This window comes from Lipingzhangella rawalii (assembly GCF_031628175.1).
Classification (GTDB): Bacteria; Actinomycetota; Actinomycetes; order Streptosporangiales; family Streptosporangiaceae; genus Lipingzhangella_A; species Lipingzhangella_A rawalii.
Window position 1 is genome coordinate 268,081 of record NZ_JAVLVT010000005.1, and the last position, 57,671, is coordinate 325,751.

Sequence of the window (57,671 nt, forward strand, 5' to 3'; positions counted from 1 at the left end):
TGGACGGTCTCGTCGAGAACCTCGCCGAACTCCTCGTTCCCGGACTGGATACGGGCCTGGTCGAGGGACTCCTCCGGAGCGTATGGCCGTACCGAGGTCAGTAGGAAGTGGACGTCGTTCATCTCACCGACGGCGAACCGGGCCGTGAGCCGGACCTGACTCGCCATGCCCGTACCTTCGGTGGTCGTGCTGAAGGCACCGTCAACGCCCGGGGCGTCCGGGTGGAAGTAGTCGAGCGACATGTGGAACACGCTGTCGGTATCCGTGTCCTCAACCGTCATGTCGGAGCAGTGTGCGAGCAGCTCCTCGTCCACGCCCGCGAGTTCGTCCTCGACCTCCGACTCCGGCGGAACATCGGTGAACACCACGAAGGTGTAGATGGGGTTGAGGTCCTCGGGCTCCGCGAGCTGCGCGGCCATCTCCATCTCGTCGAGTACGGACAGATCCGGCTCGTGGTCCGTCAGGGGAGCGCATTCGGGGGGATCGACGTTGGTGAACTCCGCCGATTCGGGGTTCTGGACGTTCGGCAGGTCCTCGCGGGAGACGTCGTAGCCGTCGGGATACGCCGAATCCGGGGGGAGAAGATCGTCAGGGTCGACCGCGGGTGCTTCGTCGGGCGTCTCCGTATCATCGGACACGTCCGCGCCGTCTGCTTCTCCGGGGGGAGACCCCGACCCCGTCGTGTCACTCGCACACGCGGTGACGGCGGCCAGGGCCAGCACACCGGAAGCAATCATGACTGGGTAAGGGGTGCGATGAGGCATCCCCGTATGATTTCAAATCAGCACACATCGAGCTCATTCGGGTGTGTCCGGACCGGACCACCGGGCCAGTCCGGCTGTGGGCAACATGCGTCTCGGCCCGCGGCTATGCCCTAGGCATCGTCCAGCTCGTGTAGCTCGAAGTCGGTGAAGTACACGATGACGTCGTCGCCGCTGCCCGCGGTACGCCACACCGACAGTGCAGTTTCCCGGCCGTCCTCCGCATCCACCGGTAGCAGGGTGTCCTCGTCGTCCTGCCCCTCCAACACGAAGGTGTCGTTGACCCACAGCCGGAGGGTCATCGTGTCCCGTTCCGGATCAAGTTCACAGGACAGGGTCAGTGTGTTCACCACCTCGTCGTCGGTCCCGGCGGTGTCGGGGTCCGGGCTCTCGTAGCCGGACACACTGTCGGTGGAGGCCAGTTGTCCGCTGGACACCTGGACCCCCGACTCCAGGAACTCGTCCTCGCCGACGTGGCGACGTAGCTCCGCGCCGCCCCCGTCGATGTCGACCACGGCCTCGTAGTAGGTGTTGTCCACCACATCGTCCTGTCGGAAACAACGCACTCCATACTGGCCGTGCCCGGGGCCGCTGTGGACAACCGTGTCCACCGACACCAGCATCCGGTCCGGATGCGGGTCGTCGTAGGGCGCGTACTCCCCGGAGCTCTCCCGCTCCTCGTGGGCCCGCAGCACGAAGTGTCCATCGTCATAGCCACGGGTCTCGTCGAGTGTGAATGCCGAACCGCCGTCCCAGGCTCCGTCGGCGTCCGGGTTGCTGAAGTTCTCCGTGTACAGCAGACGCCCGTCCGGGGGGCCGGGTGGGCGGGTCACCACGACGATCGTCACGGCGAGGACCAGCAGAGCAAGGACGCCACCACCGGCGAGGAGGAGCGCACGCTGCGAGGAACGGGGCTGTCGCCCTCCGGTGGGGGCAGCCCCGGCCACAGCACCGGGTGGGGGGCCGCCCGGTGGGCCGTTCGGGGTGCCGGGGGAGGCGGGCGGGTACGGGCCCGCCGGGGGGACGTGTCCCGGATATCCGGCGTGGGGGCCTGCTGCGTGCGCCTGGGGCGGCATCGGGGGCTGGGGGCCGGAGGGGGCTCCGGGCGGTGGCCCCGCATGGGGATCCCCCGTCGGGGGAGAGGTGGGGAGCGCTCCGGGGGTGCCCGCCGCGTCGTACGGACGGGTTGCGGGGTGTGCCGCCTCGCCGTCCGGCTCCGGTGATTCCGATGGCGTCGCCACCTCGCCGGTGACTACCGCTGGTGGGGACCAGCTGGTGCTGACCGTGCGGTCGATCTCGGCGCTGCTCGGCTCCTCGTGCCCGACGAGCTGGTTGAGGATCTGCTGGGCTCCGGGACGTTGCTGCGGGTCCTTGGCCAGGGCCTGGGTGACCAGGCCGGCGAGGCGTGCGTCGAGCCCGTCGAGATCCGGATCCTGGGTCGTGATCTGGTGCAGCACCGCGGGGATCGACGGGGCCTCGAACGGAGCGCGTCCGGTTCCCGCGTAGGCGACCAGGCATCCCCAGGAGAAGATGTCCGAGGCCGGGGTCACGGGGTGTCCCTCGATCAGTTCCGGGGCGAGGTAGGCGGGGGTGCCCATCAGCTGGCTCGAGCGGGTGGCACCGCCACCATCGTCGAGGGCACGCGCGATTCCGAAGTCGATGACCTTCGGCCCCACCGTGGACAGCAACACGTTGGCGGGCTTGAGATCGCGGTGGACGACGCCGGCCCCGTGAATGGCGGCCAGGGCCGCGCCGACCCCCACAGCCAGGCTTTCCAGGGTGCCCCCGGCCATCGGCCCCTCGGCCTGGATCGCTTCGGCGAGGTTCGGCCCGGAAACGTACTCCGAGACGATATACAGCGGGTCCCCGTCGAGTTGGGCGTCGAGCACGGCCGCCGTGGAGAAACGGGCGACGCTGCGTGCCGCCGATACCTCGCGGGCGAACCGGCGTCGGAAGTCCGGGTCGTCACTGAGGTCTGGATGGATCAGTTTGATCGCGACACTGCGTCCCTGCGGGGACTCGGCGAGGTATACCGTCCCCATGCCGCCGCGGCCGAGCCGGCCGATGACGGTGTAGTGGCCGAGCTCCTGGGGGTCGCCGGCGCGAAGCGGTTTGGCGTGCTCGCTCCCGGTCACTGTGGTCGGTCCTTTACGCGGTCGCTGGATTGACTGCCGCCTAGCGTAGACCGCAACGGTCCCCGGTGCGGACCCGGGCTGGAAAGCCCACGGTACACAGTGGTTTCCCCATACCAGGATCTGGGCTATAGTTCGTACGCATGTTCGATCTTTCTTCCCCGGGGTCGGGCCGAGAAGCCATCCGTTCGTCGTGGGTGCTGGGGGAAGTATGGGAACGCTGTTCGCCGCTCGGGTCGAGGTCTGGACCTGCTCCGGGCGCCCGGTGCGGTTTCTGTGGCGCGGGCGGCTGTACGTGGTGCGGCGGATTGTGGAGCACTGGGTGACCCTCCCGGCCGTCTGGGACTCGACGGAGCCCGAGCAGCCCGCCGCCACCCAGAGTCCACACCGGGACACAGCTCTGCGTCGTCGTGAGTACTGGCGGGTGCATGCCGGAACGGGGCCTGCCCCTGGCGCCTACGAGCTGCGGTACGACTCGCATACTCAGGAGTGGCTGCTCACCCGGGTCTGGGACTGATCTTGGACGTCACGGAGCAGGGAGGCGGCAGAATTCCCGCGCGCTAGGGCACGGGATCCACGTCCGGAGGAAGCTCCCAGCCGGAGGCGTGCGGCCGCTACCCCACGACTGGACGGCGGGCCCCTGCCGCGGTGCCCCGCTCGAATGCCCGTCCCACCTCCAGTAGGCGGCGTTCCGCCAGATGCGGCCCCACGATCTGGAGTCCGACCGGCAGGCCTTCGGGTGTGAACCCCGCCGGCACCGAGAGGGCTGGGCATCCCGTGATCGAGATCAGGTAGCACGAACGCATCCAGTCCAGATAGGTCGCCTGGGCCACCCCGTCGATCTCCGTGGGGTACTCCTGCTCCACGGGGAACGGAACCACCTGACTCACCGGAAGCACCAGGACGTCGTAGGTCATGAAGAACTCCCGCATCCGGTGGTACAGCTCGGTGTGTCGGCGTTCCGCCGCCGCCACATCCGCCCCGTCCAGGGTGCGGCCCTGTCGGATGTTCCACGCCAGGCTCGGCTTGAGCTGATCTGGGGCCGCGTCCAACAGCGGCCCCAGATTGCTCGCCATAGTCCAGGCCCGCAGGGTGCGAAACGCCTCGTCGGCGCCGGAGAGGTCCGGCGTGGCCTCCACAACCGTGCAGCCCAGTTCGTCGAAGACGCCGAGCTGCTGACGTAGCACCGCCAGCACCGCCGGGTCCGTGGGGAACTCCCCACCCAGATCGGGGCTCCACGCCACCCGGAGCCCCGCCACATCCGCCTCCGGCGGAGCGGCGAACCGATCCGGGGACTCCGGGACCGCGATCGGACTTCGCGCGTCCGGGCCGGCGAGAACGGACAGCAGCAGGCCCACATCGTCCACACTCCGAGCCATCGGTCCCTGCACACTCAGAGTCGACCAGCCCAACGGCGCCGGCCAGGACGGGACCCGCCCGGGGCTCGGGCGCAGACCCACCACGTTCGTGAACGAGGCCGGATTCCGCAGCGAGCCCCCCATGTCCGAACCCTCGGCCAAAGGGTGCAAGCCAGCGGCCAGAGCCGCCGCCGCGCCCCCACTACTGCCCCCGGCCGAGCGGGAGACGTCGTAGGGGTTGCGGGTGGTCCCAAACACCGGGTTGAAGGTGTGCGAGCCCGCCGCGAATTCCGGAACGTTCGACTTGCCGACCGTGATCGCCCCCGCGGCGCGGATCCGTTCCACGACCAGCTCGTCCCGGTCCGGAACGTGGTCGGCAAATAGGGGAGAGCCCGAGGTGGTGCGCACTCCCGCGGTGGCATGCGTGTCCTTGTGGGCGATCGGTAGCCCGTGCAGCGGCCCTACGGCCGCACCGGCCGCCCACCGCTCGTCCGCAGCGTGGGCCTCCGTCAGGGCACGTTCCGCACACAGTGACACCACCGCATTGATCTTCGGGTTGACCCGCTCGATCCGGTCCAGGTGGGCCCGGACCACCTCCCGCGCCGACACCGCACCCGCGTGCAGCAACCCGGCCAACTCTCTGGCCGAGTGGAAGACCAGCCCCGTCGTCTCCTCGCCCGTGTCACTCATCCAGCCCCTCCACCACGACGCGTTGTTTCAGGTGCTGCGCATCCTAGAACGCACCTCCACCGGTCGCCCCCGGCAGGAATCGCCGGAAACCAGCGGCCCCAACTGGCGGCTCCACGCTGTGCGATGCCACACACCCGGCCCCTGTGCGGCCACGCCGAGTTGCATACCCCCGCCACAACCCCTAACGTTGAAAACGCATCGACGCGGGGTGGAGCAGTTCGGTAGCTCGTTGGGCTCATAACCCAAAGGTCGCAGGTTCAAATCCTGCCCCCGCTACGGATCAAGGGCTGGCGTGGACGGACGTTGAACGTCCCTTCACGCCAGCCCTTTGCGTGTGTGCGCAGGGCACCGCAGGCCGAACGTGTCCTGGGGCCATTCCGTGCGCAGCCTGTCCGCGCTGGCGCCGAGAACCAGGGTCCGGTGGGCCGGGTTCCGGGCTGCCCCCGTACAGCACCACACCACGTGCTCTGCATCGCCCCGAGCTCAGAGTTTCGCGTCGCCGGGCTCGGTAGGGGCCCGGCCCCCGCCGGATGGGGGCGCGGCGGGTGTGCGATCCTGGACGACGGTGTCAGCAGCAGGAACCCGGTGTGAGTCCGGGACGGTCCCGCCACTGTGACCAGGAAGCGGCCCCCATACAGCCACTGCCGCATCGCCGGTGGGAAGGCGGCGGGCAGCGAAGATCTGGAAGTCAGGAGACTGGGCGACACCCGAGAACCAAACCTGTGGGCGAGGATTCCCAAGGAAGGATGGAGCTGCGTGAGCGCCACCGCTCGCTACCCGTTCAGCGCGGTCGTCGGGATGGACGACCTCAAGCTGGCCCTGCTGATCAATGCCGTATCGCCCGGAGTGGGCGGCGTGCTCGTGCGTGGGGAGAAGGGCACCGCCAAGTCCACCATCGTGCGGGCACTTGCCGCACTGCTACCGGACCTGGATGTTGTGGCCGGATGCCGCTTCTCCTGCGATCCGCGTCAGCCCGATCCCGACTGTCCCGACGGGCCGCACACCGTCGACGCCGAAACAACACACAGCCGCCCGGCCCGCCTGGTCGAACTGCCGGTCGGGGCCAGCGAGGACCGGCTGGCCGGCTCCCTGGACATCGAGCGGGCCCTGACTTCCGGAGTCAAAGCTTTCGAACCCGGCCTGCTCGCCGAGGCCCACCGCGGCGCCCTGTACGTGGACGAGGTTAACCTCCTGCACGACCATCTGGTGGATCTGCTGCTGGACGCCGCCGCGATGGGAGTTTCCCACGTCGAACGGGAAGGAGTCTCGGTCTCCCACGCCGCACGGTTCCTGCTCGTTGGAACGATGAACCCGGAGGAGGGGGAACTACGGCCGCAGCTCCTCGACCGCTTCGGGCTCACTGTCGAGGCGACCGCAACCCGGGAGCCTGCCGAGCGGGCCGAGGTGGTGCGCCGTCGGCTGGCATTCGAGGAGAACCCGTCCGCCTTCGCCGCCCAGTACGCCGAGGCTGACGCCGAGCTCGCCACCAGTATCCGCGACGCCCAGCAGCGGCTGGGCCAGGTCCAGCTCACGGACACGGCCCTGGAACAGGTCACCGCGGTCTGCGCGGCCTTCGACGTGGACGGTCTCCGCGCCGACCTGGTCACCGCCCGCGCGGCCACCGCGCTCGCTGCCTGGCGGGCCCACCCCGAGGTCACCACCGACGACGTTCGGGACGCCGCACGTCTTGCTCTGCCACACCGGCGTCGTCGTGACCCGTTCGACGCCCCGGACCTGGACGAGGACCGGCTCCAGGAGGCCCTGGACCAGGCGGGTGATGCGGACCCAAAAGACACTGAGGGGGCACAGCCCCCGTCGCCGGGAGACACCTCGCAGCAGCAGCGGGATGCCGGGGAGACCGAGCAGCCTCCCGACTCCGGAACGGCTCAGAGCCCGGCGGATTCTGCGTCCGGCTCCGGAACCGGGGCAGAGGGGCAGGATGACGGCTCCCAGAAGCAGCCCCAGGGCGCTCGGGAACCCGAGGATCCGGAGGGAACCTATCGGCCCCCCGTCTTTCGGGTGGACGGAATGGGATCCGGTACGCCCGGTCGCCGATCCCGTGCGGAGACTCCACAGGGGCGCATCTCCGGATCCCGGGTCCCGCGTGGTCGTGTGACCTCACCGCACCTGACGGCCACCCTGCGGGCCGCCGCCCCCCACCAGCAGCAGCGGGGGCGTGTCGGTGGCGGGTTGGTGCTCCGCAGCAGCGACCTGCGTGAGGCGGTCCGGGAGGGACGGGAGGGCAACCTCGTTCTGTTCTGTGTGGACGCGAGTGGATCCATGGCCGCCCGCCGTCGGATGCGCGCCGTGAAGGGGGCGGTCCTGAGTCTCCTGATGGACGCCTACCAGCGCAGGGACAAGGTCGGCCTCGTCACGTTCCGCGGCGCGGGCGCTGAGCTCGCACTCCCCCCGACATCCTCGGTGGAGGCGGGGGCTCGGCGTCTGCGCGACCTCCGCACCGGGGGGCGTACCCCGCTGGGCGCGGGACTGCGTACCGCCGCGGAGACGGTACGCAACGAGCGGCTGCGTGATCCCCGACGTCGCCCCCTACTGATCCTGGTCACCGACGGCCGGTCCACCCATGGTGGTTTCGACGAGGCCCTGCGGATGTGTGGCTGGTTGCGCTCCGCGGACGTGGAGTCGGTGGTGGTGGACTGCGAGGCGGGGCCGGTACGCCTGGGAAACGCCGGCAGACTCGCGACCGCCCTCGCCGGGAACCGGACCGACCTCAACGACCTGGCCAGTAGTGAGCTGAGCGGAATCGTTCGCCAGTACACCCAGCCGAACCAGGCAGCCTGACCCCTGTCCACCGAAATGACGTCCCCTTGCTGAAGGAGCTGATCGAACGCCATGCCACAGGGCCAGCCCGACTACGTCCCCGACGACGGACTCACCACACGTCAGCGCCGGCACCGTCCGCTGGTCATGGTGCACACGGGCCCCGGGAAAGGGAAATCCACGGCGGCGTTCGGGCTCGCGACGCGAGCCTGGGCCCAGGGGTGGTCGATCGGCGTGTTCCAGTTCGTCAAGTCCGCGAAGTGGCGCATCGGGGAGGAACGTGCCCTGCGCACCCTCGCCGAATCGGGCGAGGGTGGCACTGTCAGCTGGAACAAGATGGGGGAGGGGTGGTCCTGGATCCGGCATCGACGCGCAACCGAGGACCATGCCGCCGACGCGGCCGAGGGCTGGGAACAGATCAAGCGGGACCTGGCCGCCGAAACCCATCGGCTCTATGTCCTGGACGAGTTCACCTATCCCATGAAATGGGGATGGGTGGATGTGGAGGATGTGGTTGCCACCCTTGCGCAGCGGCCCGGGACGCAACACGTCGTGATCACTGGCCGGGATGCCGACCCCAGACTGGTGGACGCCGCGGATCTGGTCACCGAGATGTCCAAGGTGAGGCATCCCATGGACGTGGGGCAGAAGGGGCAGCGGGGGATCGAGTGGTGAGTCCGTCCCGGCCCCGACGCCGGTCCCGTTGGGCTGCGCGAACGTAGACCCGACGAGCAGAGTCCGCGACGGCCTGCCGATTCGTCGACGCCCGCATCGGCTTTCCGGGCCCCATGGCCGGGCGGGCGGCCCCAGTTCCAGCCCCGGGGTGGCGTGCGGACAATGCACCCGGCGCTGCTATGCCGCCCGCCCCATGTAGTGCTGGGCTGTCGCGGCCAGGAACCGGCGGGCCAGTTCCGGGGCACCGGCCCAGTGCACATGCAGGTAGGAGGCGTGCAGGCGCGCGTTGGCGAAGCCTTCGGGGCCGTCGCTGTTCCACTGCCAGGCTGCCCCCAGCCGCCCATTGGCTCCCCGGTCCGGGCCGGAGGGCGGGGTGGTGGCCGTGCGGTGGAACTCGTGACCGTGTACGCGGGTGCCGGCTGGCCCCAGCACGGAGTCCCGCACGGCCACCGCGGACCGGTAGCCGAGGGTGAGGCGTGGGGTCATCTCTGCACGGGCCGGCAGCACTCCCGCCATGGGGAGACCATCCAGACTTCGGCACAGGTACAGCAGTCCGGCGCATTCGGCGACGACCGGTGCACCCCGTTCGGTGAGTTTGGCCACCGCCTCGCGCAGTGGCTGGTTCGCGGACAGGTCGCTGGCATGCTCCTCGGGGAACCCACCGCCGATGATCAGCGCGGCGGTCTCACCGGGGAGCCGCGGGGCCTGGAGTGGATCCACGGGGACCACCTCGGCGCCACCAGCCTCGAGCAGTTCCACCTGCTCGCGGTAGGAGAAAGTGAACGCCGCCCCGCCTGCCATGGCGATTCGAACCCGCGGGTGGGTCTGGGGCAACGCCAGCTCCGTTTCGGGGTTCCAGGGCTCGCAGGACAGTGGTTCCGCCGTGCGGGCGATGTCGTGGATCTGCGCCAGGTCGCAGGCTGCGTCGACGGTGGCACCCAGTGCGGCCACCGCGGCCCCGGCCTCGGTTCCGCGCTCCGTCGCCGGAATCAGGCCCAGGTGCCGGGAGGGTGTGCTCACCTCTGCGTTGCGGCGCAGGACACCCAGCACGGGAAGTCCGGTTTCCGCCACGGCGGCGCGGAGCAGCTCTTCGTGCCGCTGCGAACCGACCTGATTGAGGATGATTCCGGCAATACGAACCCTCGGGTCGAAACTGCGGAAGCCGTGGATGAGCGCGGCGATCGAGCGGCTGCTACGCGCCGCGTCCACGACGAGAATCACGGGCGCACCCACGAGTGTGGCCACATGCGCCGTAGAGGCGAAGTCACCGGGGCCGTCGAACGGGACATCGGGCTGGGCAGCCCCGTCGAACAATCCCATCACGCCCTCGATCACGGCGACGTCGGCGCCGTGCGCGCCGTGCCGGAACAGGGGAGCCACCCGTTCGGGACCGCACAACACCGGATCCAGGTTGCGGGGGTGGCGCCCGGTGGCCAAGGCGTGGTACCCGGGGTCGATGTAGTCGGGTCCAACCTTGTGCCCGGACACACGGTGTCCACGCGCAGCCAGGGCCGCCATCAGGCCGGTGGCGACCGTGGTCTTGCCGCTCCCAGAGTGGGGGGCGGCGATCACCACCCGAGGTACCTGCGTCATACGCCTTTCGCTCCGGCCGGTAGAAAACCAGGAGAATCCGGCCGTGCAGCTCGGATTCGGACACCAGGTTACGTCGCATCGGTCCATCCCGTGTAATGGAGGGATGAGCACTTCACCGGCCTGGCGCTGGCCGCTGGCCGTCGGCGTGGGGGCGCGTCGTGGCCAGGATTCCACGGTTGTGCCCCGAGCTGTCGATGCCGTGCTCCGGGCGGCTGGCATCGACCCTGCCCGCGTCCATGTGCTGGCGACCAGTGCGGCCAGAGCGTCGGATTCGGGGATGCGCACAGCCGCGGCAACGTGGCGCTGGCCACTGGTTTCCTACTCGGCAGAGCGTCTGTCCGGGGTCGCGGTGCCCTCGCCGAGTTCGACGGTGCATCGGGCGGTGGGAACCTCCAGTGTGGCCGAAGCCGCCGCGTTGCTGGCGGTGGCCGAGGTTGCGGAGCAGGCGGGCCGGGTGCGGGACAGGCCTGGTCTCATCGTGCCGAAGACGGTGCCCCGTCCGGCAGCGGATGGGGTCACCGTGGCTGTTGCCGGGATCGCCACGTATCCTGCGGGAGAACTATCGGGTGATGTATACGGACGTATGCCGGAAAGTGGGTGGTGATGGCCGAGGAGGCGACGGACTTCGGGTCGCACGCCACCAGCGGCCAGGATGTCGACCTGTGGCACCACGGGGATGCGGAGGTCGCTCCGGGGCTCGTGGACTTCGCGGTGAACGTGCGTGCGGGGGCGCCACCGCCCTGGCTTGCGGACCGCATCGCGGGAGCGCTCACTGACCTGGCCGCCTATCCCGACCCCCAGCCTGCGCGTGCTGCGGTGGCGTCTCGGCACGGCCGAGGGGAGGCGGAGGTCCTCCTGACCGCGGGCGCCGCGGAGGCCTTCACCCTGCTGGCTCGGGTCCTGCGCCCCCGCCGGGCCGTGGTCGTGCATCCCCAGTTCACCGAACCGGAGGCGGCACTGCGTGCCGCGGGGCACTCCGTGGAACGCGTGGTGCTGGCGCCGGATTTCCGTCTGGACCCGGGCGCGGTGCCCCAGGACGCGGATCTGGTCGTTGTTGGGAATCCCACCAATCCGACATCGGTCCTGCACCCCGCCACGGTCCTGACCGAGCTGGCCCGTCCCGGCCGCACCCTCGTCGTGGACGAAGCCTTTGCCGACTGTGTCGAGGGTGAGCCTGAGTCCCTGGCCGCGCGGTCGGATCTGGACGGGCTGGTGGTGGTCCGGAGCCTGACCAAGACCTGGGGACTAGCCGGTCTGCGGGTGGGGTACCTGCTCGCCGAGCCCGCCCTGGTGGCCCGACTGGCCCAGGCGCAGCCACCGTGGGCGGTGTCCACCCCTGCCCTGGCTGCGGCCGAAGAGTGTTCCGGGGAACACGCGCTTGCCGAGACCGCGGCTTGGGCCCGTGCCCTGGCCCGGGAACGGCGGCGCTTCGCCGCCGAGCTGGACACGATCGGGATGCGGGTAACTCCCGAGGCGGCCGGATCCTTCCTCCTGGTGCAGCTGCCTCCCGGTCCGGAACGTGGGCGGTGCCGGGAGACGGGAGCGAAGGTGCGTCAGGCCCTGCGCGAGCGCGGGATCGCGGTGCGTCGCTGCGATACCTTTCCCGGCCTCGGCGCGGACTGGTTCCGGATTGCGGTCCGGGATCGCGACACCAACGCCATGCTGACCCGGGCCCTCTCCGAGGTGCTCTGAGCGGGAATGGGATAATGGGTCGGTTTGGTGCCGAATGTGTGCCGGTGACGGCGCCTGGACGCCCCAGAGGCCGGGGCTCAGGCGGCCCGGAGCACGGAATCGAGGTTTGCGCACGCAGCGCACCGCCACACGGGGAGTAACGACTATGCCTGACAGCTCGCACGGCCAGACCCATCCCGGCGGGGACCCCCCGCCGGCCGAGCCGCAGGGCGGGGCCGGGCTCCTCGACGGGCTACCCGAACAGGGGCACGGCGCCGGGAGCAGTAGTTCCAGTGCGGAAGGGGAGGCGCCCGCAGCGGAACAGCCCCCGGGGGCGCCCGCCCCGTCCACGGCCACGCGCCCTCCCGCCAGCACCGCGCCGAGCGGCGAACACAACGTCATTCCCCTGCGTGGAGTCGACCCCCACCAGCAGGGCGGGCCGGACGCTGTCCCGTCCTCGGGTGGCACCCACGCCAGCCCCAGCCCCGGAGATGCAGCTAATACAGCTAATGCAGCTAATACAGCTCACACCGCCGGTTCCGCTGCTTCGACGCCGGAACCGGGGCACGCTGCCCCCGAATCCGCTGAGCCCGCGCCCCAGGCACCGTCCGCGTACCGAGGTGACTGGGTAGCGCCGCAGGGGTATCCGGCCGGTGGCCTGCTCCCGGAACCGGGGCCGATGCCAGCCGGAACGGCGTCGGTCTCCCCGGGCCGGATGCCTGACCCCGGGGCAGCCTCGGAGCAGGGGCAGCACGCCTACCCCGAGGAGGAGCGCCGTGCGGTCTACCGCGCCATCCGGGAACGGCGGGACGTGCGCAGCGGTTTCCGCCCCGATCCGATCCCGGATGAGGTTCTGACCAGGATTCTGGAGGCCGCGCACCGCGCCCCCTCGGTGGGCCTGTCCCAGCCCTGGGACTTCGTGCTGCTCCGGGACCGGGAACAGCGGGAACGGGTTCAGCACCTGGCACACCAACAGCGGGATGCCTTCGCCCGGGATCTGCCCGGGGCGCGGGCCCGAGCCTTTACCGGGCTCAAGGTTGAGGCCATTCTGGACACTCCGGTCAACATCGCGGTGACCGTGGACCCGACCCGGGGCGGGCGGCACACGCTCGGCCGGCACGCCCAGCCCCAGACCGCCGCCTACTCCGCGTCCCTGGCGGTGCAGAACCTGTGGCTGGCGGCCCGGGCCGAGGGTCTTGGCATAGGCTGGGTGAGCTTTTTCGCGGAGCGGGACCTCGCCCAGGCGCTCGAGTTGCCCGCACACCTGGAAGTTGTCGCCTACCTGTGTGTGGGATACGTGAACGAGTTTCCCCCCGAACCAGAGCTGGCGCTTGGTGGTTGGGCCCAGCGCCGGCCGCTGTCCTGGGCCGTGCACAGCGAGGAGTACGGGCAGCGTGGTCTGCCCGGCCAGCCGCCCACCAGCCTGCTGGACGAGACCGTGGCGGTGATCGGACCTGCGCGCCAGCCGGCTATGACCGAGGCGCGGGAGCGGCAGTCGCGGATGACGAAGCCACCCGGTGCCCTGGGCGTGCTGGAGGACGTGTCGGTGGAGCTGTCCGGGCTCGCCGGGGAGTGCCCACCGCCGGTTCCCGAGCCGGCGGCCGTCGCCGTCTTCGCGGGTGACCACGGGGTGCATGCCCAGGGGGTTACCCACTGGCCCCAGGAGGTCACCGCGCAGATGGTGCACAACTTCCTGGCCGAGGGCGCGGTGGTGAACTGCTTCGCCCGCCAGGCCGGCGCCGAGGTCACGGTGGTCGACGTGGGGGTCGCCGGGGATCTTCCGGCTGTTCCGGGGCTGCTGCCCCGCAAGGTGGCCCGCGGCACGGGAGACTTCACCACCGGGCCGGCCATGTCGGTTGACCAGGCGCGGCACGCGGTCGAGGCCGGTATCGAGGTTGCCCGAGACCTGGTGGCCGCAGGGAACCGCTGCTTGTTGACCGGGGATATGGGCATCGCGAACACCACGGCCTCCGCGGCTCTGATCGCGACGTTCACCGGCAGGGACGCCGCCGAGGTCACCGGCCGTGGGACCGGGGTCGACGATCCGACCCTGCAACGCAAGGTCGATGTGGTTCGCCAGGGACTGGAGGTCAACCAGCCCACGTCCCGGGAGCCGCTGCGGGCGGTGGCGGCCGTGGGCGGCCTCGAACACGCGGCCCTGGCCGGATTCATTCTCGGCGCGGCGGCCCAGCGGGTGCCGGTGATTCTGGACGGTGTGATTGCCGGAGCCGCCGCCCTGGTTGCCACCGCGATCGCCCCCGAGGCCCGCACGGCGTGTGTGGCCGGGCATCGGTCCAGCGAACCCGGACACGCGATCATCCTGGAACATCTCGAGTTGCGTCCCCTGGTCGACCTCGAGCTGCGGCTCGGGGAGGGGTCCGGTGCGCTACTGGCACTACCCCTGGTTCAGGGGGCGATCCGCGCGCTGCGGGATGTGGCGACCTTCGACGCGGCCGGAGTCACCGATAAGCGCGACACGCGATCGCCCGAGCGGTGACCGCCACCTGCCTGGATTACGGCAGGTCACACACGGGTTTCCGTCGATACGTACACATCGGTGGAAACCGGTCACAATCCAATCGAACTTACCCGGATGCCGCGCACCGATGTTCCGTGGCGCGGTATCTTGACAACGGCGATGGATCCCACCACCTGTTGAACACGTGGTATGTGTCCGGCAGGCTGGGACAGCATGGAAGGGTACCCTCGGTGACGTATCTGCTTGGGCTTCGCCTCGACGGGCGCGATGTGCTCGTCGTCGGCGGAGGGCGGGTCGCGGGGCGGCGTGTGCCTGCGCTGCTGCGCGCGGGCGCGCGCGTTACTGTGGTCAGTCCGCAGCTCACCCCGGCGTTGGAAGATCTCGCCGACGCGGGGCGAATCACCTGGCAGCGGGGCTACGCCCGGGCCGGCGACGTGGTTCTGGGCGGTCTGGCCCAGTTCTGGTTGGTGCATGCGGCCACGGACGATCCGGACGTGAACGCCGCCATCGCGGCCGAAGCCGAGGAGGCGCGCGTGTGGTGTGTGCGTGCCGACGATCGGCACGCGTCCAGCGCCTGGACCCCGGCAAGCGGGGAGGCCGGCGGGGCTATGGTCGGTGTATTGACCGACGGTGATCCGCGGCGCGCTGCCGGACTGCGCGACACCATTACCGACGCTCTGGCCGAGGGGAGTCTCGATGCCCGGCGGGGTCGGGAACGGCTGAGTGGGGTGGCTCTGGTCGGAGGTGGCCCCGGCGACCCCGGCCTGGTCACGGTGCGGGGGCGGCAGCTCCTCGCCCAGGCCGACGTGGTGGTCGCGGACCGGCTCGCGCCGACAGCGTTGCTGGACGAGCTCTCGACCGAGGTCGAGGTGGTGGATGCGGCCAAGGTCCCCTACGGGCGCGCCATGCCCCAGGAGGAGATCAACCGGATCCTGGTGGAACGGGCACAGGCCGGGAAGTTTGTGGTGCGCTTCAAGGGGGGTGACCCCTTCCTGTTCGGGCGGGGCGGCGAAGAGATGGCGGCCTGCGTCCGCGCGGGTGTTCCGGTCACCGTGGTGCCCGGTGTGACCAGCGCACTCGCTGCCCCCGCGGTCGCGGGGATTCCGGTGACCCAGCGGGGGATCACCCAGGACCTGCACGTGGTGTCCGGGCACGCGGCACCGGGAAGTTCCCGATCCACAGTGGACTGGGCGAGCCTGGCCGCCGGAACGGGTACGATCGTCGCGCTGATGGGTGTGGAACGCATCTCGGAGATCGCGGCGACGCTCCTGGCCAACGGTCGCTCCGCCGACACGCCGGTGGCGTTGATCCAGGAGGGAACCCTGCCCACCCAGTCGACCGTGGTGGCTACGCTCGGCACCGTCGATGCCGCCGCAGCCGAGGTGCGCCCGCCCGCGATCATCGTGATTGGACCGGTCGTGAACGTGCCCCTCGAGCTCGACCTGCTGCGGCAGTGGGTCCAGGACCACGAGGCCACCGGCGCGGAGCACCGGTCCGAGCACGGTGCGCAGAGTTCTGTGCGCCCGAGCCGCCTTGGTGGGCCCCGGGGTACGTGACCACAGAGGAGCGACAGAGAGGCGCGAGCATGTCCGGGGATGGAACGACGCTCGGTGACGCCGGCGGGCAGGCGAGCTCGCTGGAGCAAGCGCTTCTGGAACTGCGGTCGCAGGCCAAGAACCTGAGGCTGGCGGACGGGCTTCCCGGCGCGGAGCGAGGCGAGGTCGCCCGGCGCGACGTGCTCGACCAGTTGGACGACTTCGTGCTGCCCCGGGTGCGCCGCAACGACGTGCCGATGCTGATCGCCGTGGCCGGATCCACGGGTGCGGGCAAATCCACACTGGTGAACAGCCTGGTCGGGGAACAGGTGACCACGACCGGGGTGCGCCGGCCAACCACCAACAGTCCGGTTCTGGCGTGCAATCCCGCGGACACTGAGTGGTTCAGCGAGGCGTCCTTCCTGCCGACCCTGCCGCGGGTACGGCAACAGGGGCTGGCGATGCCCGGTAAGGACGGCATGCTGGTCCTGGCGGCCAGTGAGTGCATGCCGCCGGGCGTCGCCCTGTTGGACACCCCGGATGTGGACTCGGTGGTCTCCAGCCATCACGAGTTTGCCGCGAAGTTCCTCGACGCGGCCGACCTCTGGGTGTTCGTCACCACCAGTGCCCGCTACGCCGATGCTCGGGTGTGGGAGTTTCTCCAGGTCGCGCGGGATCGGGACACCTCCCTGGCGGTGGTGCTCTCCCGGACGCCACGGCGCGGTGAGGACCAGCTGGTGCGCCATTTCGACGCCATGCTCGCGGCCAACGGTCTGGATGGCGCCGCACGGTTCACGATCCCCGAGACGGACCAGGTCGCCGAGGGGAGGTTCACGGGGGGAACCGTGGACATGGTTCGTACGTTCCTGGCCGATGTCGCCGGGGAAATCGCCCTGCGTTCCACGGTAACCCGGCGCACCTTCGACGGCGTCCTGGAGAGCTTTCGCACCCGGGTTCCCGAACTCGCGCGCCAGGTGGAGACCCAACTGGAGGCGCGGGAGGCCCTGGCCGCGCCCCCGGAGCGGATCTATCCGGCGGTTCGTGCCCACCTGATGTCCCAGGCCCGGGACGGATCGCTGCTGCACGGCAACCTGCTGGCCCGATGGCGCGATCTCGCGGCCAGTGGGGAACTTACCCCCTCCCTGCGTCGACGCATGCGGCGCCGGGAACAGCCGGTCGATGACACCCGGGTTCGTGGAGTTGCAGAGGCCGTGGCCGACTCCCTCACGGCGCTGCTGGTGTCCGGGGCGGAGCGCGCCATGGACCAGGTGTTGGCCGAGTGGTCCAAGGTCGAGGGAGGGGCCGAGCTCGCCGCACAGCACGGTCTGACCGGAATCACCGAGGATTTTCCCGAACGTGCCCGTGCCAGCATCGCCGAATGGCAGCAGGGAATCGTGGACCTGGTCTCCGGGGACGGGGTGGCGAAGCGAACCGCGGCCCGGCTGGTGACCTACGACCGGGAGGCGTTCGCTCAGGTACTGACCGTTGGCCTGCTGGGCTTCGGGATTTCCGAGGCGTCGGGCAGCGTTGGCAGCATCGAGGGCGCGGCCGTACCGCGGCGACTGCTACGGTCGCTGTTCGGGGCCGAGTCTCTGCGCAGTATCGGCGACCGGGCTACGCGGGATCTGGAGGCGCGGATCGCCATGCTGTTGGACGCGGAGAAGCAGCGGTTCGTCGCCGCGTTGAGCGCGGCCAACCTCCCTGCGGAAACCGCGGCTGTTCACCTCTACCAGGCGATATACAACATCGAGATCGTGCGATGAACACTGACCGCAATGCTGCGCACACTCCGGGTGCGGGCGACGAATCCTCGTGGCAGGGCTCTGCGCCCGCGAGTCGTGATGTCGACGAGGCTGGCTGGGTGACCGCGCAGTCGTGGCCGGGCGACGCACAGGGGCGGGTGCAGGACCGGCTGGCTGTTGATGAGTCCGCAGAGACCGTCGGCGCGGGACACGGGGCCCGCCCGGGAGGTCAGGAGCAGCTCCAGGCCGCCCAGCCGGCCGACCAGACGGCAGCCCAGCTACCGCGCCGACGCCCGGGAGCGAATACCCAGCGTGTTCCGGACGAGCGACGATCCCGGCATCGGGCCGATCCGGCCGATCCGGAACAGCTCGCCGACTGGGTGGACAGCCTCGCCGCGACGGCAGCAGAGGACGATCCGAATCCCGCGCCGGCCGCCGGAGGTGCCGCTGTGGAGTCCGCGGGGTACGGCAGCGGCATCGCTTCCGAGGCGGGGTTCTCCTCCCCCCGGCCGCCGGAGCCGGAGCTGACCGAGGATGTGGCTGCGTCCGGGCTGTCCCGCCCGGATCTGATCAGGCGGCTGGACGCCCTCTCCACCCTGGTCGAGATCGGTGGGTCCACGCTTCCGGAATCGACGGTCACGTCGGCGCGTCGGCTCCTGGACCAGGCGGGCACGCGTCTGAGGCTGTCCGCGGACCACACCGTCGTCGCCCTGGCGGGGGGAACTGGAAGCGGCAAGTCCTCGCTCTTCAACGCGTTGTGTGGACTCGACTTCTCCGAGGTGGGCATTCTCCGCCCCACAACATCCTCCACCCACGCGTGCGTGTGGGGATCCGACGGCGCGGCCCCGGTGCTGGACTGGCTGGGTGTGTCCGAGCGCCTCCGCCATTCCCGGAGCAGCGAGCTGGACCGGATCGATGACGATCTGACCGGGCTGATCCTGCTGGATCTCCCCGACCACGATTCGGTGCAGTCGGCCCAGGTCGCCGAGGCTGAGCGCCTGTTGGGGGTGGTGGACCTGATGGTGTGGGTTCTGGACCCCCAGAAGTATGCGGACGCCGCGGTACACCACCGCCACCTGGCGCAGATGTCCGGACACGACTCCGTGATGGTTACGGTGCTCAATCAAGTGGACCGGCTCTCCCACCGGGAGATGGAGGAGTGCCTGCTGGACCTCCAGCGACTTCTGGAGACCGAGTCGGGGGCACAGCCGCGCATCGTGACGGTGTCGACCCTGACCGGGGCCGGGCTGCCACAATTGCGGGAGCTGCTGGTCGAGACGGTTCGGCAGCGCGATGCTTCGGTGCAGCGCCTCGGCGCCGATCTGGAACGACTCATCACCCAGTTCACCGCGCATGTTGGGCCGCAACTGCCCCGTGGGCATGACGGGGAACTCCTGGGGGTCCCCCCGGAGGTGCGGGAACGCCTCTTCAACGCCGCCCTCGACGCGAGTGGACTCACCGGGATCGCCGCAGCCACCGAGACGGCACACGAACGTACCGGAGGCACGTACGTGGCCTGGCCGTTGGCGGAGTGGGTGCGTCGGGCGCGGCGCGGGTCGAACCGCCATATCCGGCTGGACATGCTCGACAACGCAACCCGGGGACATGTCGACACGCAGATCGGAACACAGCGGGCGGTCCTGGACGCCGCCCTGGACGACACGGCACGGGAGTCCGCGACCGGGCTTCCCGATCCCTGGCCCTCCCGGGTACGGGCCGCGGCGCGCAGCAGCGCCACCGAACTTCCCGAGCTGCTCGACGGTGCGGTCCGGGTTCCGCAGGACCAGGTGCCGCGCTGGTGGCAGCTCGCCCAGTGGGCGCAGAACGCCGTGCTGGTGGTGGCCGGAGCCAGCCTGCTGTGGCTGGGTACGCTGCTTGGGCTTCGAATCGCCGGAGTGGACACCGGGGTGGCCGTGTTGGACGATCTGGGCTTCGGGATCCTGGCCGCGGTGCTGCTGACCGCCAGCCTGGCCGTGGGATGGTTGGCCGAGGTCGGCTGTCGCAATCTGGTTGATGTCGCGGCCACGCGGCTGCGGGACGATATTGAACGCCCGGGGCGCGAACGTATCGCCGCGATCGTGGCCGACCGGGTGCTCGCCCCGATCGAGCGGGAGCTGCACGAGTACGAACGGTTCCGTGCCGCACTCGCCGTCGCGAGCCCGGACCGGGCTCGGGAGGCCGCGCCGCCCCACTAGCGCGGGCGGCCCCGCCGTCCGGCCCCCTGTGGGTGCGTGTGGAGGGGACGTGTCCACAGGGCGCCAATGGACATTGTCGGTGGGGAGTCGGTGGTCGCACCGTGTCCCCATGGCTGAACAACCGCAGGTGCCCGCAAACGTCCCCCTTCCGTCCCTGACCCTCACTGGCCCGTCCGATCTCTTGGCGGCCGTCCCCTACCTGCTCGGATTCCATCCCCGGGACAGTCTCGTCCTGGTGGGTATCGCCCGCCAGGGCAGCCGACAGACCATCTGCTGTAGTGCGCGCTGTGATCTGCCCACGGTTGCGGCCGAGGCTCCGGCCACGGCCGCGATTGTGACCCAGCCGATCCACGCCGCCAACGCCGCGTTCGTTGTCCTGGTGGGGTACGGCCCAGCACACCGGGTCACCCCCTGTGTGGATGCGGTTCAGCAGGCGGTGGCCGCGCGAGGGGTGGAACTGAGGGAGGCCCTCCGGTTCACCGAGGGGCGCTACTGGTCCTACACCTGCACCGGAACGTGCTGCCCTGCCACCGGGATGCCCTTCGACCCGCAGAATTCCCTCATCCCCACCCAGATGGTCGCGGCCGGTTTCGTTGCCTACGCGGACCGGAGCCAGCTCGATTCCGTGCTGGATCCCGTGACCGGGCCGCGGCGCGCGGCGATGAGCGAGGCTACGCACCGGCTGGAGGGGGAGCCCCCCGAGGAGGAACACCTCCGGACGGCAGGCACCGAATCCGTGCGAGCCGCGGCTGCGGCTGCGGATCACGGTGCCCTTCCACAGGATCCGGCCGAGTTGGCGTGGTTGTGCCTGGCGGTGCGGGACACCCGGGTTCGGGACGAGGCCTGGCTGCGGATTCGCCCGGAGAACGCCGAGGCTCAGTTGCACCTGTGGCAGTGGATCCTCCGCAATGCGGAGCCGCGCTATCGCGTCGCGCCCGGCGCACTGGCCGCGTTCGCCGCCTGGCAGTCGGGCCGGGGTGCACTGGCCAATCTCGCCTTGGACCGGGTTCTGGGTGCAGATCCGAACTATCCCATGGCACTGCTGCTGCGGCGGGCCCTCCAGTGTGGGCTGCCGCCCCAGAGGTGGGCGACGGTCGTTCCCGAACAGTGCCCCGGCGGGACTCCGTTCGGTGCCGAGTGATCCGTTGGGCCACCACAGCGTTCTGGCGTTCCTCAGCTTGGCTGAGTTCAGTGCAATCGGTTCCGGCACAATGGCCGGGGCACCGGCGGTTGCGTCCTAGGCTGGGGGCATGCCGGAGTACATCTACACCATGCGGAACGTGCGCAAGGCGCACGGCGACAAGGTCATCTTGGACGACGTCTCGGGTTCGTTCCTGCCGGGCGCCAAGATCGGCGTCGTCGGTCCGAACGGAGCGGGTAAGTCTTCCCTGCTGAAACTGATGGCAGGGGTTGACCAGCCGTCCAACGGTGAGGCCCGGCTGATGCCTGGTTTCTCGGTGGGGCTTCTGGCTCAGGAGCCGCATCTGGACACCTCCAAAACGGTGCTGGAGAACGTTGAGGACGGTGTGGCCGAGACGAAGGCGATGGTCGCCCGGTTCAACGAGATTGCCGAGCAGATGGCCACGGACTACTCCGAGGAACTGCTCGAGGAGATGGGGCGGCTTCAGGAGCAGCTTGACCATCGGGGTGCCTGGGACCTGGACAGTCAGCTGGCCCAGGCCATGGACGCGCTGCGGTGCCCACCCGGTGACGCACTGGTATCCCAGCTCTCCGGTGGCGAGCGCCGGAGGGTGGCCCTGTGCCGGCTGTTGCTGGAGCGGCCCGACCTGCTGTTGCTGGACGAGCCCACCAACCATCTGGACGCGGAGAGCGTGCAGTGGCTGGAGCAGCACCTGGAGAAGTACCCCGGCACGATTATCGCGATCACCCACGATCGGTACTTCCTGGAGAACGTCGCGACCTGGATCCTCGAACTGGACCGCGGCAAGCTCTACCCCTACGAGGGCAACTACACCACCTACCTGGAGACGAAGTCCGCCCGGCTCAAGGTCGAGGGGCAGAAGGACGCCAAGCGGGAGCGCCGGCTCAACGAGGAACTGGAGTGGGTCCGCTCCAACCCCAAGGCCCGGCAGAGCAAGAGTAAGGCGCGGCTCCAGCGGTACGAGGAGATGGCCGCCGAGGCGGCCCAGAAGCGCAAGCTGGACTTCGAGGAGATCCAGATTCCGCCGGGGCCTCGGCTGGGCTCCAGCGTGGTGGAGGTGGAGAACCTCACCAAGGGATTCGACGACCGGCTGCTGATCGAGAACCTCAGTTTCTCGTTGCCACCGAACGGCATTGTGGGCGTCATTGGCCCCAACGGTGTCGGGAAGACCACCCTGTTCCGAATGATCATGGGGGAGGAGAAGCCGGATTCCGGTTCCATTTCCGTCGGCAACACGGTGCAGATTTCCTATGTGGACCAGTCCCGGGAACGAATCGCCGGCGACAAGAACGTGTGGGAGGCCATCAGCGACGGGGAGACGTTCATCCGGGTCGGCAACGTGGAGATCCCCAGTCGTGCCTACGTCGCCGCGTTCGGCTTCAAGGGTTCGGACCAACAGAAGCCCGCGGAGGTCCTCTCGGGCGGGGAACGTAACCGGGTGAACCTGGCTCTGACCCTCAAGCAGGGGGGAAACCTGCTGCTACTGGACGAGCCCACCAATGACCTGGATGTGGACACCCTCGCCTCCCTGGAGAACGCGCTGTTGGACTTCCCGGGATGTGCGGTGATCACCAGCCACGATCGGTGGTTCCTGGATCGGGTCGCCACCCATATCCTCGCCTGGGAGGGCGGCGCGAACTGGTTCTGGTTCGAGGGCAACTTCGAGTCCTACGAACGGAACAAGATCGAGCGCATGGGCCCGGAGGCCGCACGTCCCCATGCGGTCACCCACCGGAAGCTGACCCGGGACTGACCCGGCTTCGTTCCTTCGCATAGGGTGGCAGGCGACGATGAGCACCGCAGACGAGTCCAAGATGACCTTCTACGAGGCGGTGGGAGGCGAAGAGACCTTCACCCGCCTCGTCCGCCGGTTCTATGCGGGTGTCGCCAACGATCCCCAACTGCGGGCGTTGTATCCCGAGGAGGATCTCGGGCCGGCCGAGGAACGGCTACGCCTGTTCCTGATGCAGTACTGGGGTGGTCCGCGAACCTACAGTGATCAGCGTGGCCACCCCCGCCTGCGCATGCGGCACGCCCCGTTCCGGATCGGGCCGGCCGAACGTGACCGGTGGCTGGACCACATGCGCGTCGCGGTGGACGAGCTGGAGCTACCCCAGCACCTGGACCGGATGTTGTGGGACTATCTCGTCTACGCCGCGCACAGCATGGTGAACACCCCGGCCGAGGAGCGTGATTCGGGGCTGCCGGTCACCGAGTAGACCGAGTAGTCGGAACTTTGCGAACTCTCTGCGTGTGGCCCGTTCCGGGGCGTAAGATCCGGCCATGCCCAGTTTCGAGCACGAGGTCCTCGTGCAGCTGTTCCGGGACCAGCCACGGCTGGCCGTGCGCCTCCTGCGGGACGTGTGCGGAATCGAGGTTCCCGACTCCGAGGCGCACGTTGCTTCCGACTCCGCGGAGTTCACCGACTGCGAGCCGACCGAGCACCGCTCGGACGCGGCCGTGATCGTCCTCGGCGCGAACGAGAGACTGCCACAGCTCGGGGTCGTCGTCGAGATTCAACGTTCGGCACGGCAGCACAAGTTTCGCAGCTGGGCCACATACGCCGCGACGTTCGCCGAGCGTCGCGCATGTCCGGTGGCCGTGCTGGTGCTCTGCCCGAACCAGCAGACGGCCGACTACTATGACCGCAACTACAAGTTGGGGCCAACCTTTGTCCTGCGTCCCCTCGTTGTCGGACCGAACCGTGTGCCTGCCCTCACCGACGCGCGGCAGGTCGCGGAGTGTCCGGAACTGGGCGTTCTCTCCGTCCTTGCGCATGGCGGCGCGCAGACCGCCGTGGACATTCTGTGTGCGGGGTTGGACAAGATCGATTCCGACCGGGCGCGTCGATACACTGGGTATGTCCTTGCGCTACTCCACGAATCCGAACGGGCGTACATGGAGGCTCTGATGGCGGCGGGCACCTTCGAGTACATGAGTGAGTTCACCGAAAGCTACGTCGAGAAGGGGCGCGCCCAAGGACGCACCGAGGGACGCACCGAGGGACGTGCTGAAGGCGAGGCGCGGGCGTTGATTGCGGTCTTGGAGGCTCGAGGCCTGGAACCGTCATCCGAGCAGCGCGAGCGCATCATGTCGTGCCGGGATCTGGATCAGTTGGAGCTGTGGATCCGACGTGCGGCCACCGTGGACAACGTCACCGAGTTGTTTGACTGACCCAGGCGCACGGCGTTCGGCCGAAGCCCTCCCGCTCCCACCGCCAGCGTGCTGGGACATGCCCTACTCGGTGGTCAAATAGGAGTGTAGGAACTCTCGCTCGGGTTCACTGAGACGCCGAGAGCGCTGCGTGGTCGAGTCGAAACCAGCAAGGACAGTGCGTGCACGCAGATAGACCGGGCCACTGTGGTCGGTGTCGTCGCCGTCCCGGATCTCGTAGGCGAGGGTGAAGCTGGCACGCCGGACCTCGGTGACCCATGTTTCCACCCGTAGGGGGTGCGCACGCATCAGTAGCGGGGCAAGGTAGTCGGCTTCCTGGCGGGCCACGACGACGTCCCCGAAGGTGGACGCCTCGGTGTCATTCCACCGCAACAGGGAGATTCGGGCGTCCTCCAGGTAGGTCAGCATCCGCACGTTGTTCACATGGTGCTGTTGGTCGATATCGGCGTAGCGAACCTGTGCGTAGTGGACGTGGCGCTTCGGCTCCGCGCCCTGGGGCAGGCGGGCGCGGTTGGGGCGCGAGGCGAGGCGGGGCATCGGCTCCTCTGGATGGGACAGGCCCGTGTATCGGGCGAGAAACGCAAGATGGTCGGCGTTGACGTCGACGGTTCGGGACAGCGAGCGCGCGCTGTGGCCGACATCGGACTCGCGGCGCAGCAGTACCGGCCCATGGCTGGGCGGGGCACTGGTTGCGTGTTGCAGTGCGGCACACATCTTGCGGGCGTGCATGGGGTCCACGCGGGTGTCGTTGTCGTACACGGAGAACAGGGTCGCCGGATAACGCACCCCGGGCTGTACCGCGTGGTACGGCGAGTACGACAGCAGCCATTCGAGCTGCTGGGGATCCTGGGCACTGCCGTACTCCACGTTCCACAGCTGCCCCAGGCCGACGTGTTCGTAGCGCACCATGTCCAGGAGGGGGGCGGCGCACACGGCCGCGTTGAACAGGTCGGGGCGCTGGGTGGTGACCGCCCCCACGAGGAGGCCGCCATTGCTGCCACCCAGGACCGCAAGCTGCTCCGGGGTGGTGACCCCGGTGTCGATGAGGTGTTCGGCCGCGGCGATACAGTCATCGAACACGTTCTGCTTATTGGCGAGCATGCCGGCGCGATGCCATTCCTCGCCTTCCTCCCGGCCCCCGCGCAGATTGGCGATGGCGTAGCTGCCACCGGCCTGGATCCAGGCCAGGATGCTCGCCGAATATGCCGGGGTCAGGGAGATCGCGAAACCACCGTATCCGTACAGGATGGTCGGGCGGGCCGTGCGCGCGTCGGGCGGGGACAGCAGTAGCATGCGCACCGGAGTGCCGTCGGCCGAGGTGTAGGTGATCTGCTCGGTTCGCACGGCGGGCACAGCGGGCGAACCGGGGGCGGCTTCCCACAGGGTGGGTTCCGTGCCGGTGCCGGCCAGCGCGTCATAGTGCAGTACCTGCATCGGCCGGGTGTGGTCGGTGTAGGTGAACCAGGCCTCGTGTCCGCCCTCCGGCCGGGACCGCAGCCCGGTGACGGAACCGTGCCCGGGGAGTGGAATCTGTTCGACGAGGGTGCCGCTGTCGAGATCGTGCACGGAGAGTTCACTGATCGCGTGCCGGTGCCAGAGCGCCACCAGGCGGCGATGCTCGGCCGGCCCGTCGAGAATCGCGATATCGCTGAGGACCGCTTCCGGGTCGGTGGGCAGCAGCGTCTGCCAGGACGAGACGTCCGGGGCGTGCGGATCTGCCACACACAGCCGTCCGCGGGGCGCATCCCGATCGGTGAGTAGGTAGAGCCGGCCATCGCGCCCGAGTCGTGGCCGGACCTCCGCGGCGGCGCCCTCCTGGATGGGGACCAGGTGGGGGCGGGTGACGTCACTGCTGCTCAGGTCGGCGATCCAGGCGTCGTTGTGGGGCGAGGTTCCCAACGCAGCGGTGACGGTGAGCCAGCGACCGTCATCGCTGACGGCTACACCGTAGTGCTCCGTGTGGTCGCGTCCCGCTCCGAAGACCAGTGTGTCGGACCGGCAGGGCGCACCAACCCGGTGCACGTACACACGACGGTGGTACTGCTCCTCTCCCGTGGGCACCTCGGCCGGTGGCAGACGGCGCACGTAGTAGAAGGCCGAACCGTCGGGAAGCCAGGCGATTGGCGAGTAACGGCACCGGTCGATTGGACCGTCCACGAGTTCCCCCGTGTCCACGTCCATCACGTGCAGGAGGGACTCCTCGTCCCCACCACTGGACAGCTGGTAGGCCAGAAGTCGGCCGGTGGGGTCGGGCCACCAAGCATCCAGGGTCGTGGTTCCGTCGGGCGCCAACGCGGTGGGATCGATCAGAACCCGTTCAGCTTCGCCGGGGTGTGTGACCAGGTACAGCACCCCGTGCTCCTGGTCCGGCTCCCGGCGCAGCACGAAGCGCCGCTGCCCCCGCCACACGGGTGGTGTCACGCTTCCAGAGCCGAAGAGGTCTCGGATCGTGCGGCGGAACCACCAGCGGTGTGGCCACGTGTCCGCCTGCTGACTGAACAGGGCGTCCTGCGCCTGGCTCCACTCCTTGGTTTCTGGAGAGTTCGCATCCTCGAGCCAGCGGTAGGGGTCCGTTACCCGACGGCCGTGGTGCACGTCGTTCGTGTCGACACGGTGAGCCTCCGGATAGCGCACTTCGGGCATGTACGCAGCCTATCCAGGCACGTTGGGTGTCCCGGCGCGGGGGTGACACGCCCCGCACCGAAGCGTTCCCGGTCTGGTTCGTGGATGCGGCAGCCCCACTGTTCACCCGCTGTCCGCAAAACCCACCGTCAAATGGGGTGGCGGGAAGGGGAGTTCACAACGCACACTAAAGGCGGGACTTTGCTCAGCGGAAGCACCCACGGGAGGTCCGTGTGGCTGATCTAACACGGTTAGGGTCGGTGTACACGCCGACCCTGAGGGAGGTTTCCTGGCTAGCCTCACGGCTTGCCGGGATGGCGATACGACCAGGGCACATCCCCTGCATCGGGGAGCTTGGATGAGCGCCGCGTGTGGACCGGAATCCGGACCGGCCATCGGCCGGATCAACGGGCATGTGCTCCTGCTCAACGCGAGTTACGAGCCACTGACCACGGTTTCGCTGCGGCGCGCGATTCTGCTGGTCCTGCGCGAGAAGGCCGATGTCGTGCACGGAGACGCCGCGGGATCCGTGTTGCGCTCGACCACGAACATGCTTCCGGTGCCCTCGGTGATCCGCCTGCGCCGGTATGTGCGCGTACCCTACCGACGTCGGGTGCCACTCACCCGGGCGGCACTGATGCGTCGCGACAATCACCACTGCGCCTACTGCGGTCGGCGGGCGGAGACCATCGACCATGTTATTCCCCGCAGCCGGGGTGGAGGGCACCTGTGGGAGAACTGTGTCGCGTCCTGTAAGCAGTGCAACCACCGGAAGGCGGATCGCCTGCTGGACGAACTGGGCTGGACGCTGAATGTCACCCCCCGGGTGCCCCGCGGGGTGAGCTGGCGACTGATCAACGGCGCGGAACACGGCGACCCCCAGTGGGAGCCCTACATTTCCCACATCGCAGCCTGAGGAGGCCCGACGCCGGTCGGGACGCACCGCTGGGATGCACCACCGCGACGCACCACGGCCACGATCCGAGTGCACCGAACCACGGAACCACAACCCGATCCCGGCACGCTCCCACTTGGTACCGGTACAGGTCAGCAGGATTCCATCGCGCTGGCCGCGAAGCGGGAAGTGAGTTGTGCGGGCGGACTCCCCCCCGGCTGAAATGTGTCGGGAGGCCGATGGAGCCTCCCCATGGGCCGGTTCGTGCGGGGCGTGGTGCCGGTGGTTGGTTGCCCGGGCACTACTTCCGTCGTTTCCGGAGTCGCCGATGGTTGGGCCTATCCTGGATTCATGCCGCGCTACGACTTCCGATGCCGCGCCTGCGGCAGCACATTCGAACTGGAACGGCCCATGCAGGCGGCCGGGGATCCGGCCGCGTGCCCACAGGGCCACGAGGACACGGTCAAGCTGTTGACCACGGCTGGGCTCGGATCGGGGGCCGAGCAGACGGACGCCGGTGGTGGCTGCTGCGGTGGCGGCTGCTGCGGTGGGTGACGCTGTGTAGGCCGTACAGGCCGGACGTGCTGCGGTGAGACCGGGGGCCAGGCGGTCCGGTGGCGCGCGTGCACGCACAGACCGCCTGGCCGTCCGTCGGTCCTACTCCACCTGGCTGACGTCCCGTGCGGCGCCGGTCGATGCCGATGTCGCCATCGCGGCGTAGGCGCGTAGCGCTGGAGTGACCGGACGGTGCCGCTCTCGGGGGCGGAACCCGCCGAGTTCCTTGGTGAGCCGCTCCCGGCGGGTGGCGAGCTCGTCCTCGGGCACGTCGAGCTGGATGGAACGGTTCGGGATATCGATCCGAATCTGGTCACCGTCCTCCACCAGGGCGATATCTCCACCGGCAGCGGCCTCCGGGGAGGCATGGCCGATGGAGAGTCCCGAGGTGCCTCCCGAAAACCGGCCATCGGTGATCAGGGCGCATGCCTTGCCCAGACCCCGTCCCTTCAGGAAGCTGGTCGGGTAGAGCATCTCCTGCATGCCGGGGCCACCCTTGGGCCCTTCGTAGCGGATCACCACGACATCGCCCGGCTCGATCTGTTTGTTGAGGATGCCCTCCACGGCCTCCTCCTGGCTCTCGAACACCTTGGCCGGTCCTGTGAAAGTCCACAGCTCCTCTTCGACACCCGCGGTCTTCACGATCGCACCGTCGGGGGCCAGGTTTCCGCGGAGGACCGCAAGGCCACCATCCGCGGTGTAGGCGTGTGCGACCTCGCGGACGCAGCCCTGGACGCGGTCGGTGTCCAGGCTGTCCCAGCGAGTGTCCTGAGAGTAGGCTTTGGTCGTGCGTACGCCACCCGGTGCCGCGTGGAACAGCTCCCGTGCCTGCGGCGTGACGGTGGTGGACATCAGATCCCAGTCCGCGAGGAACTCCCCGACGGTCTGTCCGTGCACCGTCGGCAGCGAGGTGTCCAACAGCCCGCCCCGGGCCAGCTCACCGAGGATGGCGGGGATCCCGCCGGCCCGGTGCACGTCCTCGATGTGGTACTCCTCGGTGTTCGGCGCGACCTTGCACAGGCACGGCACCTTCCGGGAGACCTCGTCGATCTCGTCCAGCCCGAAGTCCACTCCGGCCTCGGTGGCCGTGGCGAGCAGGTGCAGGATCGTGTTCGTGGAACCGCCCATCGCCACGTCCAACGCCATAGCGTTGCCGAAGGCGGCCGGGGAGGCGATCGCGCGTGGCAGGACTGACTCGTCGTCCTGTTCGTAGTAGCGGCGGGCTGCCTCCACGACCCGGTGGCCGGCATCCTCGAACAGCTGACGTCGGGCGGTGTGTGTGGCCAGGACCGTCCCGTTACCGGGCAGGGCCAGCCCGATCGCCTCGGTGAGGCAGTTCATGGAGTTGGCCGTGAACATCCCGGAGCAGGAGCCACAGGTCGGGCAGGCGTTCTCCTCCATCTCGCCCAACTCGGCCTCGGACACACTCTCGTCGGCGGCCGCGATCATCGGGTTGATCAGGTCAAGCTTGCGCTGCCGGGTCGCGGTGCCGTCGACCACGGTGACCTTGCCGGCTTCCATGGGGCCGCCGGAGACGAACACGGTCGGAACGTTCAACCGCATGGCCGCGAGCAGCATCCCCGGGGTGATCTTGTCACAGTTGGACACGCACACTAGCGCGTCGGCGCAGTGCGCATTGACCATGTACTCCACGGCGTCGGCGATCAGTTCGCGGCTGGGTAGGGAGTAGAGCATGCCTCCGTGTCCCATGGCGATGCCGTCGTCGACCGCGATCGTGTTGAACTCGCGGGGAACACCGCCGGCTTCCCGGACCGCTCCGGCGACGACCTCGGAAACCTCACGAAGATGCACATGGCCGGGAACGAACTGGGTGAAGCTGTTCGCTACGGCGACGATCGGCTTACCGAAGTCCGTGCGCTCGACGCCGGTAGCACGCATGAGGGCGCGCGCGCCGGCCATATTTCGACCGTGGGTGACGGTGCGTGAGCGTAGCGCGGGCATGAGGACTCCTTAAGCGGACTCTCGTCGACCGGTTAGGAGTCCGATGGTATCTCCCCACGCGAACCCTGTGTCTCGGATAAAGGGAAGTGCGTCCACATCGTGGACAGTGTATGTCTGTATGTCTGTATGTCTGTATGGATGACTGGCTGCGCACCGCAGTTTCGGCGCGGCGAAGACGGCACGTCCTCGACCTGAGTGCTGTCCCCGCCGCGCGTCCGGGACGCCGCCCGCGTTGAGAGTCGCGGTCAGTACCGGGGTGGCAGAGCCGTCTGGGCAGCGCGGTAGATCTCCTCGATCTCCGTCTCGGTCAGTCGGTCCCCGCCGGTGCGTAGCCACTTGCGGACCTTGTGGCCGGACAGAACATCGATCCCCCGCAGTCGATGGATGTCCCACGGCATGCTGGGCCCATAGATCACCAGCGCCGGCCGTACGAAGATCTCCCGCCCGAGCTGCTCGCTGATCAGATTCTGGGCCAGGCGAGCCTCCTCGAGTGCCTGGTCCAGGCGCTCGTTCTTGGAGAATTTGCCGTGGTACAGCTTTTCGAGCTTGTTCCGGACCGGGAGCCGCTTGTCCCACGTCTCGGAGTCGATGGCGAAAGCTCCGCGACGTCCGATGACGAAGTGGTCGATGATTCCGTTGCCGCCGGGGACAGCTCGCGCGTGCAGGACCCGGTAGCCGAACCGTTTCATCACACGGAGCTGGGCTTCGGTTCGACGTTGTGCGGCCGAGGCGCGGCGCCACTGCGGAACCTCGGACTGGCGTCGGGCGCTGTAGAGCAGATAGATGAGGAAGGCCCCCACGCCGACGGTGATTCCGATCCGCCACACGCCGCTGAGGAGTCCGACCATCAGCCCGAGTGCCGCCGCGGCGAGCGCCACGAGGATCCAGGGGCGTTTGGCCGCTGCCCGCAGCGCATCTCGGTAGGTTCGGCCACTGTCCCGCCGCACGATCGGGTCCGTGGACACGGAGCGCTGTCGCTGGACCGCACGTGCCTGCTGGACCGGATCTGAGGTCCCTGATGTCGAACTTGGAGAACTCACATTGCAGAGCGTAGCGATGACCCTATGTCAGGGAAAGTATGCCTAAGCTCACAGTTCCCTGTCGTTCGGTGTGCCATGGTCTGACGTGTTGGGCGGTTCGCCCAGGGAACACCTAGGAGATTCGGCACCTCTCCAGAGATGTGGCCACGCCGGCCGCGGGGTGGTGCCCCTCGCTCGTGCTCCCTAGCCTTGAGGCGTGACTGACATCCATGAGCTCACGGTCAGTGAGCAGGCTCTGCATGTGCGCAAGCGGGAACTCTCACCTGTCGAGATCACCCGGCACTATCTCTCCCGAATCGAGCGTCTGAACGACCGCCTCGGTGCCTACGTTACGGTCACTGAGGAAGACGCGTTAGCGCAGGCCAGATCGGCCGAACAGCGCGTGCTGCGCGACACACCCGAGGACCTTCCTCCCCTGTGCGGCATCCCGGTGCCGATCAAGGACCTGGACATGGTGGCCGGCGTGCGCTGGACCTGGGGATCTGCCGTTTATGCCGAGCAGGTCGCGCCGCTGGATGAGGACTTCGTCGCCGAACTGCGGGCGGCCGGAGCAGTGCTGATCGGAAAGACCAACACTCCAGAGTTCGGTATGGCCTGCCACACCGACAACGACGTCGCGCCGCCGGCGCGGAGCCCCTGGGACCTGACCCGGTCCGCGGGTGGGTCCAGTGGTGGCGCCGGCGCCGCGGTCGCCGCCGGTCTGGCCCCGGTGGCACAGGGAAGTGACGGGGCGGGTTCGATCCGGATTCCCGCCAGTGTCTGTGGCCTGGTCGGACTCAAGCCGACACGTGGGCGCGTCACCGCGGCACCGGTGCGTCCCGACCTCATCGGGTTGTCCACGACCGGTCCCCTCGCCCGCACGGTGACGGACGCCGCCACCCTGCTCGACGCGGTCGCCATCACCCGGCCCGGGGACTACTTTCCGGCTCCCGCGCTGCCCTCGGGGGTGCGGTTCCGGGACTACGCAGTCGGAACGGCAGATGCGCTGGCTCCGGGGGCCGTGGGGGAGGGGCCGCGCCGACTCCGGATCGGCCGTTTCGCGGAGTCGCCGGTGCCCGATGCCCCGACGCAGCCGGAGGTCCGGGCCGCCTATGATTCGGTGTCGCACCTGCTGGAGGAACTGGGGCACGAGGTTGTGGACATCGAGGTTCCGCTCGCTCCCGAGGTTCAGAACCACTTCGGTACGGTCTGGGCCGCGATGGCGACGCGTTACCCGGTGCAGCCCGAGGATGAGCAGCGGCTGCGTCCGCTCAGCCGCTGGCTGCGCGAACGGGGGCGTGGTCTCAGCGCCACCGAGTATCTGGACGCTACCCACCAGTTGCAGCTGGCGATCCGTGCGGCGATGACACGCATGGACGAATACGACGCCGTGCTCACCCCCACCCTGGCGCAACTGCCCGCCGAGGTCGGATCGTTCAGCGCGGATGGGGATCCGGTCGCGGAGTTCGAACGGATGACCCGATTCACGCCGTTTACCGTTCTGGCCAACCTCACGGGTCAGCCCGCGATCAGCCTGCCATTGGTGTGGAATCCGGGGCCGATCGGAACGACGCTGATGGGACGGTTCGGTGGCGAGCCCACCCTGATCGCCCTCGCGGCACAGCTGGAGCAGGCCCGCCCGTGGCACGGGCGACGACCGCCGATCTGGAACGCGTAGGCCGGGCCCTGACTCCGCACGTCCCGCGGGGCCGGGTCAGTCGCCGTCGGGACGTGCGGACGATGGTTCCCCGGCCGTGGTCGGGCCTGCCGATTCCGGCCGTGGGGCGGATGGCGCGAGGAAGCCCAGAATCGTGGCGCCCAGGGTGAGGACGGCACCACAGGCGAATCCAGCGGCGACCCCGCCCCAGTCCAACAGGGCACCGGTGAGGGGTGCCGCCACGGAGATTCCCGTGGCTGTTGCGGTGTTCAGCCAGCCGAACGCCTCGGCGCGTCGATGCTGGGGAGCGATCTCGCCCAGTCGGCTCATTCCCGCAGCCAGTGTCGGAGCGATCGCGAGGCCGGCGACGAACAGGACTGGAGTCAGCAGCCAGGGGGAGGGCAGCTCCAGCAGCGGCGGGCTCAACGGGACGAGGAGCGCGAGACCACAGGTGGTGGCCAGAGCACGGATGCCGATCCGGGGGGTCCCGACCAGGGTTCCGGCCACGAAACCGCCCACGAGCGAGCCCAGGGCCCAGATCGCGGCGAAGCCGCCCGCGTAGCCCGCAGCCCCGAGTTCCCGTGCGAACGCGACGATGGCCAGGTCGATCGCGCCGATCCCGGCCACCAGGAGGAGCGCGAGTAGCGAGAGGACGACCATCGGGCGGGTCAGCAACGGTTGGTGCGCCGTGTGCGCGGACTCGGGCGTCGGGGTCGGGGCGTGGACCAGGTCCGCCCGCCGGACCACGGCCGTAAATCCGAGCGCTCCGATGACCACGATGACCGCGAGCATCCCCACGGCGGGGCGAGGCCCGGCCAGGGCCACCGCAGCGGCTGCAAGGAGGGGACCGACCACGAAGATCAGTTCTTGGAGGGCACCCTCGGCCGCGAAGATGGTCTGGCGGGAGGAGCCGGTGGTCAGCCGAGGCCAGGACGCCCGGGCGATCTGGTTGCTGGGCGGGGTGAACAGCCCGGTGGTTATCGACAGTGGCACGGAAATCCACCAGACCGATTCCGGCAACAAGGCGAGTACGGACAACCCCGTGCCGAAACACAGGCCACACAGCAGCATCATGCGGTCGGCGCGCCCTACGTCCACCATACGGCCGCGCAGCGGACCGGCGATGGCGGTGCCCAACGTGTGGCCACCGACCACGAGTCCCGCCCAGGCATAGGATCCGGTCCATTCCGCAACCAGGAACGTGACCGGGATCGGTAACCCGGCGATGTGCAGCCGGGCCACCAGCGACCACAGCAGCAAGGCGAGAACATGCGGATGCGCGAACAGCACACGGTACGGATGGAGCACGTCTGGGATTATGCCTGCTGTGTCGGAAAGATCCCACCAGGTTCTGATGGGATCTTTCTGGGGACGATTCCTGTCGTCGAGCGGGGGCGGGGCCGGCCGGGCGTACCCAGCCGGCCGGCCCCGCCCCCGCTGGATTCGGGCCACGGGGCCGGCCGCGCTCGTTCGGCTTTCGCCGTTCGAAGGCTCCGGGCGCTGAGCTCCGCGCTGTCCGTGCCGCTACTCGGCCGCGGCCGCCTGTGCGTCGCGTTCCTGCGCGCGCAGGGCCCGCTGCACGCCGGCCCGTCCCTCCAACAGCAGGCGCCGCAGTGCTGGTGCTGGGTCCTCGGACTCCAGGTAGGCGTCGGTGCGCCGCACCGTCTCCGGTTCGATGAGGTAGCTCGGATAGGCCATCTCGGCGAAGGTCTGGGCGAACTCCCCGGTCCACTCCGCCCAGGCCGGAGCGAGTAGCGCGAAGTACTCGTCCACGTAGGGGCGGAGTAGTTCTCGGTGCGACGGCTCGGTGAACCCGAGCAGGGTGGCGCGGAACTCGGCATTGGCCATGGTGGTCGCCGTGCGCAACCGTTCCCAGGTGGCCGCCTTGGCATCCGGGTCCGGAATCGCCGCGCGGCATCCCGCGGCCGAGCGTTCGCCGGTGGCGGTCGGGTCGCGTTCCAGTTCGGCCGCGATCTCCTTCTCTCCAGCGGCATCCCGCACCACCAGGCGACGCAGGATGCTCCACCGCAGGTCCGTGTCGACGGTGAGGCCATCCACCGACACGTCGCCATCACGCATCCCTGCCAGGAAGGCGAGGTGCTGGGGGCTGACCGCGGCGTCGATCAACCCCTGGGTGTAGACCAGCTGGAGGTCACTTCCGGGCTCGGCGGCAGCCAGCAGGTCCATCAGACGTGTGGCCAGCTGATCCAGTCCGGTGTCGCGCCACTCGGGGGCGGCATAGGAGTTCAGCGCGAGGGTGGCCTGCCGCAGCAGGGTGCGGGCGACCGAGACGTCGGTGACCTTGTCCAGGCTCCGCAGTACCAGTCGGACATAGTCGCGGGCGGGAAGCTCCGCGTCGCGGCACATGTCCCAGGCAGCCGAGAACACCAGGGTTCGCGGTAGCGATTCGCGGATGTCGCCCACACTCTCCACGACGGTGCGCATACTGCGCTCGTCCAGTCGGATTTTGGTGTAGGTCAGGTCGTCGTCGTTGACCAGGATCAGATCTGGCTGCACCTCGCCCCGCAGTTCGGGTACCTCGGTGCGCTCCCCGGAGACGTCGAGTTCGACTCGCCGCCGGCGCACCAGGTGTCCCGTGTCGTCCTCGCGATCGTAGAGCCCGACCGCCAGGCGGTGTGAGCGCAGGGTCGGGTGCTCCTCGGTGGCCTCCTGGCGGATCGCGATATCGGTGAACCGGCCCTCGTCGTCGACGGAGAACTCGGGACGCATCGTAGACACTCCGGAGGTTTCGAGCCACTCCCGAGACCAGGAAGCCAGGTCCCGGCCCGAGGCCCGCTCCAGCTGGTCCAGCAGGTCGCGCAACTCCGTGTTGCCCCAGGCGTGGGCGTGGAAGTAGGCGCGCACGCCCTCGAAGAAGGCGTCTTCACCGACATAGGCCACCAGCTGTTTGAGTACCGAGGCGCCCTTGGCGTAGGTGATGCCGTCGAAGTTCACCTCGACCGCCTGCATGTCGGGTATATCGGCGGCGATGGGGTGGGTTGTGGGCAGCTGGTCCTGGCGCAGCGCCCAGGCCTTTTCCACATTGGCGAAGGTGGTCCAGGCCTCGGGCCACCGGGTGGCCTTCGCCTGGCAGTACACACTGGCGAAGGTGGCGAAGGACTCGTTGAGCCACAGATCGTCCCACCACCGCATGGTGACCAGATCACCGAACCACATGTGCGCCATCTCGTGCAGGATGGTCTCCGCGCGCCGCTCGTACAGCGCGTCGGTCACCCGGGACCGGAAGACGTAGTCCTCCAGGAAGGTCACCGCCCCGGCGTTCTCCATCGCTCCGGCGTTGAATTCCGGAACGAAGAGCTGGTCGTACTTGTCGAAGGGGTACCTGATGCCGAACAGCTCGTGGTAGAAGTCGAAACCCTGTTTGGTGACCTCCAGGATCTCGTCGGCGTCCAGATACTCGGCCAGTGAGGTCCGGCAGTAGACGCCGAGGGGGATGCCGTCGTGGGAGTCCCGCACCACGTGGTAGGGACCGGCGATGAGCGCGGTGATGTAGGTGGATACGGGCCGGGTCGCGGGAAAGTGCCAGCGCCGCGCGTCGGATGCTCCGGTCGTCACCGCGCCGTCGGGCCGGGGCTCACCGCGAATGTCCGGTTCGCTGTTCGACACCACCGCGAAGTCCGCTGGCGCGTACACGGTGAGCTCGTACGTGGCCTTGAGATCCGGTTGGTCAAAGCAGGCGTACATTCGGTGCGCGTCGGTGGTCTCGAACTGGGTGTAGAGGTAGACCCGGTCGTCCACGGGGTCGACGAAGCGGTGCAGCCCCTCCCCGGTGCGCATGTAGGCGGCGTCGGCCACGATCCGCACCTCGTTGTCCGTGGCCAGGTCGGCCAGCGTGATGCGCTCCCCGTCCGCCACGTCCGCCACGTCCAGGGGGGTGCCGTTGAGGTGGACCTCGTGCACGGTGGGGGCCACCAGGTCCACGAAGGTGGCCGCGCCCGGTTCGTGGCACCGGAACCGGATCACCGTCGTGGAGCGGAAGGTCTCCTGCCCCGTGGTGAGGTCGAGCTCCACCGTGTAGCTGTCCACGGTGAGCAGTCGTGCGCGTTCCCGTGCCTCGTCGCGTGTCAGGTTCCCTGCCACGTCCAGCCCCCTTGCTGCGCCGAATGGATGTACAACCGAGTTCGATCCTGCCATGCCGCGTTGGGAATGCGTGCAGCGTGGCGCTGGTTACCGCCCACGGGGAGGGGCAGGGCCGGACGAGTGCGAGAGAGGCGACAATGCAGGATGCTTCGACACAAGTGGACTTTTGGTTCGATCCGCTGTGCCCGTGGGCATGGCTGTCCTCGCGGTGGCTGCTGAACGTGGAACAAGTGCGGCCGGTTCGGGCGCGCTGGCACGTGATGAGTCTGGCCGTGTTGAACGAGGACAAGGAGGTCGACGAGGGCTACCGGCGGCTGTTGGACGAGGCCTGGGGGCCGGTGCGGGTGGCGGTCGCGGCGGAGCGCCACCATGGCCCCGAGGTGTTGGGGGACCTGTACACCGCCCTGGGCACGCGCTACCACGTGCAGGGCGCCCCGCGCACGAAGGAAACGCTCGTTTCGGCCCTGTCCGAGGCGGGGCTTCCTGCGGATCTGGCCGCGGCGGCCGAGAGCAGTGAGTACGATGAGGCCCTGCGCGCGTCCCACCGCGATGGGATCGACCGAGTGGGGCAGGAAGTCGGTACTCCGGTGATCTCGGTTTCCGGTGTATCGTTCTTCGGCCCCGTCGTGTCCCCCGCCCCGCAGGGGGAGGACGCGGGCAGGCTCTGGGACGGGGTACTGCTGGTGGCGGGAACCGACGGGTTCTTCGAGCTCAAGCGCAGTCGGACCAGAGCCCCAATCTTCGACTGACGGCGACCGAGTCGACACCGGAGGCGCACAGTGCTGGAGAGTGGAGCGGTACACGGGCCTGACGACGAGCGCACCGTGGAACTCGACGACGGGGAGAGCCTGGACGTCCTGCCGGATGTCGACGCCACCAGGTTGGAGCCCGATCCCTGGTCGGACCTGGGGGGAGCCTTCGGGGATTTCACTGACCGGTATCGGGAGGATCGTCCTCCGCACTGGGAGTGACACCGGCGTCGCGTTCGGGATCGGGTGATGTTCGGCACGCCGGGTCGGGTTCGGTCGGCTGTGGCGAGCTGACAGACTGTTGGCGTGCGAGTTCATCTGGGATCCGATCACGCTGGCTTCGAACTGAAGGAACACCTGCGCGCCTGGCTCGCCGAGCACGGGCACGAGGTCGTCGACGCCGGCCCTGGCCATTTCGACGCGAGTGACGACTATCCGCCCTACGTGCTGCGTGCCGCCGAGGCGGTCGCTGCGGACCCCGCCGCGTTGGGCATCGTCATCGGCGGCTCCGGAAACGGCGAGCAGATCGCCGCGAACAAGGTGGCCGGGGTGCGGGCGGCGCTGGCCTGGAATGTCGAAACCGCGCGGCTGTGCCGAGAGCACAATGACGCGAACGTGCTCGGCATCGGCGCGCGGATGCACTCCCAGGCCGAGGCCACCGAGGTGGTAGCCACATTCCTGGACACGCCCTACAGCGGCGATTCCCGCCACTCCAGGCGGATCGAGATGATCACGACCTACGAGCGCAGCGGGGAACTGCCACCCCTACCGTAAGAGCATGGTCGCCGGTGGGCCGGTCGGGCGCCGCGTCCCCGCCCACCGGCTGTGCTGCCTGTGCTGTGCTCAGAAGTCGGTGCTGCACAGGGGGGAGCGTGGCCACCCCATGGCGGTGTCCAACGCGGCCACCGCTCCGCTGTGGTGTTCGGTGAGTTGTCCGGCGTCCGCGTGCGCACTCAGTCGGGTCTCACCCAGATAGGCACCACCGAGCTGTGCGACATCCAGGGTGGTCCGGAGGTGCGTCGCTGGGGGTGCACCAGGCTGTGGACGTGTCGACGTTCAGGCGCCATCGTCCGGCGTTCCATGGGCATGTGGCGTCGGTGACATCGAGGATCAGATCCGCCGCAGCGCAGTAGCTGCGTTGGCGCAGCGCGGCCGGAAGATCCACCAGCCGAACCCACAGTCCCTCCCCGAGGCGGGGCCGCAGCCGGCGAGGATCGGCCACCAGGTGGAACAGGGGGTCGTCGACGGGGCGGTGTCGCAGCGTCACCGTGGACACCAGATCCTGGCCGCTGATATACCGCCACAGCTCCGCGTGGGCCGCTGGGTCGGCAGCGTAGAGTTCCTCCACCCGTAGTGTGGTCTGTGGCAGGTCGTCGGCGTCCCAGTGCGGACGCAGCCGGTACATCACTGACACTCCAATGAACGGCGTACCACTCCTCGAACTCGTCCGGATCGAGCTGGCGCAGCGTCCAGCTGGGCACGGTTGGCTGTGTTGTGGACATACTGGAACTCTCTGCCAGTTCCGGAAGTCGGGGGCGAGGTTTTTTCCGCCGGGTCTGGCCACGGCGGACCTCGCGGCGATTCGCCCGGGAATCGGGCGGGACGATTCGGGGGTGTGCGCGCCGGATTCGTGCAGAGTAGCGTGCTTGTGGTGCCGGCGCGCGCTACAGTGCAGCAACGGTGGTTCCCGCTTTGACATGAGCCCGTTGTCGTTGTCACCAGCCCGACCGTCACGCCTAGAGAGGGAGGGGCCTTCTCATCCGCGCCATCCGGCCGGACGTTTCTGCCCTAACGCGTTCCATGAGTTCTCCACCAGCCCCCCAGAGGACCCGTCGTGTGCGCTCGCTGATCAGTCGTGCCGCCGCGGCGCTACGCCGCAAGGTGCTGTTTCGCTACCGGTTGGTGCTCATCACCCTGGTGGTGCTCGCGGTGGGGATCGGCCTCGGTGCGGTCTACGTCTCCCAGGCGTGGTTCCCGCCCAGCGCGGTGATCCTCACGGTGCTTGCCGGTGGCCTGCTGCTGCGGCGCAAGAGTCTCGCCTTCCTGCTGGGGGTCGTCGCGGCCGTCCTCCTGTTCATCGCATTGTCCCTGGAAGTGACTCAGGTCGGGCCGGGCCTGCTGGTGACGATCGGCGTTACCGCCGTGTTGGCGTATCTGCTGTCGGGGGTGCGGGAACGGCTGGGCGTTCGGGGGCTGCGTGGGGAACAGATGCTGCTGGAGCTGCGGGATCGGCTCCGCAGCCAGGGGGACCTGCCCGAGCTGCCCCGAGGTTGGGATTCCGCGGCCGTACTCGAACAGGCGGGAGGCTCCTCGTTCGGCGGGGATTTCATCGTCTCGGCGCGCAACGGTCACCAGCTGGAGGTGGCCGTGGTCGACGTCTCCGGCAAGGGGGTGGACGCGGGAACGCGCGCCCTCCTGCTGTCCGGCGCCTTCGGGGGACTGATCGGGGCCGTACCGGCGGGCGAGTTCCTCTCCCACTGCAACGACTACCTGTTGCGGAGCTCCCTGGGTGAGGGGTTCGTCACCGCGGTGCACGTCAGTATCGATCTGGAGACCGGGGACTACGCGCTCGCCTCCGCCGGCCATCCCCCGGCGGTGCACTTCGCCAGCGGCAGCGGCCAGTGGACCGTCACCGAGGCCAAGGGGGTGGTCCTGGGCGTTATGCCACAGATGACCTATACCCCGGTCACCGGCCGGTTGCGCCGTGGGGACGCGATCATGCTCTACACCGACGGGTTGATCGAGATTCCGGGAGAGGACCTGGACACGGGGGTGGAACGCCTGCTGGGGGTCGCCGAACGGATGGTGACCCGGGGAGTGCGGGAAGGGACCCGGGAGGTTGTGAACACCCTGAGTCGGGACAAGAACGATGACTGCGGGCTCGTGGTGATCTGGCGCCGGAACTGACGGCACACCACTCCACGGGGCGAGGCGGCGCCCCACCACCCCTCCGGCCGATTCCGGGGCCCGAAGTCCGGCGGCGCTGCGCGTCCTGGACGCTCCACCAGCCCGATATGGTCGGAACCGCTGCTGGTTGGCGGATTTTCGTCGTGTCATCAGATCAGCGGATCACACGGCCGGAACGGTTCGACGCGGTCCACGACTCGACAGCGGAGCGGGCAGGCTTGGAGGTGCGCACACTGTCGGAGAGCGAACAGGTCGAGCAGCCGGCTTTGGGCGAGCTGGTCGAGCAGAACGACCTCACTGGAATCCGCCTGTGGCTGGCGGAGCACCATCCCCACGAGATCGCCGACGAACTGGCCCGAATGGACTCCAGCCAGGCGATCGTCCCGTTCCGGTTGCTGGACAAGGACCGGGAACTGGAGGTGTTCGAGGAGCTGGACCCGCCACACCAGCAGGAGATCCTGCTGGGGCTGCGGGATTCGGCGTTCCACGAGCTGATCGCCGAGATGGACCCCGACGACCGGGCACGGCTGCTGGGTGAGGTCCCGGCCAAGGTTGCCACGCGTGCCCTGGCGGGCCTGAGCCCCCAGGCGCGGAAGATGACCGCGGCGCTGCTCGGATACCCCGAGGGGTCCGTGGGTCGCTACATGACCCCGGAAACCGTCGTCCTGCACCGCGACCTGTCCGTGGGGCGGGCTCTGGAGGTCGTTCGGGCTCAGGGGCATGATTCGGAGACCATCTACACCCTGCCCGTGGTCGACGACGGACGCCGGCTCGCTGGGACGGTACAGCTCAGTGACCTGGTGCTGCTCGACCCCGAGACATCGATCAAGGACACCGTGGATGTGCTGGTGCCACGGGTGTCCGCGGTCTCCGACGCCGAGGAGGCCGCACGGCTCATGCAGGACGCGAACCTGCTCGCCCTGCCGGTCGTGGACAGCGAAGAGCGGTTTGTCGGCCTACTCACCATCGACGATGCGGTGGAACTCATCGAGGCGGCCGACACCGAGGACATCGCCCGCCAGTCGGGTGCCAGCCCCCTCGCCGGCCACTACGTTGCGGCCAGTGTGTGGGCCATGGCCCGCGCCCGATCGGTGTGGCTCCTGCTGCTGATCGTGGCGGCGACGCTCACCATCAATGTGCTCCAGGTGTTCGAGGCGACCCTGGAGCAGGTCACCGCCCTGGCCCTGTTCATTCCGATGCTGACCGGCACCGGGGGAAACGTCGGCAGTCAGTCGGCAACCGCGGTGGTGCGGGCCCTGGCCGTGGGTGAGGTCCGGGTCCGGGACCTGCCCAAGGTCACCTGGCGCGAGTCCCGCGTGGGACTGCTCCTGGGCTGTGTGCTGGCCGTGATCGCGCTGACGGTGGGAACCCTGCTGGTGCAGGATCTGGAGATCGCTGCGGCCGTGGCCCTCTCCGTGATCGCGATCTGCACCTGGGCCGCGGTCATCGGGGGAGCCATGCCCCTGCTCGCCCGACGGGTGAATGTGGATCCGGCCGTGGTCTCCGCGCCGCTGGTCGCCACGCTCGTCGATGCGACCGGTCTGTTGATCTACTTCACCATCGCCCGTGCGATCCTCGGTATCTGATGATGAACCGGAACCGCGTGGCGGTGTTCCTGGCTCGCATACGGATTCCCCTCGTGCTGGTCGGGGCGGTGCTGATCCTTCCCGGGGAGTGGCTGGGGGTGCCGTTCTGGCTGGGGGTCTCCGTGTTCGTGATGGCCCTGGCGGTATACCTGCGTCTGGGACGGGTGCGGAGGGCCGAACGCACGGTTGTGCCGCCGGTGTCCGGCCGCTGGATGGCGCTCAACACGCCCGCGGACGGGGTGCCCAGCCACGGGTTGCACACCTACGGCCAGACCTATGCGATCGACCTCGTGGCCGAGCCGGCGGACGCCAGCCGGCCCGACGTCGGCTGGCGTCCGCTGAGCCGGCCCCCGCAGGACTTTCCGGCGTTCGGGGAGCCCGTGCTGGCTCCGGGGCCCGGACGGGTGCTGCGTGTTCGGGACACCCAGCGCGACCACCGGAGCCGCACCTCCTGGCCGCTCGTGTTCGGCATGATCGTGGAGGGAGCGGTCCGGGAACTGGGTGGCCCCGGGCGCATCCTCGGCAACCACGTGGTGCTGGCACTGGACTCCGGAGACTACGCCGTGCTGGCGCATCTGAAACAGGGGTCGACGCTGGTCGCGGTGGGGGACACGGTGGTGGCCGGTCAGCCCCTCGCCGCCTGCGGCAACTCGGGGAACAGCAGCGAGCCCCACGTACACTTCCAGCTCATGGACCATCCGCGGGTCTGGCTGGCGGCGGGGCTACCGTTCCGGTGGGAGCGGTACGTGGACGCGGCGAGCGGGCGGGAGTACTCAGGTGTGCCCACATCCTGGCGTCCCGTGTGGCTGTGACCCCTCCGGGCTCCCCTGCGCGGCAGTGAGAACATAGCCACTGCCGCGCACCGTACGGATGGTCAGGGGGGCGGTGCCAACCGCCAGCTTGGCCCGCAGCCGGCGCACGTACAGCCCGATGGTGTCGGACGATCCGCAGGTGCGGCGTCCCCACACCGCCGACCACACCTCCCGGCGGGGGACCACGCGCCCGCAGTTCAACACCAGGTGGTAGAGCAGCTCGAACTCCCGGTGGGTGAGGTCGACCCGGTATCCGTCGATCCAGGCTCGGATCCCGCCCGGATCCAGTTCCAGCGGGCCGTGTCGCAGGACGCCGCGGGTGCCGTCCGGCAGGGCGGGGGGCGTGGTGGGGCCTGCTTCCTCGTCGCGGGCCCGCACCGTGGAGTGGGCGATCCGGGCCAGGTCCCCAGCCGCGAACGGACAGGCCAGTGTGGCGCTCGCCCCGGCGGCGAGCGCCGCCATCCCCGTGTCCCCACCTCCGGACCCGTCCCGGTGCGCGCGGTGTCTGTGCTGGTGGGAGCGCTGGGAGTGCACCCCCACCACGACCGCGACACCCACCTCCGCACGCACCAGGGAGACCACTCTCCGCAGGGGTGGATCGGCGACCGCGCAGCCGAGGACGACCACATCCGGACGCAACGGGCCGATCCACGCCATCCCCTCGGCCACATCCGGGCTCGCCCACGCTGTCACCTGGTGTGTGGCCAGTGCCTCCACCAGCGGCTGTCCGTCCTCCGCGACCTGGTGCGCGGCGATCAGCAGTAGCCGGGGCGTGGTCATGGCGATCTCCGTGCCGGTCCGGGCGGGCCCGGGGCCCGCAGTGTTCACCCAGAGTCCCTCCGCTGTGCGGTGTGTGCGTCACATCCAAAGCCAGCGAGCTGAACCGGTGGTGAACGGGGGCTGGACACCACTCGACCGGTGAACTGTCCCTGGGGTGGGGCGCGGTGAGCCGCACCGGGATCCGTGCTGCCTGCGTCGTGGTTCATCTCCTGTTCGTGTCCCGGTCAGTGCCCGGCTGCCGGAGATCCGTCGTGACGTCGGATGTGACCCGTAGCTTCCTGTCCTGGTTGATCCCGATATCTCATGAGCGAGGAGTCGAACCGATGCGCAACTGGCGTTCCACGACCGCGGTACTGGCGGTCATCCCCCTGCTCGCCACGGCGTGTGACGCGGAGGCCCAGGGCGAGGGGGGTGACCTCTCCGCGGACCTAACCGGCGCGGGGGCGACGTTCCCGAATCCGCTGTTCCAGGACTGGCAGTACGAGTACGCCTTCGAGCAGCCGGGGGTGCACATCAACTACCAGAGCATCGGCTCTGGGGGAGGTATCGAGCAGTTCCTCCAGGACACGGTGGACTTCGGCTCCTCCGAGCGCTACCTGGATGACGACGAGCTGGATGCTGCCCGCGATCAGCGCGGCTGCGACCCCATCCAGTTCCCGGTGATCTTCGGTTCCGTGGTGCCGGCGGTCGACAATCCGGACCTGGAGGGGCTCGTCCTCGACGCCGCCACCCTCGCCGCGATCTTCGACCGGGAGATCACCAGCTACGACGACGAGGCGATCGCCGAACTCAACCCGGACATGGATCTGCCGGACCAGGAGATCGTGCCCGTGCACCGTTCCGACGGCTCCGGCACGACCTACGTGTTCACGAACTACCTCTCCCACGAGGTGGAGGAATGGGACGAGGAGTACGGGGCACACACCGAGATCGACTGGGCCGAGGGCACGGTCGGCGGCCAGGGTAACGAGGGCGTCGCCGGTGGCGTGTTGCAGAACGAGGGCGGGTTCGGGTACCTCAACCAGTCCTACATCCAGGAGGAGGATGACCTCTACCCCGTCTCGGTGATCAACGCCGACGGTAACGCCATCGAGCCCACGCTGGAGGCGACGACCGCCGCGTCGGACGAAGCGGAGATCCCCGAGGACTACCGATTCGACATCAACGACGTCGGTGGGGAGGGCTTCCCGATCGCCGGGACCAACTGGATCTTCGCCTATGAGTGCGGCTACGACGACGACACGGCCGAAGCCCTGCGCGACTACTGGACCTGGGCCACCCAGACCGAGGAGGCGGACGAGCTGGCGGTCGAACTCGGCTACGCCCCGATGGGGCCCGAACTCAAGGAGCGTGTGGCCGGGGAGATCGAGCGCATCAACGTCGAGGACGAGTAGTTCCCCGCACGGGCGTCGGGGCGCTCCACCCGCCCCGACGCCCGTCGAGCGGACGGAGTGTCATGTCACCTGAGGTTCAATCGAACACGCCCCCACCCGCCGGGCTGCGGGCCACCGGACGTGGACGGTTCGCTGACCCCATCTTCCGCTGGTCAGTGACCGTCGCGGCGTGCACCGTATTCGTCGTCCTCGCCCTGATGGTGCTGCGCACCACCCAAGACGCCTGGCCCATCTTCCGCAGTGAGGGCTTCTTCGGGTTCCTGCTGGGGGACCAGTGGTCCTCCGGGACCTCCCGGGTCGAGGTCACCGGCGAGTACGGCGCCTTGCCGTTCATCTACGGAACACTGGTCACCTCCGCGATCGCGATCGCGCTGGCGTTGCCGCTGGCCATCCTGACCGCCCTGTACATCACCCAACTCGCGCCCCAGCGCCTACGCAACACGCTGTCCTACACGGTGGAGATGCTCGCCGCGATACCCAGCGTCGTCTTCGGGCTGTGGGGCTTGTGGTTCTTCCTGCCCGTGTTCCTGCGGCCGCTCCAGGAATTCCTGTCCAGCCACAACCATGTGGCCTCGTTCCTGGTGCTCCTCCTGGTCACCGCCCCGTTCGTGGCCTACCTGACCCGGGCACTCGCCCGGCGGGTCTGGTCCTGGAGCACCCACCTGCGGGGACGCACGCCGGCCGATGGTCCGGGTGGCGTTCCCCTGCGCGCACTGACCCTGGTGGTACTGGCGGTCTACACCGGACTGCTCTGGCTTCGCGTCTCGGACGGAATGACGCTGTTCCACGGCCAGGTGTACGGCTTCAGCTACCTTTCCGCCGGAGTCGTACTCGCGGTGATGATCCTGCCGATCATGACCGCGATCATCCGCGAGGTCATCGCCGTGCACGCCGTGGATCACCAGCACGCCGCCTACGCCATGGGAGCCACCCGCCACGAGGTGATTACCCGGTTGATCCTGCCGGCCAGTTTCTCCGGCATCGTCGGGGCCACCATGCTCGGACTCGGGCGCGCTCTTGGCGAGACCATCGCGGTGTTGATGCTCGTCGGTGGATCGCAACGCGCCGGGGACAGCCTGCTGTTTCCCGGCGACACCATGGCCGCACACATCGCCGCCACCTTCCAGGACGCCACTCAGGAGGCGATCTGGGGCCTCATGGCCATCGGGGTGGCCCTGTTCATCGTCACCATGATCGTCAACATCGCCGCTCGCCTGCTGGTCTGGCGCGTGGGTCGGCTGGCGGGAAAGGGAGCTGCTGCGGCATGAGTACCACCACACGCTTGGCAACCACGACTGGGACCCCGGCTGGCACCGCGCCGAGCGGGCACCGCAGCCTGTTGGTCAAGGGACGCAACGCCCGGTCCCGGCAGGTCACGAACCGGATCGTCGACGTGGTGTTGACCGGGGCGATGCTCGTGGCGCTCACCCCCCTGGTGCTCATCCTCGTCGAGGTTGCCCGCAGGGGCGCCGGGGTCATCGACTGGGGATTCTTCACCCAGCCCGAACCCCCGCCGCGGCGGGAAGGGGGCGGCTATGTCGCGGGCTTCTTCGGAACCGCCTACATCATGCTGTTGGCCATCGTCATGGCGATCCCGCTGGGAATCGCGACCGCGGTCTATCTCGTCGAGTATGGTCGCGGGCGACTCGCCACCCTGATCCGCTTTTTCACCGACGTGATGACCGGTATTCCCTCAATCTTCGTCGGTCTGTTCGTCTACGGCCTGCTCGTGGTCGGTTGGGGACAGCTCCAGTTCGGCACCTTCGTCGCCTCGGTTGCCATCGCCATCATGATGCTGCCGATCGTCACCCGTTCCGGGGAAGAAATGCTGCGGCTGGTCCCGGACGAGCTGAGACAGGCCAGTTTCGCCCTGGGGGCCCGCAAATGGCAGACCGTGCTCAAGACGGTCCTCCCGGCCGCAGGTCCAGGACTCACCACCGGGTCCATGCTGGCGATCGCCCGCGGTGCGGGGGAAACCGCACCGCTGCTGCTGACAGCCCTGGGCACCCATGTCATGGTTACCGCGTTCCAGGGAACCCCACAGGGCGCGCTTCCGCTTCAGCTGTACCACGGGGCGCGCCAGCCCTTCGAGGCCGGGATCGAACGGGCCTGGGGTGCCGCCCTGTGCCTGTTCGCCCTGGTGCTGCTCCTGACGATCCTGGCACGGTGGATCGGCTCCCGCGCACGGGTCACCGCGCACTGATCCCGGCTTCGTCCGCGCCGCCACAGAGCGGCAGCGGGCGGGACGGTCGAACCTCGAACACACGTCGGGGGTGTCCACCCGGTGGACACCCCCGAAGTGTGCGTGCGCGGGGCGGAACCGCCGTGGGAGCGCCGGGCTCCGCACGGCAGCTCCCGGAATGCCTCAGCCGAACCGCCCGGTGATGTAGTCCTCGGTGCGTTTATCCGAAGCATTGGTGAAGATGTGGTTGGTGGAGGCGAACTCGACCAGTTCCCCCGTGCGTTCGCCCACCTCGTCGTCGATGTTCACCGTCAGGAAGGCGGTCATGTCCGAGACTCGGGCCGCCTGCTGCATGTTGTGGGTCACCACCACGATGGTGTAGTCGTCCTTGAGTCCGGCCATCAGCTCCTCGATCTTGAGGGTCGCGATCGGGTCCAGGGCCGAGCACGGCTCGTCCATGAGGATCACGTCAGGCTGAACCGCCAGGGTTCGGGCGATACACAGGCGCTGTTGCTGGCCGCCGGACAGGGCGAGACCACTCATCTTGAGTTTGCCCCGCACCTCGTCCCACAGGGCCGCGCGGGTCAGCGCTTCCTCCACCAGATCGTCCAGATTTCCACGGAATCCGTTTAGGCGCGGACCGAACGCGACGTTGTCGTAGATCGACTTGGGGAAGGGATTTGGCTTCTGGAACACCATGCCGATGCGGCGACGCACCTCCACCGGATCGATGTCCGCACCGTAGATGTCCTCCCCGTTGTAGTGCAGGGTTCCCCCGACCACGGTGCCCGGGACGAGGTCGTTCATCCGGTTCAGGCACCGCAACAGCGTGGACTTTCCACAGCCGCTGGGGCCGATCAATGCGGTGATCCGGTGCCGGGGGATGTTCAACGAGATGTCGCGTACAGCGGTGAAGCTGCCGTACGAGCACGACACGTCCGCGAGCTCGAAGACGTCGTCGCCGCGCGGGATCGGTGACTCCGGCTGCGCCGCCTCGGGCCGCGTGTCCGGTGCTACTACCTGTTGCTGCATCGCTCCTCCGCCGAGGCTGACCGTTCGGACTTCCGCCATGGTCCGGCACGGACATGACCAGCCGGTGAACATCCGTTGCCCGATAAGCGACCATGCGCTGGCGGGGCGTTGTGTCCCCGGTGTTGGCCACCCGTGCCCACCCGTGCCCGCCCGTGGCCGCCTCAGCGGTGGCCCACGCCGGAACTGTTCCCGGAGTGTGCACTGGGGTGCCATCACCCGTTCATTCCGGTGGCGTTGGATTGCGACCGCCGCCGCACGGCGGGCCATCGACGGCACGGGAGGATGTATGGCTGTCACGGCGGATCTCGTCGACGCCCCGACGGCCCGCGGGGACGTGCACTCGGAGGTGACCGTTCCGCCTCCCCGGCAGCGCCGCGAACCCCGCCTGTTGTGCCTGGAATCGAGTCCGGAACAGGGGCGGCGGCTGGCCGGTGCACTGTCGGTCCGGGGGGTCAGCGTGCGCCTGTGCACCGAACCGCTGGAAGGGCTGCTCCGTGCGGGACTGTGGCGCCCGGATCTCGCCGTGGTGAGTGCGGACCTGGCCGCGGTTCCCGGTGTCCGGCTCGTGCAGCTGCTCCACACAACCTTGGGCATACCGGTCGTGGTGGGGGTCAGCGACCCCTCGGATTCCCGCGGTGTCAACGCCCTGGCTGCCGGTGCCGTGGCCTGCCTGCCCCGCCCCTACGACCTCGGGGTCGTGCTGCGTCTCGCCGGCGTCCGCGGTGGCGCGGACGGGCGCTGGGAACCGGCTCCCGAGCCCCTCCGGTGCGGTCACCTGGTCGTGGATGAGGACCTACATCAGGTACGGACGGATGGCCGAAGCCTCGTCCTTCCCACGCGCGAGTTCCGGCTGCTCAGCCACCTGGTCCGCCACGCACCTCGGGCGGTGACCCGCAGCGAACTGCGGCGCGAGATCTGGAGCGACAACCGCACCGTGGACACCAACACCATCACGGTGCACGTGCGGCGGCTCCGGCGCCGGCTGCGTGAGCTCGGCGAGGGCGCCACCGGGTGCGCGCTGGTGACCGTTCGCGGAGTGGGCTACCGGATGGAGGTCGTATCGAGGTGGGGCTGAGGGGCTGGACGGTCGGGGCCACCCCCCGGTCCATCGGGGCAGGAACGGGCCGGTGGGGGTGGGAGGTGCCGGGGCGGGGCCACAGCCCGCAGGATCCTGTGTGACGTGGCCGTCGCGGCTGGCATTCCCGCCTCCGGGCCTGCCCACTGCGGGCCCGGCTGCACCGCTGGTCCGCAAGCCGGACGAGTTCAGTTGATGGCGGCACCGGAGCGACGCTGGTCCGATCCGGGAACCGGTTCGGCCATGTCCGAGCCCAGCGCCACGATCCGGTTGTCGGAGTCCACATGCACCACCCGGGGCTGGTGATCCCGACGTTCCCGCTCGTCCAACTGGGCGTAGGACATGATGATGACCAGATCGCCGGGGCTGACCAAATGTGCGGCGGCCCCGTTGATACCGATCACCCCGCTGCCCGCGTCCCCGGTGATCACATAGGTGACCAGACGGTTTCCGTTGTCGATGTCGACCACGTGAACCTGTTCACCGTCCACGAGGTCCGCGGCGGCCATGAGATCGGCGTCGACTGTGAGGGATCCGACATAGTGCAGGTCGGCCTGGGTGACGGTCGCACGGTGGATCTTGCCATTGACCAGTGTGCGCAGCACGATTGCTCACTCCTTAGCGGTCGGCCCTGGTCCGGGGCGTGCTGCTCCCGGCCGGTCCGACAGGACACGTTACCCGCTCGCGGCGTCCACGTCGCGGGTCGGTGGGATGGAGCAGTAGACCTAGAACTCCTCACCCTGGCCGGATCCCACGTGGGCTCCACCGGACCGAAGAAAACCGGGAGCCGACCGTCCCCGGGTGGCGTGCCGGACATCGCGGGGATCTCGGTGTCGTTGGGACTCCCGCCGCCGGGACCGCTCCGACCGGGAGTTGAGGCGTCGAACCAACGGCTGGGCTCACCGGGATTCTGGCCGAACGCGCTTGCTGCTTGTCGGGGAGAGCCCCAGGAACCTGAAGACGCCCAACAGGCGGGGCTGGACCGGGTCCGGAAGATTCCGACACGTCGGCTCTCCCAGGTAGGAGGTGCGGCCGGCGCGGGAACTGCGGACCGGCCGCACCTCTCCAGAGCGGGTGACGGGAATCGAACCCGCATAACCAGCTTGGAAGGCTGGGGCTCTGACCATTGAGCTACACCCGCATGTGGCTTCGATGCCTACGGATCTCCCGTAGAATCGTTGGCCGACGGAGACAACAATACCGTCTTCGACGGAGTGCTTGTGCACCAGTAGGGTGCCAGGTGCAGCACGATGCGGGGAGTAGCGCAGCTTGGTTAGCGCGCATGCTTTGGGAGCATGAGGCCGCGGGTTCGAATCCCGCCTCCCCGACGAGTGGGCGTGTGGCCGAACGGCGCACGCCAGTGGGCGCAATCGCGCCGAGGCGTTCGTTGTCTGGCCTAGACTTGGCGTGACGTGCGGCCGTGAGCTGGCGGAAGCCACCCTCTGCCGGTGGTCGCTGGCCGGAGCCGGACCGCCGCACATTCCGCGTCCCGCGCCGGATCGCACCGGAAAGAGACCATAGGAGTACCGCCCCGTGAAGACCGATGTCGAGGAGCTCAGCCCGACCCGGGTCAAGCTGACCATCGAGGTTCCGTTCGAGGAGCTCGACCATGCCTTCGACGAGACCTACAAGTCGCTGAACAAGCAGGTCCGGATCAAGGGCTTCCGGCCGGGTAAGGCCCCGGCGCGGCTCATTGACCGGTATGTCGGGCGTGGCGCCGTGGTCAGTGAGGCGGTGAACCACGCGGTTCCCGAGCTCTACAACCAGGCCGTGCAGGACAAGGAAGTCTTCGCACTCGGGCAGCCCGAGGTGGAGATCACCGAACTCGAGGACGGCGAGCGGCTGTCCTTCACCGCCGAGGTCGATGTCCGCCCGCAGATCGAGATCCCGGACTACAACGGGCTCGAGGTCACCGTGGACAGCACGGAGGTCACCGACGAGCAGGTTGAGGAGCAGCTGGGGACGCTCCGGGAGCGGTTCTCCAGTCTCACCGACGCCAAGCGTCCGGCACAGCAGGGCGACCACGTCTCTATCGACCTCTCCGCTGCCATCGACGGAGAACGACTCGAGGACGTGCAGGCCAGCGGGATCTCCTACGAGATCGGCACCAACACTCTGCTGGAGGGGCTGGACGACGCCCTGACCGGCCTTTCCGCCGGGGAGTCCACCACGTTCGCCACCACCCTGGTGGGTGGTGAGTACGAGGGGCGCGAGGCCGACGTCACCGTCACGGTGCACAGTGTGAAGGTCAAGGAGCTCCCCGAGCTTGACGACGAGTTCGCCCAGATGGCGAGCGAGTTCGACACGATGGAGGAGTTGCGGGCCGACACCCGGAAGCGGCTCGCCGAGAGCCGCCAGCACCAGCAGCACGCCCAGGCGCGGGACCGGGCCATGGAGAAGCTGGTGGACGCCGTTGAGGTGCCGCTGCCCGACAGCGTGGTCAACGAGGAGATCGACCGGCGGCGCCAGAGCCTGGAGCAGCAGCTGGAGCGCGGCGGGCTCACCAAGGAGTCCTACCTGGAGTCCCAGGAGCAGACCGAGGAGGAGTTCGAGGAGGAGCTCACCTCGAGCGCTCGCTCCGCTGTGAAGGCCGGCTTCGTCCTGGACCAGCTCGCTTTGGAGGAGGAGCTCTCCGCCGACAACAACGAGCTGTCCCAGTACGTGATCCAGCAGGCTCAGCGGATGGGCGTTCCCCCGGATCAGCTGATCAAGCACCTGCGTGACTCGAATCAGCTACGGATCGCCTACACCGAGGTGGTCCGTTCCAAGGCGATCGATCTGGTGGTCAGCAAGGCCAAGGTGGTCGACGAGTCCGGTGAGCCCGTGCCCGGTATCGGGGTGAACGCGAGCACGGCCGAGGATGGCGGGGACGGCACGGAGCCCGCCGGTGACGCGGCCGACGCCACCACCGCAGCCACGGACGAGTCGAACGAGGGCGACGGGGAGGCAGCCCCGGATGACTCCGGGCAGTCCACCGATGACGCGGAGAGCCAGAGCCGGGTCTAGATCACGGCCCTACCTGGGGTATCAGCGCAGGGGCGTCCACCGCCCCGGGGAGCGGTTGGTTCCCAAGTCTGGACATGGAGAAGCGCGCCGGAGCCGAACAAGCTCCGGCGCGCTTTGTGTGTGACGGCCTGGGCATACACCCGGGGTGGTCTGACGGGGAACGGGACACGAGGCACGGGAACACTGCCGGAGGCCACGCACGGGCTGTTGTGCCCGTGCGGACGGGCTGGCCGACGCTCGGAGCCTACCTGCGCTCAAAGCGAACATGCCCGGGTTTCGTGCTGGCCGGGCCGCGGTGGCCGTTAGTGTCGCAAGCGTCGCAACCGTTTCGATCCCGGAGCAGGTGACGAGAGTGCCGCCGACCAATACCGAGTCCATGCGAGTCGACGCCAGTATGGCCGAGTCGCCGATCCCCACGATCCTGGAGCAGACCTCGCAGCGACTGCTGCGGCAGCGGATCGTCTTCCTCGGCCAACAGGTCGACGATGAGATCGCCAACCGCATCGTGGGAGAGCTGCTGTTGCTGTCCGCCGAAGACCGCAACAAGGACATCACCCTCTACATCAATTCCCCGGGCGGTTCCGTGCACGCGGGACTGGCCATCTACGACATCATGCAGTACATCCCGAATAATGTGGTCACCGTTGGCATGGGGATGGCCGCGTCCATGGGGCAGCTGCTGCTGTGCGCGGGAGCGCCGGGACGCCGCTACGCGCTGCCGCACACCCGCGTCCTCATGCACCAGCCGTCCGGGGGTATCGGAGGCACCGCCTCCGACATCCAGATCCGGGCCGAGGACCTGAAGTACATCAAGCGTGCGACCTTCGAGATCACCGCCCACCACACCGGGCAGAACGTCGAGCAGATCGACCGGGACGCCGACCGTGACCGCTGGTTCACTGCGTCCGAGGCCAAGAACTACGGGTTCATCGACCACGTGGTCGGAGAGTCGAGCGAGGTCCCCACCCCCGGGGCCGCCGGGTCGTGACGGCCCGCCGGACGAGTCAACGCGAGTATCGGAAGGCCCGAAAATGATGGAATACACCAGTTTCAGCTCGCCCGGCGGGATGGCCCCGCAGGCACCGCAGAGCCGCTACATCATCCCCTCCTTCGTCGAGCGCACCGCCTACGGCGTCAAGGAGATGAATCCGTACAACAAGCTCTTCGAGGATCGCATCATCTTCGTGGGCGTACAGATCGACGATGTCTCGGCGAACGACATCATGGCCCAGTTGCTGACCCTGGATCACCAGGACGCGGACCGGGACATCCAGATGTACATCAACTCGCCGGGAGGCTCGTTCACCGCCCTGATGGCGATCTATGACACGATGCAGTACGTCCGCGCCGAGGTGCAGACGGTGTGCATCGGCCAGGCCGCCTCGGCGGCCGCGGTTATCCTCGCCGCCGGGACCCCCGGCAAGCGGATGGCCCTGCCGAACTCCCGGGTGCTGATTCACCAGCCGGCGACCGAGGGCACCTACGGTCAGGCCTCGGACTTGGAGATCCAGGCGAACGAGATCCAGCGGATCCGGACGCTGATGGAGACCACGCTGGCCAAGCACACGAACCGGAGCGCTGAACAGATCAACGCCGACATCGAGCGCGACAAGATTCTCACGGCCGAAGAGGCCAAGGAGTACGGGCTCGTCGACGACATCCTGCCGTACCGGAAGTCCTCGGTAACCTGAACGAATTTCGGTTTCGGCGTGTTCCGTGGGCCGAAGCCAGCCACGTCGTCGTTTAGTCTCGGGAGACAGTACGTCGGCTTCGTCGGCGATCGGGGGAGTAGCGACGTATGCTGTGAGATGGCGGCGGCTGGTTTCGGTCGTCCGGTCCCTCGGCCGCCGGGTCCAGGAGGCGACTCCGCCGCGGCCGCGGCGGGTGACCCGCACAGTGAAGGAGTAGCTGGGTGGCACGAATCGGCGATGGCGGAGACCTGCTGAAGTGCTCGTTCTGTGGCAAGAGCCAAAAGCAGGTGAAAAAGCTCATTGCCGGGCCTGGCGTGTACATCTGTGACGAGTGCATCGACCTGTGCAACGAGATCATTGAGGAGGAGCTCGCCGACTCCAGTGAGGGCAATTGGGACAGTCTGCCCAAGCCACGGGAGATCTACGAGTTCCTCGACTCCTACGTGATCGGGCAGGAACAGGCCAAGAAGTCGCTGTCGGTCGCGGTGTACAACCACTACAAGCGGGTGCAGTCCGAAGGGGAGCGGCCCCGCGATGAGAACATCGAGATCGCGAAGTCCAATATCCTCATGCTGGGGCCCACCGGCGCGGGGAAAACCCTCCTGGCGCAGACCCTGGCTCGGATTCTGAACGTTCCGTTCGCGATCGCCGACGCGACGGTGCTCACCGAGGCCGGTTATGTGGGCGAGGATGTTGAGAACATCCTGTTGAAGCTGATCCAAGCTGCCGACTACGACGTCAAGCGCGCCGAGACGGGAATCGTCTACATCGACGAGGTCGACAAGGTGGCGCGCAAGAGCGAGAATCCGTCGATCACCCGGGACGTCTCTGGGGAGGGGGTCCAGCAGGCGCTGCTGAAGATCCTCGAGGGCACCACGGCCAGCGTTCCGCCGCAGGGTGGCCGTAAGCATCCCCACCAGGAGTTCATCCAGATCGACACCACCAACGTGCTGTTCATCTGCGGGGGGGCCTTCGCCGGACTGGACGAGATCATCTCGGCTCGGGTCGGCCGTCAGACCATGGGCTTCAACGCTGTGGCATCCGCCGGCCAGGACCGGGATTCCCAGGACACCTTCTCCGAGGCCATGCCGGAAGACCTGCTCAAGTACGGAATGATTCCGGAGTTCGTGGGTCGGCTTCCGGTCGTGACCAATGTGCACGACCTCGACCGGGATGCCCTGGTCCGGATTCTGACCGAACCCCGAAACGCTCTGGTCAAGCAGTACCAGCGCCTGTTCGAGCTCGACAACGTGGAGCTGGAGTTCACCGACGACGCGTTGGCGGCCATCGCCGAACAGGCGATCATGCGGGGGACCGGGGCGCGAGGGCTGCGCGCCATCATCGAGGAGGTTCTCCTCTCCGTGATGTACGACGTCCCGAGCCGGGAGGATGTCGGGCAGGTGATCATCACCCGGGAGTCCGTTTGGGAGCACGTCAATCCCACGATCGTTCCTCGAACCACGCCCGGCTCGGAGCAGGAGGAGAAAAGCGCCTAGCCTCGGCACAGGTGATCTCGTAGCCGGGCACTGTTGATGGGAGTCTGGCGGGGCGGGTCGGTGCGCTGACAAGTTCCGGGTGCGTGCTGCTGGCCCATGGTGACCGCCGCCCCCGCCGCGGCGTCCCTGGTGTTCCGAGCACACTCGAATCCCACGATTACGATCGTGGTAGCGACTCCGTGTCACCCAGGGTGGGACGCGCCCCGGGGCACGACGGCCAGTGTGGGGTCGGGTGGGCGTGCTGGTCGGACTCGATTCTCTGGACAAACCCCGGGCATGGAGTGCGGGGTCCCCGACGTACAGCGCTATTGTCTCGACCCGCGAGCCACACGCGACCCCGGACGGTATGGTCCAGCGTGCCTCCACTCCCCGGATCGTCGGCGACCACCGCCGTCCACGAACTCGGTCCAGTGGTCCGGAGGCCGGCACACCAACCAGCTGGCTCGACGATCAACTCCGCTCGGGGCGGATGTTCAGTCGAGCATGGTTTCCATGCGGGTGATCTCGGCGAGCTGTTCGGCCATCATGTCGTTGGCCATGTCTCGGATCTGTGTGTGTTGCCCGGAGCTGATGGCCTCCTCGGCCATATCGACGCCTCCCTCATGGTGCGCGATCATGAGTTCCACGAACAGTTCGTCGAAGTCCTCGCCCTCCGCGTCTTCGAGCTCCGCCATCTCCGCATCGGTTGCCATTCCCGGCATGTCGCCGTGTTCCACGAGCTGACAGTCCGCCCCGTGGTGAGGGGCTCCGTCATGCTGCTGGTCGATGCCACAGTAGTTCTGATGCCGTGGATTGTCCCGCGCCGGGCCGAAGATATTCGTTTCCAGCCATTCCTCCATGGACTCGATCTCAAGCCCCTGGGCCACAGAAATACGTTCCGCGATCGATTCGATATCAGAACTTTCGGCTCGGTCGGCTGCGAGGTCCCCCATTTCGACCGCCTGTTCGTGATGCACGATCATCATGACGAGAAATTCGACATCTGTCTCGTTGGCCTCGGCGTCTGTTGCGCCGGCCGCGATGTCCTCTTCCGTGGCCGGTGAGGCTGTCTCGCCGGGAGAGCCGGGGGCGAGGACCGGGGCGGCATCCCCGTCGCTGGTCGTGTCCCCGCACGCCGTGAGTGTCGTGGCCGCGATCAGGGCCGTGGTCCACACGGGGGCCAGCCGGTTCGTGCTCGTTCGTGCTCGCACCGCGTCCACCCCTCGATTCGACGCTCGCGTCGTGTTGCCCAATCGGATCGCCTCCGACGTATGTCTAGTGAGCCAGCGGGGGGTCTGTCCAGATCTACTCCGTGATCTTTCGATCTACTGTGGGTAGTTCCATGTGGTAAGCGCCTCGACGAGGATACTCCCGAGTGATTTCGTTGTTTCTGCTGATGGTGCGACTTGCCCGTGATGTGTAGTTTCGTGGATATTAGCTCGGTATGCGTCTGCGAAGGAGCTCACATGCCGAAATCCCCCCCGTCGCACATGCGGCGGCTGCGTGACCGTGCCCGACAATCGGTGGCCCTGCTGGGGGCCGGAGTCCTGGTATTCGCCCTTGGGTCCGCGCCGACGAGCGCGGACACCGTTCCGGACGACGTGCAGACGAGCGACAATGTCGACCATGTCGCCAACGTCCCCCTCGAGCCCCCCTTCGAAGAGGGGGCGTCCTGGGGGACCGATCTGGCCTTCAGCGGTGACTATGCCATCGCCGGAAACTACGACGGCTTCACGATCTACGACATCTCGGACCCGGAGAATCCGGAGATCACCAGTCAGGTCGTCTGCCCGGGTGGGCAGATGGACGTCTCGGTGAGCGGGGACCTGCTCTACACCTCGGTGGACTTCCCCCGGGCGAGCGCGGAGTGTGGCGCCCCGTCGGTCTCCTCCCAGGATCCCGACGGTTGGGACGGCATCCGAATCTTCGACATCTCGGACAAGACCAGCCCCGAGTACGTGCACGCGGTGGACACCGACTGTGGCTCCCACACGAACACGCTGGTCCCCGGCGGGGACGAGGGCGTCGACTACATCTACGTGTCCTCCTACAGCCCGCACGAGAACTTCCCGAACTGCCAGCCTCCGCACGACAAGATCTCCATCATCGAGGTGCCCACGGACAGTCCGACCGAGGCCGAGGTGGTGAACGATCCGGTTCTCTTCCCGGACGGAGGTAACGAGGAACAGGACAACCTGCTGGCCCCCACCTCCGGCTGCCACGACA

The 57,671-nt window shown here is 68.4% G+C and carries 45 protein-coding genes, 3 tRNA genes, 2 pseudogenes and 1 riboswitch (2 of these 51 only partly in view); of the genes and pseudogenes, 33 read left to right on the forward strand and 17 right to left on the reverse strand.

Annotated elements, in window-relative coordinates; translation table 11 throughout:
* Both RIF23_RS12215 and RIF23_RS12220 read right to left on the reverse strand, forming a co-directional pair.
* A protein-coding gene (locus RIF23_RS12215; RefSeq protein WP_310912620.1) for a hypothetical protein crosses the window boundary here: on the reverse strand, positions 1–638 show its 5' portion. Its footprint begins 19 nt before the window's first position; the window shows 638 of its 657 coding nt (coding positions 1–638); the start codon lies at positions 636–638; the stop codon falls past the left edge of the window.
* Between the two features lie 236 nt (positions 639–874).
* Positions 875–2,896 (reverse strand): serine/threonine-protein kinase, encoded by a 2,022-nt coding sequence (locus RIF23_RS12220; RefSeq protein ID WP_310912621.1) that lies wholly within the window; start codon positions 2,894–2,896, stop codon positions 875–877.
* A gap of 208 nt (positions 2,897–3,104) precedes the next feature.
* Here RIF23_RS12220 and RIF23_RS12225 point away from each other — a divergent pair, with 208 nt between their 5' ends.
* Entirely contained in the window at positions 3,105–3,410 is a 306-nt protein-coding gene (locus RIF23_RS12225) for a DUF6504 family protein (RefSeq protein ID WP_310912622.1), read from the forward strand.
* 97 nt (positions 3,411–3,507) lie between these two features.
* Here the strand turns inward: RIF23_RS12225 and RIF23_RS12230 are convergent, their stop codons facing one another.
* Positions 3,508–4,941 (reverse strand): amidase, encoded by a 1,434-nt coding sequence (locus RIF23_RS12230; RefSeq protein WP_310912623.1) that lies wholly within the window; start codon positions 4,939–4,941, stop codon positions 3,508–3,510.
* Positions 4,942–5,143: 202 nt separating this feature from the next.
* Between RIF23_RS12230 and RIF23_RS12235 the strand changes: the two genes are divergently transcribed.
* The 3 genes from RIF23_RS12235 to cobO all read left to right on the forward strand — a co-directional run bounded on the left by RIF23_RS12235 (position 5,144) and on the right by cobO (position 8,394).
* Positions 5,144–5,217, forward strand: a tRNA-Met gene (locus tag RIF23_RS12235).
* 270 nt (positions 5,218–5,487) lie between these two features.
* A riboswitch (cobalamin riboswitch) is annotated at positions 5,488–5,660 on the forward strand.
* Between the two features lie 37 nt (positions 5,661–5,697).
* Complete coding sequence (locus RIF23_RS12240) at positions 5,698–7,740, forward strand: putative cobaltochelatase (RefSeq protein WP_310912624.1); 2,043 nt, start codon at positions 5,698–5,700, stop codon at positions 7,738–7,740.
* Positions 7,741–7,791: 51 nt separating this feature from the next.
* Complete coding sequence (cobO, locus tag RIF23_RS12245; RefSeq protein ID WP_310912625.1) at positions 7,792–8,394, forward strand: cob(I)yrinic acid a,c-diamide adenosyltransferase; 603 nt, start codon at positions 7,792–7,794, stop codon at positions 8,392–8,394.
* A gap of 177 nt (positions 8,395–8,571) precedes the next feature.
* Here cobO and RIF23_RS12250 read toward each other — a convergent pair whose 3' ends face one another.
* Positions 8,572–9,987, reverse strand: coding sequence for a cobyrinate a,c-diamide synthase (locus RIF23_RS12250; protein WP_310912626.1), 1,416 nt, complete (start codon positions 9,985–9,987; stop codon positions 8,572–8,574).
* A 103-nt stretch (positions 9,988–10,090) separates the two neighbouring features.
* On the opposite strand from RIF23_RS12250, the gene RIF23_RS12255 reads away from it, so the two are divergent.
* The 10 genes and pseudogenes from RIF23_RS12255 (at position 10,091) to RIF23_RS12300 (ending at position 23,945) form a co-directional block, all read left to right on the forward strand.
* Entirely contained in the window at positions 10,091–10,591 is a 501-nt protein-coding gene (locus RIF23_RS12255) for a cobalamin biosynthesis protein (protein WP_310912627.1), read from the forward strand.
* Positions 10,591–11,679, forward strand: coding sequence for an Rv2231c family pyridoxal phosphate-dependent protein CobC (cobC, locus tag RIF23_RS12260; protein ID WP_310912628.1), 1,089 nt, complete (start codon positions 10,591–10,593; stop codon positions 11,677–11,679). Before RIF23_RS12255 ends, cobC begins: the two co-directional genes overlap by 1 nt.
* A 145-nt stretch (positions 11,680–11,824) precedes the next feature.
* The gene (gene cobT / locus RIF23_RS12265; protein WP_310912629.1) at positions 11,825–14,155 is read left to right on the forward strand and encodes a nicotinate-nucleotide--dimethylbenzimidazole phosphoribosyltransferase; all 2,331 of its coding nucleotides are present in this window, start codon (positions 11,825–11,827) and stop codon (positions 14,153–14,155) included.
* A gap of 212 nt (positions 14,156–14,367) precedes the next feature.
* Positions 14,368–15,693, forward strand: a complete 1,326-nt coding sequence (gene cobA, locus RIF23_RS12270; protein ID WP_310912630.1) for a uroporphyrinogen-III C-methyltransferase — start codon at positions 14,368–14,370, stop codon at positions 15,691–15,693.
* 29 nt (positions 15,694–15,722) lie between these two features.
* Positions 15,723–17,435: a dynamin family protein gene (locus RIF23_RS12275; protein ID WP_310912631.1), complete on the forward strand. Its 1,713-nt coding sequence runs from the start codon at positions 15,723–15,725 to the stop codon at positions 17,433–17,435.
* Positions 17,432–19,609 carry a GTP-binding protein gene (locus tag RIF23_RS12280; RefSeq protein ID WP_310912632.1) on the forward strand — a complete coding sequence of 726 codons (2,178 nt, stop codon included), beginning with the start codon at positions 17,432–17,434 and terminating at the stop codon, positions 19,607–19,609. The genes RIF23_RS12275 and RIF23_RS12280 overlap by 4 nt, the downstream gene beginning before the upstream one ends.
* 109 nt (positions 19,610–19,718) lie before the next feature.
* On the forward strand, positions 19,719–20,750 hold the full coding sequence (locus RIF23_RS12285) for a DUF4192 domain-containing protein (RefSeq protein ID WP_310912633.1): 1,032 nt from the start codon (positions 19,719–19,721) through the stop codon (positions 20,748–20,750).
* A gap of 109 nt (positions 20,751–20,859) precedes the next feature.
* Positions 20,860–22,524, forward strand: a complete 1,665-nt coding sequence (gene ettA, locus RIF23_RS12290) for an energy-dependent translational throttle protein EttA (protein ID WP_310912634.1) — start codon at positions 20,860–20,862, stop codon at positions 22,522–22,524.
* A gap of 61 nt (positions 22,525–22,585) precedes the next feature.
* Positions 22,586–22,960, forward strand: a pseudogene (locus tag RIF23_RS12295) (globin); the annotation flags it as partial.
* A gap of 94 nt (positions 22,961–23,054) precedes the next feature.
* On the forward strand, positions 23,055–23,945 hold the full coding sequence (locus RIF23_RS12300; protein WP_310912635.1) for an RpnC/YadD family protein: 891 nt from the start codon (positions 23,055–23,057) through the stop codon (positions 23,943–23,945).
* A 63-nt stretch (positions 23,946–24,008) separates the two neighbouring features.
* On the opposite strand, the gene RIF23_RS12305 is transcribed toward RIF23_RS12300, so the two are convergent.
* Together RIF23_RS12305 and RIF23_RS12310 are read right to left on the reverse strand one after the other, a co-directional pair.
* Positions 24,009–24,482, reverse strand: a complete 474-nt coding sequence (locus RIF23_RS12305) for an acyl-CoA thioesterase (protein WP_310912932.1) — start codon at positions 24,480–24,482, stop codon at positions 24,009–24,011.
* An 18-nt stretch (positions 24,483–24,500) separates the two neighbouring features.
* Positions 24,501–26,588, reverse strand: a pseudogene (locus RIF23_RS12310) (prolyl oligopeptidase family serine peptidase); the annotation flags it as partial.
* A gap of 394 nt (positions 26,589–26,982) precedes the next feature.
* On the opposite strand from RIF23_RS12310, the gene RIF23_RS12315 reads away from it, so the two are divergent.
* Together RIF23_RS12315 and RIF23_RS12320 are read left to right on the forward strand one after the other, a co-directional pair.
* The gene (locus RIF23_RS12315) at positions 26,983–27,483 is read left to right on the forward strand and encodes an HNH endonuclease (RefSeq protein WP_310912933.1); all 501 of its coding nucleotides are present in this window, start codon (positions 26,983–26,985) and stop codon (positions 27,481–27,483) included.
* A 330-nt stretch (positions 27,484–27,813) separates the two neighbouring features.
* The gene (locus tag RIF23_RS12320; protein WP_310912934.1) at positions 27,814–28,017 is read left to right on the forward strand and encodes an FmdB family zinc ribbon protein; all 204 of its coding nucleotides are present in this window, start codon (positions 27,814–27,816) and stop codon (positions 28,015–28,017) included.
* A gap of 102 nt (positions 28,018–28,119) precedes the next feature.
* On the opposite strand, the gene ilvD is transcribed toward RIF23_RS12320, so the two are convergent.
* Both ilvD and RIF23_RS12330 read right to left on the reverse strand, forming a co-directional pair.
* Positions 28,120–29,979, reverse strand: a complete 1,860-nt coding sequence (gene ilvD, locus RIF23_RS12325; protein WP_310912636.1) for a dihydroxy-acid dehydratase — start codon at positions 29,977–29,979, stop codon at positions 28,120–28,122.
* A 245-nt stretch (positions 29,980–30,224) separates the two neighbouring features.
* Entirely contained in the window at positions 30,225–30,827 is a 603-nt protein-coding gene (locus tag RIF23_RS12330) for a nuclease-related domain-containing protein (RefSeq protein WP_310912935.1), read from the reverse strand.
* 388 nt (positions 30,828–31,215) lie between these two features.
* Here RIF23_RS12330 and RIF23_RS12335 point away from each other — a divergent pair, with 388 nt between their 5' ends.
* Entirely contained in the window at positions 31,216–32,676 is a 1,461-nt protein-coding gene (locus tag RIF23_RS12335) for an amidase (RefSeq protein WP_310912637.1), read from the forward strand.
* Positions 32,677–32,712: 36 nt separating this feature from the next.
* Here RIF23_RS12335 and RIF23_RS12340 read toward each other — a convergent pair whose 3' ends face one another.
* Positions 32,713–33,963, reverse strand: coding sequence for an MFS transporter (locus tag RIF23_RS12340; RefSeq protein WP_310912638.1), 1,251 nt, complete (start codon positions 33,961–33,963; stop codon positions 32,713–32,715).
* 216 nt (positions 33,964–34,179) lie between these two features.
* Positions 34,180–36,756 carry an aminopeptidase N gene (gene pepN / locus RIF23_RS12345; protein WP_310912639.1) on the reverse strand — a complete coding sequence of 859 codons (2,577 nt, stop codon included), beginning with the start codon at positions 36,754–36,756 and terminating at the stop codon, positions 34,180–34,182.
* A gap of 137 nt (positions 36,757–36,893) precedes the next feature.
* On the opposite strand from pepN, the gene RIF23_RS12350 reads away from it, so the two are divergent.
* The 3 genes from RIF23_RS12350 (at position 36,894) to RIF23_RS12360 (ending at position 38,279) form a co-directional block, all read left to right on the forward strand.
* A complete protein-coding gene (locus RIF23_RS12350; RefSeq protein ID WP_310912640.1) occupies positions 36,894–37,505 on the forward strand; it encodes a mycothiol-dependent nitroreductase Rv2466c family protein in 612 nt (203 codons plus the stop codon).
* Between the two features lie 30 nt (positions 37,506–37,535).
* A complete protein-coding gene (locus tag RIF23_RS12355) occupies positions 37,536–37,727 on the forward strand; it encodes a hypothetical protein (protein WP_310912641.1) in 192 nt (63 codons plus the stop codon).
* 84 nt (positions 37,728–37,811) lie between these two features.
* On the forward strand, positions 37,812–38,279 hold the full coding sequence (locus tag RIF23_RS12360) for a ribose-5-phosphate isomerase (protein WP_310912643.1): 468 nt from the start codon (positions 37,812–37,814) through the stop codon (positions 38,277–38,279).
* A 69-nt stretch (positions 38,280–38,348) separates the two neighbouring features.
* Here the strand turns inward: RIF23_RS12360 and RIF23_RS20825 are convergent, their stop codons facing one another.
* Positions 38,349–38,507 carry a sterol carrier protein domain-containing protein gene (locus RIF23_RS20825; RefSeq protein WP_407659466.1) on the reverse strand — a complete coding sequence of 53 codons (159 nt, stop codon included), beginning with the start codon at positions 38,505–38,507 and terminating at the stop codon, positions 38,349–38,351.
* The gene (locus RIF23_RS12365) at positions 38,470–38,910 is read right to left on the reverse strand and encodes a sterol carrier protein domain-containing protein (RefSeq protein ID WP_310912936.1); all 441 of its coding nucleotides are present in this window, start codon (positions 38,908–38,910) and stop codon (positions 38,470–38,472) included. Before RIF23_RS12365 ends, RIF23_RS20825 begins: the two co-directional genes overlap by 38 nt.
* Positions 38,911–39,305: 395 nt before the next feature.
* Between RIF23_RS12365 and RIF23_RS12370 the strand changes: the two genes are divergently transcribed.
* The 3 genes from RIF23_RS12370 (at position 39,306) to RIF23_RS12380 (ending at position 42,810) form a co-directional block, all read left to right on the forward strand.
* Positions 39,306–40,412, forward strand: a complete 1,107-nt coding sequence (locus RIF23_RS12370; RefSeq protein ID WP_310912644.1) for a PP2C family protein-serine/threonine phosphatase — start codon at positions 39,306–39,308, stop codon at positions 40,410–40,412.
* A 233-nt stretch (positions 40,413–40,645) separates the two neighbouring features.
* Positions 40,646–41,998, forward strand: coding sequence for a magnesium transporter (gene mgtE / locus RIF23_RS12375; protein ID WP_310912937.1), 1,353 nt, complete (start codon positions 40,646–40,648; stop codon positions 41,996–41,998).
* Positions 41,998–42,810, forward strand: coding sequence for a M23 family metallopeptidase (locus RIF23_RS12380; RefSeq protein ID WP_310912645.1), 813 nt, complete (start codon positions 41,998–42,000; stop codon positions 42,808–42,810). Before mgtE ends, RIF23_RS12380 begins: the two co-directional genes overlap by 1 nt.
* On the opposite strand, the gene RIF23_RS12385 is transcribed toward RIF23_RS12380, so the two are convergent.
* Complete coding sequence (locus tag RIF23_RS12385) at positions 42,772–43,590, reverse strand: winged helix-turn-helix domain-containing protein (protein ID WP_310912646.1); 819 nt, start codon at positions 43,588–43,590, stop codon at positions 42,772–42,774. The genes RIF23_RS12380 and RIF23_RS12385 overlap by 39 nt on opposite strands.
* A 323-nt stretch (positions 43,591–43,913) precedes the next feature.
* Here RIF23_RS12385 and pstS point away from each other — a divergent pair, with 323 nt between their 5' ends.
* The 3 genes from pstS to pstA all read left to right on the forward strand — a co-directional run bounded on the left by pstS (position 43,914) and on the right by pstA (position 47,187).
* On the forward strand, positions 43,914–44,984 hold the full coding sequence (gene pstS / locus RIF23_RS12390) for a phosphate ABC transporter substrate-binding protein PstS (protein ID WP_310912647.1): 1,071 nt from the start codon (positions 43,914–43,916) through the stop codon (positions 44,982–44,984).
* A 62-nt stretch (positions 44,985–45,046) separates the two neighbouring features.
* Positions 45,047–46,252, forward strand: a complete 1,206-nt coding sequence (locus RIF23_RS12395; RefSeq protein WP_310912648.1) for a PstC family ABC transporter permease — start codon at positions 45,047–45,049, stop codon at positions 46,250–46,252.
* Positions 46,249–47,187 carry a phosphate ABC transporter permease PstA gene (gene pstA / locus RIF23_RS12400; RefSeq protein WP_310912649.1) on the forward strand — a complete coding sequence of 313 codons (939 nt, stop codon included), beginning with the start codon at positions 46,249–46,251 and terminating at the stop codon, positions 47,185–47,187. Before RIF23_RS12395 ends, pstA begins: the two co-directional genes overlap by 4 nt.
* A 162-nt stretch (positions 47,188–47,349) precedes the next feature.
* Here the strand turns inward: pstA and pstB are convergent, their stop codons facing one another.
* Positions 47,350–48,198 carry a phosphate ABC transporter ATP-binding protein PstB gene (pstB, locus tag RIF23_RS12405; RefSeq protein ID WP_310912650.1) on the reverse strand — a complete coding sequence of 283 codons (849 nt, stop codon included), beginning with the start codon at positions 48,196–48,198 and terminating at the stop codon, positions 47,350–47,352.
* A 286-nt stretch (positions 48,199–48,484) separates the two neighbouring features.
* On the opposite strand from pstB, the gene RIF23_RS12410 reads away from it, so the two are divergent.
* Entirely contained in the window at positions 48,485–49,273 is a 789-nt protein-coding gene (locus tag RIF23_RS12410) for a response regulator transcription factor (protein ID WP_310912651.1), read from the forward strand.
* A gap of 188 nt (positions 49,274–49,461) precedes the next feature.
* Here the strand turns inward: RIF23_RS12410 and panD are convergent, their stop codons facing one another.
* Positions 49,462–49,878, reverse strand: coding sequence for an aspartate 1-decarboxylase (panD, locus tag RIF23_RS12415; RefSeq protein ID WP_310912652.1), 417 nt, complete (start codon positions 49,876–49,878; stop codon positions 49,462–49,464).
* Between the two features lie 464 nt (positions 49,879–50,342).
* A tRNA-Gly gene (locus tag RIF23_RS12420) sits at positions 50,343–50,414 on the reverse strand.
* A gap of 112 nt (positions 50,415–50,526) precedes the next feature.
* Here RIF23_RS12420 and RIF23_RS12425 point away from each other — a divergent pair.
* The 5 genes from RIF23_RS12425 to clpX all read left to right on the forward strand — a co-directional run bounded on the left by RIF23_RS12425 (position 50,527) and on the right by clpX (position 55,466).
* Positions 50,527–50,601, forward strand: a tRNA-Pro gene (locus tag RIF23_RS12425).
* A 205-nt stretch (positions 50,602–50,806) separates the two neighbouring features.
* Positions 50,807–52,279 (forward strand): trigger factor, encoded by a 1,473-nt coding sequence (gene tig / locus RIF23_RS12430; protein ID WP_310912653.1) that lies wholly within the window; start codon positions 50,807–50,809, stop codon positions 52,277–52,279.
* A 352-nt stretch (positions 52,280–52,631) separates the two neighbouring features.
* Positions 52,632–53,267, forward strand: a complete 636-nt coding sequence (locus RIF23_RS12435) for an ATP-dependent Clp protease proteolytic subunit (RefSeq protein ID WP_310912654.1) — start codon at positions 52,632–52,634, stop codon at positions 53,265–53,267.
* A 46-nt stretch (positions 53,268–53,313) separates the two neighbouring features.
* Positions 53,314–53,970 (forward strand): ATP-dependent Clp protease proteolytic subunit, encoded by a 657-nt coding sequence (locus tag RIF23_RS12440; protein ID WP_407659467.1) that lies wholly within the window; start codon positions 53,314–53,316, stop codon positions 53,968–53,970.
* Positions 53,971–54,191: 221 nt separating this feature from the next.
* Positions 54,192–55,466: an ATP-dependent Clp protease ATP-binding subunit ClpX gene (gene clpX / locus RIF23_RS12445; RefSeq protein WP_310912656.1), complete on the forward strand. Its 1,275-nt coding sequence runs from the start codon at positions 54,192–54,194 to the stop codon at positions 55,464–55,466.
* 473 nt (positions 55,467–55,939) lie between these two features.
* Here clpX and RIF23_RS12450 read toward each other — a convergent pair whose 3' ends face one another.
* Complete coding sequence (locus tag RIF23_RS12450) at positions 55,940–56,656, reverse strand: DUF305 domain-containing protein (protein WP_310912657.1); 717 nt, start codon at positions 56,654–56,656, stop codon at positions 55,940–55,942.
* Between the two features lie 255 nt (positions 56,657–56,911).
* Here RIF23_RS12450 and RIF23_RS12455 point away from each other — a divergent pair, with 255 nt between their 5' ends.
* A protein-coding gene (locus RIF23_RS12455) for an LVIVD repeat-containing protein (RefSeq protein WP_310912658.1) crosses the window boundary here: on the forward strand, positions 56,912–57,671 show its 5' portion. 680 nt of this gene lie beyond the right edge of the window; 760 of the gene's 1,440 nt are visible here — the first part of the coding sequence; its start codon is at positions 56,912–56,914; its stop codon lies beyond the right edge, outside the window.

Coding starts and splice junctions, on each gene's coding strand:
- RIF23_RS12225 (WP_310912622.1), top strand. CDS start 3,105: ATGGGAACGCTGTTCGCCGCTCGGGTCGAGGTCTGGACCTGCTCCGGG.
- RIF23_RS12230 (WP_310912623.1), bottom strand. CDS start 4,941: ATGAGTGACACGGGCGAGGAGACGACGGGGCTGGTCTTCCACTCGGCC.
- cobO (WP_310912625.1), top strand. CDS start 7,792: ATGCCACAGGGCCAGCCCGACTACGTCCCCGACGACGGACTCACCACA.
- RIF23_RS12250 (WP_310912626.1), bottom strand. CDS start 9,987: ATGACGCAGGTACCTCGGGTGGTGATCGCCGCCCCCCACTCTGGGAGC.
- RIF23_RS12255 (WP_310912627.1), top strand. CDS start 10,091: ATGAGCACTTCACCGGCCTGGCGCTGGCCGCTGGCCGTCGGCGTGGGG.
- cobC (WP_310912628.1), top strand. CDS start 10,591: ATGGCCGAGGAGGCGACGGACTTCGGGTCGCACGCCACCAGCGGCCAG.
- cobT (WP_310912629.1), top strand. CDS start 11,825: ATGCCTGACAGCTCGCACGGCCAGACCCATCCCGGCGGGGACCCCCCG.
- RIF23_RS12275 (WP_310912631.1), top strand. CDS start 15,723: ATGTCCGGGGATGGAACGACGCTCGGTGACGCCGGCGGGCAGGCGAGC.
- RIF23_RS12280 (WP_310912632.1), top strand. CDS start 17,432: ATGAACACTGACCGCAATGCTGCGCACACTCCGGGTGCGGGCGACGAA.
- RIF23_RS12285 (WP_310912633.1), top strand. CDS start 19,719: ATGGCTGAACAACCGCAGGTGCCCGCAAACGTCCCCCTTCCGTCCCTG.
- ettA (WP_310912634.1), top strand. CDS start 20,860: ATGCCGGAGTACATCTACACCATGCGGAACGTGCGCAAGGCGCACGGC.
- RIF23_RS12300 (WP_310912635.1), top strand. CDS start 23,055: ATGCCCAGTTTCGAGCACGAGGTCCTCGTGCAGCTGTTCCGGGACCAG.
- RIF23_RS12305 (WP_310912932.1), bottom strand. CDS start 24,482: ATGCCCCGCCTCGCCTCGCGCCCCAACCGCGCCCGCCTGCCCCAGGGC.
- RIF23_RS12320 (WP_310912934.1), top strand. CDS start 27,814: ATGCCGCGCTACGACTTCCGATGCCGCGCCTGCGGCAGCACATTCGAA.
- ilvD (WP_310912636.1), bottom strand. CDS start 29,979: ATGCCCGCGCTACGCTCACGCACCGTCACCCACGGTCGAAATATGGCC.
- RIF23_RS12330 (WP_310912935.1), bottom strand. CDS start 30,827: ATGGTCGGACTCCTCAGCGGCGTGTGGCGGATCGGAATCACCGTCGGC.
- RIF23_RS12350 (WP_310912640.1), top strand. CDS start 36,894: ATGCAGGATGCTTCGACACAAGTGGACTTTTGGTTCGATCCGCTGTGC.
- RIF23_RS12365 (WP_310912936.1), bottom strand. CDS start 38,910: ATGTACCGGCTGCGTCCGCACTGGGACGCCGACGACCTGCCACAGACC.
- RIF23_RS12370 (WP_310912644.1), top strand. CDS start 39,306: ATGAGTTCTCCACCAGCCCCCCAGAGGACCCGTCGTGTGCGCTCGCTG.
- RIF23_RS12380 (WP_310912645.1), top strand. CDS start 41,998: ATGATGAACCGGAACCGCGTGGCGGTGTTCCTGGCTCGCATACGGATT.
- RIF23_RS12385 (WP_310912646.1), bottom strand. CDS start 43,590: ATGACCACGCCCCGGCTACTGCTGATCGCCGCGCACCAGGTCGCGGAG.
- pstS (WP_310912647.1), top strand. CDS start 43,914: ATGCGCAACTGGCGTTCCACGACCGCGGTACTGGCGGTCATCCCCCTG.
- RIF23_RS12395 (WP_310912648.1), top strand. CDS start 45,047: ATGTCACCTGAGGTTCAATCGAACACGCCCCCACCCGCCGGGCTGCGG.
- pstA (WP_310912649.1), top strand. CDS start 46,249: ATGAGTACCACCACACGCTTGGCAACCACGACTGGGACCCCGGCTGGC.
- pstB (WP_310912650.1), bottom strand. CDS start 48,198: ATGCAGCAACAGGTAGTAGCACCGGACACGCGGCCCGAGGCGGCGCAG.
- RIF23_RS12410 (WP_310912651.1), top strand. CDS start 48,485: ATGGCTGTCACGGCGGATCTCGTCGACGCCCCGACGGCCCGCGGGGAC.
- RIF23_RS12440 (WP_407659467.1), top strand. CDS start 53,314: ATGGAATACACCAGTTTCAGCTCGCCCGGCGGGATGGCCCCGCAGGCA.